46 protein-coding genes and 4 pseudogenes (1 of these 50 running past the window's edge) are annotated in these 57,671 nt (G+C 73.0%); 22 read left to right on the forward strand and 28 right to left on the reverse strand.

What is annotated here, in order from left to right:
• Together B1205_RS26965 and B1205_RS26970 are read left to right on the forward strand one after the other, a co-directional pair.
• A pseudogene (locus B1205_RS26965) lies at positions 1-236 on the forward strand (glutamine synthetase); the annotation flags it as partial.
• A gap of 104 nt (positions 237-340) precedes the next feature.
• Positions 341-1,504, forward strand: a complete 1,164-nt coding sequence (locus tag B1205_RS26970; protein WP_441338580.1) for a carboxylate-amine ligase — start codon at positions 341-343, stop codon at positions 1,502-1,504.
• A gap of 20 nt (positions 1,505-1,524) precedes the next feature.
• Here the strand turns inward: B1205_RS26970 and B1205_RS26975 are convergent, their stop codons facing one another.
• Positions 1,525-2,352, reverse strand: a complete 828-nt coding sequence (locus B1205_RS26975; RefSeq protein WP_089158159.1) for a PIG-L family deacetylase — start codon at positions 2,350-2,352, stop codon at positions 1,525-1,527.
• A gap of 73 nt (positions 2,353-2,425) precedes the next feature.
• Here B1205_RS26975 and B1205_RS26980 point away from each other — a divergent pair, with 73 nt between their 5' ends.
• On the forward strand, positions 2,426-3,142 hold the full coding sequence (locus B1205_RS26980; protein WP_089158160.1) for a hypothetical protein: 717 nt from the start codon (positions 2,426-2,428) through the stop codon (positions 3,140-3,142).
• 43 nt (positions 3,143-3,185) lie between these two features.
• Here B1205_RS26980 and B1205_RS26985 read toward each other — a convergent pair whose 3' ends face one another.
• From B1205_RS26985 to B1205_RS27005, 5 genes and pseudogenes are all read right to left on the reverse strand, one after another.
• Positions 3,186-5,231 carry a family 43 glycosylhydrolase gene (locus B1205_RS26985; RefSeq protein ID WP_254910247.1) on the reverse strand — a complete coding sequence of 682 codons (2,046 nt, stop codon included), beginning with the start codon at positions 5,229-5,231 and terminating at the stop codon, positions 3,186-3,188.
• A 103-nt stretch (positions 5,232-5,334) separates the two neighbouring features.
• On the reverse strand, positions 5,335-8,157 hold the full coding sequence (locus B1205_RS26990) for a glycosyl hydrolase family 95 catalytic domain-containing protein (protein ID WP_089158162.1): 2,823 nt from the start codon (positions 8,155-8,157) through the stop codon (positions 5,335-5,337).
• Between the two features lie 22 nt (positions 8,158-8,179).
• Positions 8,180-9,469 carry a cellulose binding domain-containing protein gene (locus B1205_RS26995; RefSeq protein ID WP_089158163.1) on the reverse strand — a complete coding sequence of 430 codons (1,290 nt, stop codon included), beginning with the start codon at positions 9,467-9,469 and terminating at the stop codon, positions 8,180-8,182.
• A gap of 62 nt (positions 9,470-9,531) precedes the next feature.
• Positions 9,532-10,836, reverse strand: a pseudogene (locus B1205_RS27000) (cellulose binding domain-containing protein); the annotation flags it as partial.
• Between the two features lie 9 nt (positions 10,837-10,845).
• Complete coding sequence (locus B1205_RS27005) at positions 10,846-12,231, reverse strand: glycoside hydrolase family 43 protein (protein WP_089158164.1); 1,386 nt, start codon at positions 12,229-12,231, stop codon at positions 10,846-10,848.
• Positions 12,232-12,720: 489 nt separating this feature from the next.
• On the opposite strand from B1205_RS27005, the gene B1205_RS27010 reads away from it, so the two are divergent.
• The gene (locus B1205_RS27010) at positions 12,721-13,758 is read left to right on the forward strand and encodes a LacI family DNA-binding transcriptional regulator (RefSeq protein ID WP_089158165.1); all 1,038 of its coding nucleotides are present in this window, start codon (positions 12,721-12,723) and stop codon (positions 13,756-13,758) included.
• 52 nt (positions 13,759-13,810) lie between these two features.
• Here the strand turns inward: B1205_RS27010 and B1205_RS27015 are convergent, their stop codons facing one another.
• From B1205_RS27015 to B1205_RS27030, 4 genes are read right to left on the reverse strand one after another with little or no spacing between them, the layout of a single operon-like run.
• The gene (locus tag B1205_RS27015; protein WP_089158166.1) at positions 13,811-14,833 is read right to left on the reverse strand and encodes a nitroreductase; all 1,023 of its coding nucleotides are present in this window, start codon (positions 14,831-14,833) and stop codon (positions 13,811-13,813) included.
• Between the two features lies 1 nt (position 14,834).
• Positions 14,835-15,917 (reverse strand): GNAT family N-acetyltransferase, encoded by a 1,083-nt coding sequence (locus B1205_RS27020; protein WP_089158167.1) that lies wholly within the window; start codon positions 15,915-15,917, stop codon positions 14,835-14,837.
• Positions 15,914-16,354 (reverse strand): DUF4188 domain-containing protein, encoded by a 441-nt coding sequence (locus B1205_RS27025; RefSeq protein WP_089158168.1) that lies wholly within the window; start codon positions 16,352-16,354, stop codon positions 15,914-15,916. The genes B1205_RS27020 and B1205_RS27025 overlap by 4 nt, the downstream gene beginning before the upstream one ends.
• A 2-nt stretch (positions 16,355-16,356) precedes the next feature.
• Positions 16,357-17,907, reverse strand: coding sequence for a phenylacetate--CoA ligase family protein (locus B1205_RS27030; RefSeq protein WP_089158169.1), 1,551 nt, complete (start codon positions 17,905-17,907; stop codon positions 16,357-16,359).
• Between the two features lie 514 nt (positions 17,908-18,421).
• Between B1205_RS27030 and B1205_RS27035 the strand changes: the two genes are divergently transcribed.
• Both B1205_RS27035 and B1205_RS27040 read left to right on the forward strand, forming a co-directional pair.
• Entirely contained in the window at positions 18,422-19,327 is a 906-nt protein-coding gene (locus tag B1205_RS27035; RefSeq protein ID WP_089158170.1) for a DUF5753 domain-containing protein, read from the forward strand.
• 140 nt (positions 19,328-19,467) lie between these two features.
• The gene (locus B1205_RS27040; RefSeq protein ID WP_089158171.1) at positions 19,468-19,728 is read left to right on the forward strand and encodes a hypothetical protein; all 261 of its coding nucleotides are present in this window, start codon (positions 19,468-19,470) and stop codon (positions 19,726-19,728) included.
• 7 nt (positions 19,729-19,735) lie between these two features.
• On the opposite strand, the gene B1205_RS29385 is transcribed toward B1205_RS27040, so the two are convergent.
• Positions 19,736-19,936, reverse strand: coding sequence for a hypothetical protein (locus B1205_RS29385; RefSeq protein ID WP_140158152.1), 201 nt, complete (start codon positions 19,934-19,936; stop codon positions 19,736-19,738).
• A gap of 350 nt (positions 19,937-20,286) precedes the next feature.
• Between B1205_RS29385 and B1205_RS27050 the strand changes: the two genes are divergently transcribed.
• The gene (locus B1205_RS27050; RefSeq protein WP_089158173.1) at positions 20,287-20,499 is read left to right on the forward strand and encodes a DUF397 domain-containing protein; all 213 of its coding nucleotides are present in this window, start codon (positions 20,287-20,289) and stop codon (positions 20,497-20,499) included.
• Between the two features lie 62 nt (positions 20,500-20,561).
• Here B1205_RS27050 and B1205_RS29390 read toward each other — a convergent pair whose 3' ends face one another.
• Positions 20,562-20,759 carry a hypothetical protein gene (locus tag B1205_RS29390; RefSeq protein ID WP_140158153.1) on the reverse strand — a complete coding sequence of 66 codons (198 nt, stop codon included), beginning with the start codon at positions 20,757-20,759 and terminating at the stop codon, positions 20,562-20,564.
• A gap of 253 nt (positions 20,760-21,012) precedes the next feature.
• Here B1205_RS29390 and B1205_RS27060 point away from each other — a divergent pair, with 253 nt between their 5' ends.
• Positions 21,013-21,858 (forward strand): tetratricopeptide repeat protein, encoded by an 846-nt coding sequence (locus B1205_RS27060; RefSeq protein ID WP_176308824.1) that lies wholly within the window; start codon positions 21,013-21,015, stop codon positions 21,856-21,858.
• 537 nt (positions 21,859-22,395) lie between these two features.
• Positions 22,396-23,439 carry a polyprenyl synthetase family protein gene (locus B1205_RS27070; RefSeq protein ID WP_089158177.1) on the forward strand — a complete coding sequence of 348 codons (1,044 nt, stop codon included), beginning with the start codon at positions 22,396-22,398 and terminating at the stop codon, positions 23,437-23,439.
• Here B1205_RS27070 and B1205_RS27075 read toward each other — a convergent pair.
• The 8 genes and pseudogenes from B1205_RS27075 to B1205_RS32575 all read right to left on the reverse strand — a co-directional run.
• Positions 23,436-23,852, reverse strand: a complete 417-nt coding sequence (locus tag B1205_RS27075) for a cold-shock protein (protein ID WP_089158178.1) — start codon at positions 23,850-23,852, stop codon at positions 23,436-23,438. The two genes, B1205_RS27070 and B1205_RS27075, sit on opposite strands and share 4 nt — an antisense overlap.
• Before the next feature lie 57 nt (positions 23,853-23,909).
• Positions 23,910-24,326, reverse strand: a complete 417-nt coding sequence (gene mnhG, locus B1205_RS27080) for a monovalent cation/H(+) antiporter subunit G (protein WP_089158179.1) — start codon at positions 24,324-24,326, stop codon at positions 23,910-23,912.
• Positions 24,323-24,586 carry a monovalent cation/H+ antiporter complex subunit F gene (locus B1205_RS27085; protein ID WP_089158180.1) on the reverse strand — a complete coding sequence of 88 codons (264 nt, stop codon included), beginning with the start codon at positions 24,584-24,586 and terminating at the stop codon, positions 24,323-24,325. Before B1205_RS27085 ends, mnhG begins: the two co-directional genes overlap by 4 nt.
• The gene (locus B1205_RS27090; protein ID WP_089158181.1) at positions 24,583-25,188 is read right to left on the reverse strand and encodes a Na+/H+ antiporter subunit E; all 606 of its coding nucleotides are present in this window, start codon (positions 25,186-25,188) and stop codon (positions 24,583-24,585) included. Before B1205_RS27090 ends, B1205_RS27085 begins: the two co-directional genes overlap by 4 nt.
• A complete protein-coding gene (locus B1205_RS27095; RefSeq protein WP_089158182.1) occupies positions 25,185-26,645 on the reverse strand; it encodes a proton-conducting transporter transmembrane domain-containing protein in 1,461 nt (486 codons plus the stop codon). The genes B1205_RS27090 and B1205_RS27095 overlap by 4 nt, the downstream gene beginning before the upstream one ends.
• Positions 26,642-27,069, reverse strand: a pseudogene (locus B1205_RS27100) (NADH-quinone oxidoreductase subunit K). Before B1205_RS27100 ends, B1205_RS27095 begins: the two are co-directional and overlap by 4 nt.
• Positions 27,066-28,091 carry a hydrogen gas-evolving membrane-bound hydrogenase subunit E gene (gene mbhE, locus B1205_RS32565; RefSeq protein WP_369597318.1) on the reverse strand — a complete coding sequence of 342 codons (1,026 nt, stop codon included), beginning with the start codon at positions 28,089-28,091 and terminating at the stop codon, positions 27,066-27,068. The pseudogene B1205_RS27100 and the gene mbhE overlap by 4 nt, the downstream one beginning before the upstream one ends.
• Before the next feature lie 598 nt (positions 28,092-28,689).
• Positions 28,690-29,571: pseudogene (locus tag B1205_RS32575) on the reverse strand (proton-conducting transporter transmembrane domain-containing protein); the annotation flags it as partial.
• A gap of 489 nt (positions 29,572-30,060) precedes the next feature.
• On the opposite strand from B1205_RS32575, the gene B1205_RS27110 reads away from it, so the two are divergent.
• Entirely contained in the window at positions 30,061-31,008 is a 948-nt protein-coding gene (locus B1205_RS27110; protein WP_089158245.1) for a hypothetical protein, read from the forward strand.
• A 15-nt stretch (positions 31,009-31,023) separates the two neighbouring features.
• Here the strand turns inward: B1205_RS27110 and B1205_RS27115 are convergent, their stop codons facing one another.
• Positions 31,024-32,655 (reverse strand): ABC-F family ATP-binding cassette domain-containing protein, encoded by a 1,632-nt coding sequence (locus B1205_RS27115; protein WP_089158183.1) that lies wholly within the window; start codon positions 32,653-32,655, stop codon positions 31,024-31,026.
• Between the two features lie 285 nt (positions 32,656-32,940).
• On the opposite strand from B1205_RS27115, the gene B1205_RS27120 reads away from it, so the two are divergent.
• Positions 32,941-33,900: a TIGR03557 family F420-dependent LLM class oxidoreductase gene (locus tag B1205_RS27120; RefSeq protein WP_089158184.1), complete on the forward strand. Its 960-nt coding sequence runs from the start codon at positions 32,941-32,943 to the stop codon at positions 33,898-33,900.
• 13 nt (positions 33,901-33,913) lie between these two features.
• Here B1205_RS27120 and B1205_RS27125 read toward each other — a convergent pair whose 3' ends face one another.
• Positions 33,914-34,573 (reverse strand): response regulator, encoded by a 660-nt coding sequence (locus B1205_RS27125; RefSeq protein ID WP_089158185.1) that lies wholly within the window; start codon positions 34,571-34,573, stop codon positions 33,914-33,916.
• Positions 34,561-35,748, reverse strand: coding sequence for a sensor histidine kinase (locus B1205_RS27130; RefSeq protein ID WP_217809886.1), 1,188 nt, complete (start codon positions 35,746-35,748; stop codon positions 34,561-34,563). Before B1205_RS27130 ends, B1205_RS27125 begins: the two co-directional genes overlap by 13 nt.
• Before the next feature lie 111 nt (positions 35,749-35,859).
• Between B1205_RS27130 and B1205_RS27135 the strand changes: the two genes are divergently transcribed.
• The 4 genes from B1205_RS27135 (at position 35,860) to B1205_RS27145 (ending at position 40,775) form a co-directional block, all read left to right on the forward strand.
• On the forward strand, positions 35,860-36,609 hold the full coding sequence (locus B1205_RS27135; protein ID WP_217809887.1) for an ABC transporter ATP-binding protein: 750 nt from the start codon (positions 35,860-35,862) through the stop codon (positions 36,607-36,609).
• Between the two features lie 140 nt (positions 36,610-36,749).
• Entirely contained in the window at positions 36,750-38,429 is a 1,680-nt protein-coding gene (locus B1205_RS27140; RefSeq protein ID WP_441338581.1) for an ABC transporter permease, read from the forward strand.
• Positions 38,317-39,177, forward strand: coding sequence for an ABC transporter permease (locus tag B1205_RS32580; protein ID WP_254910249.1), 861 nt, complete (start codon positions 38,317-38,319; stop codon positions 39,175-39,177). The genes B1205_RS27140 and B1205_RS32580 overlap by 113 nt, the downstream gene beginning before the upstream one ends.
• 167 nt (positions 39,178-39,344) lie before the next feature.
• Positions 39,345-40,775 carry a cellulose binding domain-containing protein gene (locus B1205_RS27145; RefSeq protein WP_254910250.1) on the forward strand — a complete coding sequence of 477 codons (1,431 nt, stop codon included), beginning with the start codon at positions 39,345-39,347 and terminating at the stop codon, positions 40,773-40,775.
• Positions 40,776-41,719: 944 nt separating this feature from the next.
• Here the strand turns inward: B1205_RS27145 and B1205_RS27150 are convergent.
• Entirely contained in the window at positions 41,720-43,219 is a 1,500-nt protein-coding gene (locus B1205_RS27150; protein ID WP_176308826.1) for an ATP-binding protein, read from the reverse strand.
• A 286-nt stretch (positions 43,220-43,505) separates the two neighbouring features.
• On the opposite strand from B1205_RS27150, the gene B1205_RS27155 reads away from it, so the two are divergent.
• The 5 genes from B1205_RS27155 to B1205_RS27175 all read left to right on the forward strand — a co-directional run bounded on the left by B1205_RS27155 (position 43,506) and on the right by B1205_RS27175 (position 47,574).
• Complete coding sequence (locus B1205_RS27155) at positions 43,506-43,967, forward strand: hypothetical protein (RefSeq protein ID WP_089158189.1); 462 nt, start codon at positions 43,506-43,508, stop codon at positions 43,965-43,967.
• A gap of 193 nt (positions 43,968-44,160) precedes the next feature.
• Entirely contained in the window at positions 44,161-44,898 is a 738-nt protein-coding gene (locus tag B1205_RS27160; protein ID WP_217809888.1) for an alpha/beta fold hydrolase, read from the forward strand.
• Positions 44,899-44,912: 14 nt separating this feature from the next.
• Positions 44,913-45,767, forward strand: coding sequence for an alpha/beta hydrolase (locus B1205_RS27165; protein WP_089158190.1), 855 nt, complete (start codon positions 44,913-44,915; stop codon positions 45,765-45,767).
• A gap of 20 nt (positions 45,768-45,787) precedes the next feature.
• Positions 45,788-46,585, forward strand: a complete 798-nt coding sequence (locus B1205_RS27170; RefSeq protein WP_089158191.1) for an alpha/beta hydrolase — start codon at positions 45,788-45,790, stop codon at positions 46,583-46,585.
• A 50-nt stretch (positions 46,586-46,635) separates the two neighbouring features.
• The gene (locus B1205_RS27175) at positions 46,636-47,574 is read left to right on the forward strand and encodes an alpha/beta fold hydrolase (RefSeq protein ID WP_089158248.1); all 939 of its coding nucleotides are present in this window, start codon (positions 46,636-46,638) and stop codon (positions 47,572-47,574) included.
• Between the two features lie 63 nt (positions 47,575-47,637).
• Here the strand turns inward: B1205_RS27175 and B1205_RS27180 are convergent, their stop codons facing one another.
• The 4 genes from B1205_RS27180 to B1205_RS27195 all read right to left on the reverse strand — a co-directional run bounded on the left by B1205_RS27180 (position 47,638) and on the right by B1205_RS27195 (position 56,637).
• Positions 47,638-50,466 carry an AfsR/SARP family transcriptional regulator gene (locus B1205_RS27180; protein WP_217809889.1) on the reverse strand — a complete coding sequence of 943 codons (2,829 nt, stop codon included), beginning with the start codon at positions 50,464-50,466 and terminating at the stop codon, positions 47,638-47,640.
• 181 nt (positions 50,467-50,647) lie between these two features.
• Entirely contained in the window at positions 50,648-51,706 is a 1,059-nt protein-coding gene (locus B1205_RS27185; protein ID WP_089158193.1) for an MBL fold metallo-hydrolase, read from the reverse strand.
• Between the two features lie 115 nt (positions 51,707-51,821).
• The gene (locus tag B1205_RS27190) at positions 51,822-56,261 is read right to left on the reverse strand and encodes a caspase, EACC1-associated type (protein ID WP_089158194.1); all 4,440 of its coding nucleotides are present in this window, start codon (positions 56,259-56,261) and stop codon (positions 51,822-51,824) included.
• Entirely contained in the window at positions 56,248-56,637 is a 390-nt protein-coding gene (locus tag B1205_RS27195) for an effector-associated constant component EACC1 (RefSeq protein WP_089158195.1), read from the reverse strand. The genes B1205_RS27190 and B1205_RS27195 overlap by 14 nt, the downstream gene beginning before the upstream one ends.
• Positions 56,638-57,362: 725 nt before the next feature.
• On the opposite strand from B1205_RS27195, the gene B1205_RS32585 reads away from it, so the two are divergent.
• Complete coding sequence (locus B1205_RS32585; RefSeq protein WP_254910251.1) at positions 57,363-57,602, forward strand: hypothetical protein; 240 nt, start codon at positions 57,363-57,365, stop codon at positions 57,600-57,602.
• A protein-coding gene (locus B1205_RS27205) for a transcriptional regulator (RefSeq protein WP_089158196.1) crosses the window boundary here: on the forward strand, positions 57,599-57,671 show its beginning. 281 nt of this gene lie beyond the right edge of the window; the window shows 73 of its 354 coding nt (coding positions 1-73); its start codon is at positions 57,599-57,601; the stop codon falls past the right edge of the window. The genes B1205_RS32585 and B1205_RS27205 overlap by 4 nt, the downstream gene beginning before the upstream one ends.

Genomic DNA, 57,671 nt, shown 5'->3' on the forward strand with positions numbered 1-57,671 from the left:
TCGACAAGGACCTCTACGACCTCCCGCCGGAGGAGTGGAGCGACGTCAAGCAGGTCCCCGCGTCCCTCCCGCACGCACTGGAGGCGCTCGCCCGGGACCACGACTACCTGCTGGACGGCGGCGTCTTCACCGACGACCTGATCTCCACCTGGATCGACTGGAAGACCGCCAACGAGGTCGACCCGGTGCGGCTGCGCCCGACCCCGCACGAGTTCGCCATGTACTACGACTGCTGAGTCCGTACCCCCCGCCCGTCGCCCTCCCGCGCGCCTCGCGCGGCGGGGGCGGCGGTCCGGGGAAACGGCATCCGGGAGCGCGGCCGGACTCGTACCGTCGAGGCATGGCGCAGCGGAGCGACGACCGGTCCCGAACCTCGGTGCGGACGCCGCCGGCCACCTCGGCGGACACCGCCACCCTCACCCTCGGCGTGGAGGAGGAGTTCCTCCTGCTGGACCCGGCGACCGGCGAGAGCATGACGGTCGCCGACGAGGTACGCGACACGCTCTCCGGGACCGCCCGGGAGCAGAGCCGCCAGGAGTTCCGGCACAGCATGGTGGAGATGGTCAGCCCGGTCCTCTCCGATCTCACGGCGCTGCGGGAGTGCCTCGTCGCGCTGCGCCGCGCCGCCGCCCGCGCGGCCGAGGCCGTCGGAGCGCGGTTGGTGGCGGTGGGCGCCACCCCGGTCTGTGAGGCCCACCGCCCGGTGCCGGACGAGCAGCGCTACCACGACATGTCCCGCCGGTTCGGCCCGGTGGCGCACGATCCGGCGGTGTGCGGGTGCCACGTCCACGTCGGCGTGCCCGACCGTGAGCTCGCGGTGCGGGTCTGCAACCACCTGCGCCCGTGGCTGCCGGTGGTGCAGGCCCTCACCACCAACTCGCCGCTGCACGACGGGCGGGACACCGGGCATGCGAGCTGGCGTTCCATGCAGCTCGAACGCTGGCCCAGCATCGGCCCGACGCCGCACTTCGACTCCGCCGCCGACTACGACGCGACCGTGCGGGAGCTGATCGACGCGGGGATCATGCTCGACGCCGCGATGGTCTACTGGTACGCCCGGCCATCGGCCTCCTATCCCACGGTGGAGGTCCGGGTCGGCGACGTCTGCCCCACCGTCGACGACACCGTCCTCGTCGCCGGGCTGGTCCGGGCCCTGGTCGCCACCATGATCGACGACGCCCGCGCCGGCGTGCCGGCGCCCCGGATCCGCGACTGCATGGTCGCCGCCGCGCACTGGCGGGCCGCCCACGACGGGGTCGACGGTGATCTTGTGGACCTGCGCAGCGGCCGGCCCCGGCCGGCCTGGGACCTGGTCGACGACCTGCTCGCCACCGTCGCGCCCGCGCTGACCCGGCACGGCGACCGGGACCTGGTCCTGCGCGAGGTGCAACGGGTCCGCCGCGACGGCACCGGGGCCACCCGGCAACGGCGGATCATGGCCGGCACCGGCGGCGACGTCCGCGCCGTGCTGGACCACCTGGCCGCGCAGACCGTCGCGGCGTGACCGGCCTCGGCGCCGTGCCCTCAGCGCAGCCCGGCGAACAGGTCGTCCTCCGGCGTCGGCGCCCCGGTGGTGTCACGGACCCGGACGAACGTCTCCATGCCCATCAGCTCGGTGAACCGTTCCTGCCCGAGCCGGAGGAAGAAGATGTTCTCCGCCTGGCTGGCGTGCGCGGCCAGCGAGGCGAACTTCTGCTCACCGTGGCCGCGGGTGTCCACCCAGGTGGTGATCTCGTCGTCCGGCAGGCCGAGCGGCGGTGTGTCGTCGGTGGCGTCCGGCTCGGGGAACTCCACCCCGATCTCCTGCATGACCTTGCCGAACTCCTGGAACGCGCTGCGCGGCACGGTGGTCCAGTAGACCTTCGCCGGGATGCCCGTCCGCTCGACCGCGGCCATGGTGATGCGGTGGGCCTGGATGTGGTCGGGGTGGCCGTAGAAGCCGTTCTCGTCGTAGGTGACCACCACGTCGGGGCGGTAACGCCGGATCAGCTCGGCCAGCCGGTCGGCCGCCTCGGCCACCGGCGTGTTCCAGAACGCGCCGGGCGCGTCGTTCGTCGCCCAGCCCATCATCCCGGAGTCGGCGTAGCCGAGCGTCTCCAGGTGGGTGACCTTCAGAGCCTCGCAACTGGCCGCCAGCTCCGCCTGGCGCATCGCCACCACCGCCTGCGGGTCGTGCCCGGGCTCGCCCGGCTTGACCCCGCCGGGGCCGTCGCCGCACCGCCCGTCGGTGCAGGTCACGAGCACCGTCGTGACGCCTTCCGCCGCGTACCGGGCGAGGACGCCGCCGGTGCTGGTCGCTTCGTCGTCGGGGTGCGCGTGCACCGCCATCAGGGTCAGGGATCGCTCAGCCACCCCGTCACCTTACGAGCAACCACCGACGCACTAGCATTGCCCGGTCCGCAGACGGCGACGGAAGCGAGGCACGATGGGTTGGCTCCGGCGGTTGCTGGGCGGCGGCGGACGGGTCGAACTGGACCCGGAACGCCAGCAGGCGCTGCTGCGGGACGTCCGGCACTCCTACGGCGCGCGCGCCCGGATCCGGTTCCCCGAGCAGGTCGACGCGATCAGCCGGTTGCTGTCCGACGACGACGGTCTGGTGGTGGCCGCCGGAATCGTCTGCGCGGCCGCCGAGGAGGCCCACGCCGACCTTCAGTTCCAGGCGCAGGAGGTGTTCCGGCGCACCGGCCGGCGGCTGCTGGTGCACCGCCGCAACTACCGGCCGCTGTGGCGGGAGGCCGGGCCGGCGCTGCGCTGGCCGCTGGGCGCGCTGCCGAGCGGCCTGCACCCGTACGCGCAGGTGGCCGCCGCCGTCACGGTGGTCGGCGACCGGGCGGACCGGCTCGACCGGGTGACCGATCCGCAGCCGTTCGTGACCGGCCTGTTCGAGGTGCTCGACCTGACCACGGCCGGCTGGGAGTTCGGCCGGGTGCGGGTGGACACCGACGGCGCGACCCTGGTCGAACGGCTGGTCGGCACCGCCGCGCGGGTCCTCGCGACCATGGACGACCCGCCCCGGCTGCTGCCGCCGGTGCGGGAGATGATGCGCCGCAACCACAGCATCGACGTGTACGACCCGGCCGGCCCCCGGGTGGTCGGCCGGATCAACCTGGGCGCACGCATGCGCGAGACGCTCCTGGCCTGAACCGGCCGGTGCGGGAGCGTGCGCCCCCGCACCGGCCCGCCGGTCAGGGGGTGGTCAGGTCGAACTTCCTGACCGTGACCGCGCCGCCGAGCGACTGGGTGGCGTAGTTGAACATGGCGAACCGGTAGGCCATGAAGAACTGCCAGGCGTGGTTGAGGGTGAACGCGGGGCCGAGGCTGACGAACGTGGTGCCGTCGGTGCTGTAGGAGAAGCGGGCCTGCCGTCCCGCGCCGGGTCTGACGTCGGCATTGACGCGTAGCCAGATCCGGCTGCCACTGACCGCGGCGCTGGCCTGTTCGCTGCCGGTGCCGGTGGTCTGCCAGTCGCTGTTCATGGTCAGCCCGTTGGTCATCACGACCCTGGTGGTGCCGTTGTCCCGGCGCAGGCCGATCCACGCCGACGAGTCCCGCAGCAGGGCCAGACCGGCCCGGTCGCCGTTGGCCATGGCGGAGTGGTCCAACTCGATCGTCGCGGTGGACGACGGCCCCTGGATCCGGTGGGTCAGCGTGTTCCGCGCCTGGTAGAGGTCGTTGGTCACGGTGGCGGTGGACAACCGCAGCCCGTTGCCCACCGACCAGCGGGTGTTGTCCGGGTTGTGGTTCCACTCCCACTGTGGCCCGAGCGTCGCGGCCGTGAACGTGTCCGCGCCGATCATCGGCTTGACCTGGCGCGGCGGCCGGGGCACGTTCGGGTACGGGTAGTTCGCCGCCCAGCGCCCGTTGACGGTCTGGAGCACCGGCCAGTCGGCGTTCCAGGTGATCGGGGCCAGGGTCGGGATCCGGCCACCGGGGTAGGCGTCGATGAACGCCATGTAGTACCAGTCGCCGTTCTGGGTCTGCACCAGCCCACCCTGATGCGGCACGGAGCCGGGTTCGCCCTGGATCGGGCCGGGCAGGTTGAGCAGCACCTCCTTCGTCTCGTACGGGCCGAAGGGGCTGCGCGAGCGCAGGACGTACTGGCCGTTGGCGGGCTTGGTGAGCCAGATGTAGTAGTAGCCGTTGCGCTTGTAGAACCGGGCGCCCTCGATGTAGCCGATGTTCGACGGCGAGGTCCAGACCTGCTGGGCGCGCACCTGGGACAGGCCGTCGGCGGAGAGCTGCGCGACGCTGATGTTGGTGCTGCCGTACGCCACGTACATGGTGTCGTTGTCGTCGACGAGCAGGCCGGCGTCGTAGTAGCAGTTGTTGATGCGCGACCGCTTCTGCCAGGGCCCCTCGACCGAGGTGGCGGTGTAGACGTAGGTGCGGTTGAACTCGGTGCACCCGATCCAGTAGAACGTCTTGTTGCTGGGCCGGTAGTTGAACGCGGACGCCCAGATGCCCTTCACGTACGCCCGGCCGCCGGTCAGGTTGTAGTTGTTCGAGTCGAAGTCCAGGTTCGGCACCGAGTGCCCGGCGAACTCCCAGTTCACCAGGTCGTACGAGCGCAGGATCGGCGCGCCCGGCGAGTAGTGCATGGTCGATGCCGAGTAGTAGTAGGCGTCGCCGACGCGGATGATGTCGATGTCGGCGAAGTCCTGCCACAGCACCGGGTTGGTGAACGTCGACGACGGCGGCCACGGGCCGGTCGTGGGCGGCGGCGTGGTCGGCGGTGGCGTCGTGGGCGGTGGCGTGGTCGGGGCGGGTGTGGTCGGTGGCGGCGTGGTGGTGGGTGCGGGTCCGCCGGTGGTGGGTGTGACCGAGCCGGTGCAGGTGGTGCCGTTCAGGGCGAAACTCGTCGGCACCGGGTTGGTCGTCGTCCAGGTGCCGTTGAAGCCGAAACTGACGTTTCCGCCGGTCGGGATGCCGGCGTTGTAGCCGGCGTCGGCGACGGTGACCTGGGCGCCGGACTGGGTGACGGTGCCGTTCCAGATCTGGGAGACGGTCTGGCCGGCGGCGAACGACCAGGTCAGCCGCCAACCGCTGACCGGGTCACCGAGGTTGTCGACGGTCACGTTGGCGCCGAATCCGCCGGACCACTGGTTGGTGACCGTGTAGGTCACCCGGCAGCCGGCGGCGGCCGACGCCGAGGTGGCGACGAGTGCCGCGGCACCGGTCACCACGACGGCTGTCGCGGCGGCCAGGCCGAGCCGGTGGCGAATGCGTGTCACAGGAACCTCCGGACGGGTGCGTCGATGACGGATGGGGTGGGAAGCACGGCGCACCCGGCCGGGCATGGTCCGGGTGCGTCGTGCGCGGCGCGTTCCGGGTGCCTCAGGTCGTCGTGCAGGCGAGGTTCGTCGGTGGGTTGTTGGTGCCGTTGACCGTGCCGATGAAGCCGAAGGTGGTGGAGCCGCCCGCCGGCAGCGCGCCGTTGTAGTCGACGTTGCGCACCGTCACGTTCGCTCCGCTCTGGGTGTGCGTGCCGCCCCAGATCTGGTTGATCACCTGGCCGTTGGGGAACGTCCAGGACACCGTCCAGCCGCGGATCGCGGTCGCGCCGGCGGTCACGGTGACCTCGCCCTGGAAGCCACCGGACCACGAGCCCGTCACCGCGTACGTGGCCCGTGCGCCCGACGGGGCGGGTGAGCTGGTGGTGGGCGTCGGGGTCGGCGTACTCGTCGGGGTGGTGGTCGGCGTGGGCGTGGCGGTCAGGGTCGGTGTCGGCGTCACGCCGGGCCGGGCCGCCCGGTAGGTGTGGCCGGCGCGGACGGCGAACTGCACGACGTCCGTCTCCGGTCGGGTGGTGCCCGGCGTGCTGCCGTCGGCGACGTCGACGAGCGTGAAGCCGCCGGTGAACAGCCGGGACCGGACCCGCAGCGTGCCGTCGCGGTCGGCGCGGATGCCGATCTCGTCGACCTGACCGTTGGTCCAGGACAGGCCGACGGTGTATCCGCCCCGACCGCGCAGGCCGGCGACCTGCCCGGTGGGCCACGCGGTGGGCAGCGCGGGCAACACGTTCAGCTCGCCGGTGTGGCTGTGCAGCAGCATCTCCGCGATGCCCGAGGTGGCGCCGAAGTTCCCGTCGATCTGGAACGGCGGATGCAGGTCGAACATGTTCGGCGCGAGCCGGTCGGTGCGCACCAGGTCGCGCAGGAGCTTGTGGGCGCGGGCGCCGTCCTCCAGCCGGGCCCAGAAATTGATCTTCCAGGCGAGGGACCAGCCGGTGCCGTCGTCGCCGCGCAGCTCCAGCGTCTTACGGGCGGCCTCGTACAGCGCCGGGGTGCCCCGCTTGGTGATCTGGTTGCTCGGGTGCAGGCCGTACAGGTGGGAGACGTGCCGGTGGGTCCGTTCGGTCTCGACCCAGTCGGCGAGCCACTCCTGGACGTTGCCGCGGGAGCCGACGCGGCTCGGGGGCAGCCGGTCCCGGGCGGTGCGCACCTGCGACCGGAACGTGGTGTCGACGCCCAGCACCTCGCCGGCCCGGGCCGCCGCGTCGAACAGGTCGCGCAGGATCTGGTTGTCCATCGTCGGCCCCGCGCAGACGCTGGCGTTCGCGTGGTGCGACAGCTCCGGCGAGTTCGACGGGTTCGTCACCAGATAGTTGAGCGTCGGGTGGACGACCAGGGTGTCCAGGAAGAACTGGGCGGCGCCCTTGAGGGCCGGGTAGTTGGCCTGGAGGAAGCCGAGGTCGCCGGTGAACAGGTAGTGGTCCCAGATGAGGGTGCTCAACCACGCTCCACCGGTCTGCCACATGCCCCACAGTGCGCCGTCGACCACCGAGGCGCCCCGCCACGCGTCGGTGTTGTGGTGGGTGACCCAGCCGCCGGCGCCGTACTGCGCCTGGGCGACCCGCGCGCCGGTCACCGTCAGATCCCTGATCAGGTCGAAGACCGGCAGGAAGCACTCGGACAGGTTGGTCGTGTCGGCCGGCCAGTAGTTCATCGGCAGGTTCGCGTTGATCGTGTACTTCGAGTCCCAGGCCGGCGTCAGCGAATCGTTCCAGATGCCCTGGAGGTTCGCCGGCTGGGTGCCCGGGCGTGAGGAGGAGATCAGCAGGTAGCGTCCGAATTGGAACAGCAGCGCGGCGAACTGCGGGTCGTTGACGTTCGCGTGCTGCGCGATCCGGACGTCGGTCGGCTGGTCGGCCGCGGCGGTCCGCCCCAGGTTGATGCTGACCCGGTTGAACAACGCCTGGTAGTCGGCGACGTGCCGGCTGCGCAGCTGGTCGACGGCGACGCCCTTGGCGGCGTTGAGCCGGGTGCGGGCGATGCCCTGGTAGTCGCCGTTGACGGTGCGGTAGTTGACGTAGCTGGAACCGATCGAGACCAGGACGGTGACGCTGGTGGCGCCGGACACCCGCAGCGTGCCGCCGGAGCTGCTGACCGTGCCGCCGGTGGCCGCGGCGTTGGCCAGGGCGAGGAACCGCACCGAGCCGGTGACGCCCTCCATGGAGCCGGAGATGCCGTCGAGTCCGATGGTGGCGGCGTCGGGGCTCGACACGGTGGTCCGTTGCGGGCTGTCGAACGTGGCGGAGAACGTGATCGAGTTGGCCCGGTCGGCGGTCAGCCGGACCACGATCACCTGGTCGGGCGCGCTGGCGAAGACCTCCCGCTGGTGCCGTACGCCATTGAGGACGTAGGTCGTGGTGACCGTGGCGGTGGTGAGGTCGAGGGTCCGGTTGTACTGGGTCGCCCCGCTGGCGGAGCCGAATGCGAGCCGCAGGTTGCCCACGGTCTGGTAGGCGAGCTGGCCGCCCGGGTTCCCCATCATGGTCTGGTCGACCAGGTCCTGCGCCGAGGTCCACTGGTCGGCGAAGACGCGCCGTCGGATCTCGGCCAGGTTGGCCGCGCCCCGGGTGTTCGCCGAGTCGTACGGGCCGCCGGCCCAGACGGTGTCCTCGTTGAGCTGGAGTCGTTCGGTGTCGATGTTGCCGAACACCATCGCGCCGAGCCGCCCGTTGCCGAGCGGCAGCGCGCGCAGCCAGTCGGTGCCGGCCGGCTCGTCGTACCACAGGGCCAGGTCGTTCGCGGCCAGCACCTGCGCGGGGGCCACCGAGCCGGCGCGGGCGGCGGCGTTCCAGGCGGCCGGCACCAGGGCGGTGCCGGCCCCGGCCGCGCCGGCCTTGAGCAGGTTTCTTCGGGTCATGTCGGACATGGGGTTCTCCAAGCCACGCGGATCAGAGGCGGGTGCAGGTCAGGGACGGCGTGGTGGCCGAGCCGTTGGCGGTGAAGCCGAACGTGGTGGACGCGCCCGCCGCCAGGCTTCCGTTCCACGCCTCGTTGGAGACGTTCTGGGTGCTGCCGGAGGGCGCGTTGCGGCCGCCCCAGAGCTGGGTGATGCTCTGCCCGTTGGCCAGCGTCCAGCTGACCCGCCATCCGCTGATGGCCGCGGCGCCGGCGGTCACCGTGACCTCGCCCTGGAAGCCGCCCGACCACTGGCTGGCCGTCCGGTAGGTGGCGGCGCAGCCGCCGGGAACCGGCGTGGTCGGCGAGGTCGTGGGCGACCCGGTCGGCGAGGTGGTGGGCGAGGCCGTCGGGGTCGGTGTGGTGCCGGCGAACTGGGTGAAGAAGCGCCACACCTCGCCCGGGACCCAGGTCCGGGTGCCGCTGTCCCCGCCCGCGCCGTCCTGCGGCGCGGCGATGTGCCCGCCGTCGAACGCCGCCCACACCACCGGGTAGCCGGATCGGCAGCCGGAGTAGCTGTAGACCGTGTGGGTCAGGCTGCCGCTCCTCGGCTCCGGCGGGCTCGCCGCCGTGCAGCCGTTGTTGCGGACGAAGCGGTCCCGCAGCGAGCGTCCGCTGGCGATGTTGTCGCCGATGCCGTGCACTCCCAGGTACGCGATCGGCTGGGTGCCGCCGCTGCATCCGCTGAGCGTGCCGGGCGAGGACTGGACCGCGACCGCGCGGAAGACGTTCGGCCGGGCACAGGCCAGCGCGTAGCTCATCGCGCCGCCGTAGCTGAAGCCGACCGAGAACCGCTGCGTCGTGTCGACGCACAGGTCGCCCTCGATCCGGCGGAGCATGTCGTCGACGAACGTGACGTCCTCGCCACCGGCGTTGGCCCAGCCGTTGTCGAGGCCCTGCGGCGCCACGAAGATCGTGCTGTTGTTCGACAGCCGCAGCAGGCCGTAGTAGGACCACACGTCGCGCTGCACGGTCTGACCGGTGGCGACGTCCACGGCGGTGCCGCCCCACCAGTGGAACCCGAAGACCAGCCGGTACTGGCGGTTGCGGTCGTAGGAGTCGGGCAGTTTCAGGATGAAGCTGCGGTTCTTCCCGCCGCTGGAGATGGTGTACGTGCCGTTGCCCAGGGTCGGGGCCTTGCCGCAGCCGGCCGTCGCCGCCAGCGTGCCGACTTCGGCGGCGGACGCGGCGCCGGGGTTACCGGTGAGCGCGGCGCCGGCCAGCGCCGCGACGAGCACCGCCGCAGTGGCCAACGCGCCGGCGATGGACGAACGTCTTCCCATGACGTGACTCCTCTGTCGGTGGTGCGGCGGTGCGCGGGCGGGCCGGGATCGGCCCGNGCGGCGTTGAGCGTGAACGCCGCCGGTGCGGCGCTGTTGCCGGTGTGGTTGGCCTGGAAGCCGATGCTGATCGACGCGCCGGGCGCGATGGTCGAGTTGTACGACACGTTGCGGGCGGTGACCTGGCCGGAGGCGGGCGAGTAGGTGGCGTTCCACCCGGAGGTGATGCTCTGGCCGCCGGGCAGGGTGAAGACCAGCGACCAGCCGGTGACCGCGCTGCCGCTGGTGTTGGTGACGGTGATGTCCTCGGTCAGGCCGGTGCTCCAGGCGTTGACCGTCGCGGTGACCTTGCAGGCGCCGCCACCGGGCGGCGGCGTGGTCGGGCCGGGCGTGGTCGGGCCCGGCGTGGTGGGGGTGGGGGTGGGCGGAGTCGGCTCGGTCGTGCCCTGGAACTGGGTGAAGAACCGCCACGTCTCGGCCGGCAGCCAGGTACGCGAGCCACTGTCGCCGGGCGCGCCGTCCTGCGGGGCGGCGATGTGACCCTCGTCGAAGGCCGCCCACACCACCGGGTAGCCCGCCCGACAGCCCGAGTACGTGGTGCTGCGGTGGGTCAGGCTGCCCTGGCTCGGCTCGGGCGGGTTCTGCGCGGTGCAGCCGTTGTTGCGGACGAACCGGTCCCGCATCGTCCGGCCACCGGCGATGTTGAGCACGCCGTCGCGAAGGCCGTGCGCGGCGAAGTACGCGATCGGCTGGGTGCCGCCGCTGCAACCGCTGAGCTGGCCGCCGGAGTAGACGGCCACGGCCCGGAAGACGGTGGGCCGAGCGCAGGCCACCGCGTAGCTCATGGCGCCGCCGTAGCTGAACCCGAGCGCGAAACGCTGGGTGGTGTCCACGCACAGGCCGCCCTCGACGCGGCGCAGGATGTCGTCGACGAAGGTGATGTCCTCGCCGCCGGCGTTGCCCCAGCCGTTGTTCAGGCCCTGCGGGGCGACGAAGATGGTGCTGTTGTTCGCCAGCCGCTGCAACCCGTAGTAGGACCAGACGTCGCGCTGCACGGTCTGGCCGGTGGCCACGTCGGTGGCGGTGCCGCCGACCCAGTGGAACCCGAGGACCAGCCGGTACTGCCGGTTGGGGTCGTAGCCGTCGGGCACCCGCAGGATGAAGGTGCGGTTCTTGCCGTTGCTGGTGATGCTCTGCGTGCCGCTGGCCAGCGTCGGGGCCTTGCCGCAGCCGGCCGTCGCGGCCGCGGCGCCGAGGTCGGCGGCCCGGGCGCTGGTGCCGAGCCCGCCGCTGACCATCGCGGCGCCCATACCCACGGCCAGCGCCATCGCGGCCGCGATCGACCCGAGTCTCGATCTGTGGTTCGACATGGGTTCTCCTCAGGGCGTGATGCGGAAGGTGGCGTCCTGCCGGTCGCTCAGGGGTGAACCGGAGCTGAGCGGGTCGATCCGCAGGAGATTGTTGGCGTGCCGCAGGTAGCGGTCCGGGAAGTTGTAGGAGCGGAACGACGTCCACGCGCCGTCGGCCAGGCCCGCCGTGCGGTGGAAGGTGGCATCGGCGCGGAAGGTCGAGGTCCCGTCGTTCGCGTCGAGGCGGATGGCGTAGTTGTAGTGCCGCAGGAAGTTGCCCGGCCGGTTCACCGACTCGAACGAGACCCCGGCGGAGTCGGCCAGGCCGGGCACCATCCGCCACATCTGGTCCTGGTACGGGTCGAACGGGTACGGGTCGAGGCGTCCGACGCCGTTGCTGTGCCGCACCACGTAGTCGGGGAGGTTCGACGACTTCAGCCGGACCCAGTTCGGGGCGCCCCAGCGGGAGACCATCGCGTTGTACTCGGCGTCGCTGATCCCGACGATCGAGCCGTGCTTGGCGTTCAGCGGCGGGGTGTAGTCACGCTGGTTGAGCGCGGTCCACGAGTTGCCGCCGATGGTCGGGGTGGACCAGATGTAGTAGTCGGCGTTGACCGGGCTGAACGAGTCGCCCCAGAGCCGCCAGCCGCCGTCGTTGTTCTTCACCAGCAGCGGCGCCTCGATGGCGCTGCCCTGCCGCAGGCCGCTGGTGTAGGTGGTGAAGCTGTTCGGCGCGCCGGTCGACGAGCGGGCGCCGTACAGCAGGCCGGTGGACAGGTTCTTGTAGTACAGGTAGGTGGTGCCGCCGTCGACGACGACGTCGCCGTCGAGCACGCCGAAGCCGGGGCTGAAGAACACCTGCTGGGGGCCGACGGTGACGAAGTCGCTGGTGTAGTTGACCATCAGCACGTCGCCGCCGCTGTTGCAGGAGTAGACGATGGCGTACTGGCCGCGGTTGGCGTCCCAGAACGCGGTGGGCGCCCAGGTGTGCGAGTTGGGCAGCGTGTGCATCCGGATCCGGCGGTAGCCGGTGAAGCTGGTCAGGTCGGTCGAGTCCCAGACGTGCAGGTACTGGCTGTTCAGGCCGAAGTTGGTGCCCTTGAGATCGGTGGCCAGCACGACGAACCTGCCGTCCTGCTTGCGGAACACGAACGGGTCGCGCAGGCCCAGTTGTCCCTGCGTCGGGGTGACCACCGGGTTGTTCTGGTTCAGCGGCGTCCAGTTGAGGCCGTCCCGGCTCACCGCGAGATGCAGGCCGTAGTCAGCGCCCTGGAAGTTGGGCGTCTCGGTGAAGTACGCCATCGCGTACGCGGTGTTCGCCGCCCACGCCGCCCCGGGCAGCCCGGCCACGGTCGCCGCGGTGAGCGCGCCGGACGCGGCCACGGCCTTGATGAGTGCTCGTCGGCTGATCGCCACGATAGGGAACCCTTTCTGACGTCGGGCATGGTGGGGGAAAGGTGCGGATTGTCGGACCGGACGGCCGCCACGGGACAGCGCGGCTCGGGCCGTCGCCCGATGTCCGAGTGTCGGCGGTACTGCTGTTAGCGTTAACATGTGCTGCCCGCGCACTTGAACGCCGTCCGCCTCGGCGTCTGCCGGCGCCCGAGCTCCCGATCGCGCGCCACATCTGCCTATATCGACTCTCATGGATCGAAGTGTCGCCCGTCAAGATGTGACGATCAGGTTTCGCGAAAGTTCCCACCGGCCGCCCGCCGACGCCCCGCCCGACCGCACCCCCGCCAGCCCATCCCGGCCTGCGCAAACGCGCGTCCGCGCCGCAGGTCGGGTACGCAGGGTGCGCGAAATGTTACCGTTAACTTTTCGTGCGTCACCGCGGACCCGGGCGGGCGTCCGGGGCAGGTGAACGCCGGATCGGCCCCGGTGACACGGCCATAGACTTCGCTGGTGATCGAAGAAGGACCGCCGCAGCACCTCCGCAAGCCCCGGCGCGGTGACCTGCCCATCGCGACGATCGCCGAACTCGCCGGAGTGTCACCGCCCACCGTCTCCAAGGTGCTCAACGGCCGCCCCGGGGTGGGCGACCAGACCCGGCAGCGGGTGGAGGCGCTGCTCCGCGACCACGGTTACCGGCGACGGCAGGCCAGCGGCGCGGCCCTCTGCATCGAGGTGGTCTTCCACCGGATGCTGCCCTCGATCGCGATGGAGATCCTGCGCGGCGTGCAGGAGGTCGCCCACGCCAACGACCACACGGTCGGCTTCACCGACGTGCACCGCCACGTACTCGCGGGGGCGCCCTGGGCGGAGCCGCTGCTGGCCCGGCAGCCGACCGCCGTGATCACCGTCTTCTCACTGGTCACCGCCGAGGACGGCGAGCGGTTCGCGGCCCACGGGATACCGCTCGTCGCCGTCGACCCGATCGACGACCTGTTCCCCACCCCCGCGGTCGGGTCCAACAACTGGAGCGGCGCGCTCACCGCCACCCGGCACCTCCTCGACCTGGGCCACCGGCGGATCGGGGTGGTCACCGGGCCGGTCAAGGACCTGTCCGCGCGGGCCCGCGTGGACGGCTTCCGGGCCGCGCTGGACTCCGCGGGCGTCCCGTTCGACCAGAGCCTCGAACGACGGGGCGTGTTCACCGTGGACGACGGACGCGACCTCGGCGCCCAGTTGTTCGCCCGGCCCGATCCGCCGACCGCGGTCGTCTGCGGCAACGACCTGCAGGCGGTGGGGGTCTACGCGGCGGCGTGGGAGGCGGGCCTGCGGATACCCGACGACCTCAGCGTCGTCGGGTTCGACGACGTCGACCAGGCGGCGTGGCTGGCACCGCCACTGACCACGGTGCGACAGCCGTTCGGGGAGATCGGCGCCACCGCCGCACGTCTCGCCCTGACCCTGGCCGACGGCCGCCCGCCGGCCCAGGAGCGGTACGAACTCGGCACGGCGCTGGTGATCCGGGGCAGCACCGCGCCGCCCCGCCGCTGAGCGCCCGCGGCCACCGTGGTGACCACGCCACCACTGTCGCCGCGCCACTGCCTCACCGAACCCCGGCCGCCGCCGTCCGGTGCGCCGCGAACCGCCCGTCCACTCCCCCGGCCGCCCGGTGCACCCGGCGGGCCGAGCGGGGCGCCGCGGCGACCGGCCGACCCACCCGGGTGACGTGGACGATCCGCGCCGGCGTCACGTCCAGCACCGCGCCGAGCACGTCCCGGGTGGCGGCCACGTCGACGAGCTGGCTCAGCGGGTGTGCCGCCAGCCCGGCCGCGTGCAGCGTCAACCAGACCCGCATCAGCACCCGTCCGAACTCGACCTGCCCGGCCGGGTCCAGGTCGGGCGGGGCGACCAGCGCCAGCAGCGAGCCACCACGCGCGAGCGGGTCGTCACCGGCGGCGAGCAGCCGCGGCAACCCCAGCGGACGCAGCACCGGGTAGGCGGCCAGCGCCGCCCGCAGCCCGGCGGCGGCCGACCGGGACAGCCCGAGGCAGCGGTCGCTGAGCCCGTCCGCCCGGTAGTCGGGATGCGCCGGGTCCAGGCGCAGCCAGCGGCGCAGTTCGGCCACGACCGCCGGCTCCGCGTACACCTGGCGGTCGGCGGCGCGCAGCAACGCGGCGCGACGCCCGGCCGCCGGGACGACGCGGACCGCGCCGCCGACCCGCCCGGCCACGTCGTCGACGGCGGCGAGCACGGCGGCGTCCGGACCGCCGGTGAACCGACCCCGATCGGTACGCCGGTCCCACACGTCCCCGGTGCGAAACGGCGTCCGGTACGGCTGCCGCGCCGGCCGCAACCGGCCTACCCGACGGTCGGACTCGTCATGGTCGGCGACCCAGTCCAGCCGCAGCCCCGCGTCGGCGGCGACGATCAGGCAGGTCTCCACGAACGCGCCGAGCGACAGCCGCAGGTCCCGCCCGGTCGGGTCGCCGGCCGGCAGCGCGTCCGCCGGGTCCCAGCCGACCGTGATCGCCCAGCGTTCGTAGCGCAGCCGCCACGGCTGGGTGTTGTGCGCGCTCGGGGCCCGCCAGCACAGCGGCTCCAACGCGCGAAACGCGGCGAGGTCCATCTCATCGCTCCCGGGCGTAGAAGGTGTAGCCGTGCAGCGGCCGGCCGCCGAGCCGGCGGTACTGCGCGGCCGACGCCGGGTTGTCCCGCCCGACGTACGTGCTGCGCAGCGCCGTGTAGCCGCCGGCGCGCAGGTTGTGGTGCAGGTGCGCGGAGAGCAGGCGCTGGTAGCCGCGCCCCTGGTGCTCCGGCAGCACCCCCTTGACGATCAGCACCGCCTCCCGGCGGTAGCGGCGGCGGGTGGCGAGCAGCCGGAGCTGGTTGACCGGACCCAGATCACCGCGCGTCGCGACCAGGAACTCGCTGATGTCCGGCACGCAGAGCACGAACGCCACCGGCTGCCCGTCCCGGGTCAGGTACAGCAGCAGCGACTCGTCCAGCAGGTACGCCAGCCCGTCGGTCTGCCGGCGCAGCTGCGCCGCCGAGATCGGGGTGTAGTAGCCGAGCTGGGCGAAGGAGGCGTTCAACATCCCGCGCAGCAGGTCGAGCTGGCCGTCGAGTCGCCGCGCGTGCCCCCGGTGCACCTCCAGCCGCGCCCCGTCGGGCTGCGCGCCGAGCGCGGGCGCCGGCCCGGTCGGGGCCGGCACCGGGCAGATCCAGGTGTCGGAGACGAACCGGCGGACGAACCCGGACGACTCGTAGGCGACCGGGTAGCGCGGCGGGTTCCACGCGCTGTCGGTGAAGCCCCGGTCGTCGAAGCCCGCGGTGATCACGCCGCCGGCCTGGTTGGGCAGCAGCGCCACCGGCCCGAACAACAGGTCCCGGTCGGCGGCCGCGTGCGCGTCGATCGCGTCGAACAGCGGCTCGGCGGCCGGCGCGGTGAACTCGGTCAGCCCGAACAACTGGCACCGGCGGCCCAGCTTCGCGTCCAGGTCCGCGTCGGTGTGCAGCGTGGTGCGAGCGACCACCGCGCCGGTGGCGTCGCGCAGCACGTACATCGGCACGCCGTCGCGCCACCAGCGGCGGATCTGCTGCCGGGGCGTCGGCACGTACCGGGGCTCGTCCGCGAACAGCCGGTCGGTCAACGCGAGGAAATCGGTGAGGGCCCGCCGGCCGGTGACCCGCTCGAACCGGTGGGCGCTCACCGGCGTACCGCCGGTCCGGTCGTCTCCGCGCCCAACGGGGTGAACTGCTCGATGTGGCCCATCGCGCCGTCCTCGGCCCGCCACGCCCCGTTGGAGTAGCCGTCCGGCGAAGCGGTGTAGAGCCGGATGAACCCGGCGGTGGCGTTGCGGTTGCCGTCGGTCAGCCACGCCATCAACTTGCGGTGGTGCCGGGTCCGCGCGAAGCGCAGCATGGCGTCGCGGTCGGTGAAGAACGCGATCGTGCCCAACGTCAGCGGGAACTGCCAGTAGACGGTGTGCCAGCAGTAGCCGGACATCCGGCGCATGTCCCGGACCATCCGGATCCAGTCCGGGGCCAGCCGCAGCAGCACCAGCGGATTCGCGTAACGGGTGCCGCCGATGAACATCGCGCCGGCGCGGGCCTGCGCCGGGGCGCGGGAGAAGTCTCGGGTACGCATGGTCACCTCACCAGGTAGGCGTTCTTGATCTTCTGCGGGCCGGCGAACGGACCGGTCCCCGGTTCGTGCAGCTCCACCCGCAGGTCACCGGCGCTCGGGTCCTCCGCCAGGGACTGCGCGAAGTCCCGCGACACCGAGGCCAGGTGCCGGCGTACCCCGTCGCGGCAGGCGGCCGCGAGCGCCGCGCGGTCGGCGGCGGCCAGCGACCCGCGCAGCTCGACGTGGATCACCGGCCGGGTCTCCAGCGCGGCGTCCTCGTGCAACGCCAGGCAGAACCGGCTGATCGCGGCCGCGTGCGGGTTGCCGGTGTACAGGCCGTACTCGACGTCCTGCGGGTAGAGGTTCGCGCCCAGGTAGGACACCGTGGAGTCGCGCCGGCCGAACAGCATCAGCACCGGCAGCGTCATCCGCTCCTGCGCCACCGCGGCGCGGAACTCCGCCGCCCGCACCGGGTCGGCCGCGGCCAGCTCGGCGATCCGCCGGTACGGCACCAGCAGCGCCTCGTCACCGACGTTGTAGCGCAGCCGGGGTTGCAGCACACCCCGCCCGCCCGCGGTGCAGACCAGTTCCCGCCGCGCGTTGGTCTCCAGCCAGGTGGCGAACGGGTTGTACTGGAACACCATCGGCAGCCGCTGCTCGGTCGGGCCGAGCAGTTCCGCGCGCAGCCCCGCGTCGGTCCGCAGGGCCCGCCGCAGCCACACCGTGAACCGGGTCTCCGCGCCGATGCCGATGGTCAGGTCCGACGCGCCGTACGCCGAACGCACCCGCACGAACCGCTGCTCCAGGTAGTCGCGCAGCGCCTCGGTCATCCCCTCCCCGCCGCAGCTACCGAAGATCCGGTAGCGCGACCAGGGGAAGTCCTCGGCGTCGAGCCGGTCGCGCAGGTGCTTGAGGAACGGCGGGTACGCGGTCACCAGGTAGTCGTGGTCCGGACCGAACTCGCGCAGCGTGTCGACGATCTTGCCCAGGTCCGGGCCGGTGTTCTTCACCACCGCGATCCGGGCCATCGCCGCGCCGGTCGTGGTCCCGGTCGCCCAGGCGCCCATCGAATAGGCGTTGATCACGAACGGTCGGCGCATCGGGAAGACCAGCCCGGTGTAACCGGCGATGTCCCGGTGCACCGCCCGCAACTCCCGCTCGCCGCGCGGCCAGTTGAACGGCCGCCCCGACGACCCGGCCGACTCGTCGACGACCACGCCCCGCTCCGGCAGCCGCCCGTGCCAGCACCGCGCGGCGGCGTCGTGCGCCACCACGTACCCCTGCTTGTCGGTCTCCGGGAAGTCCCGCAGCCGGCGGCGGACGCCGGCCGGGCGGGCCCGGACGAACTCACGGTAGGCCGGCACCCGCCGGGCCGCCCGCGCGCAGGCGGCGTGCGCGTTCGCCTCGGCCAGCCGGTCCAGCACCGGGTGGTGCCGTCGGGCCAGCCACCGCCAGCCGGCCGGGTGCCGGCCGATCAGCCCGACCAGCGCGGCCACCGCGCGGCCGGCGGCCTCCCCCATCAGCGGCGTCTCGACGGTACGCAGGGCGGCGGGTCGGTGCAGTGTCTCGGCCATGACAAGGATCCTGCCGAGGCGGCGCCGACGACGCCTGAGCGTCGAGACGGTGATCGGATTGAGTACCCGTACCCAGTGGCGCGGGTCGGCCCACCACCCGGCCCGCCCTCAGGCGGGCGGCGCGTCGCCGACCGGGTCGCGGTCCGCCGGGCCCGGCAGCGGCAGGTCGAGCACCACGTCGGGCCGGACGCTCGTGGTCGGCTCGTCGTCGTCCGCCGCCAGCCGCGGCCGGCGCGGGGTGAGCGCGCCCGTGCGGACATGGTTGACCAGGTCGAAGGACTGCGAGCACGCCAGGCCGCCGCACGGCGGAACCGTTACGGCGCGTAGCCGCGCGATCCAGGCTCCACTCAGCAGGGCGAGGCCCGTTCCCCGTTGTCGGCTCCGCTAAACCTGCACGTCGCATATGTGACGCATATTCGCTGCGATTAGTGCGTCTGCATATTCGCGTTAGCCTCGGGTAGGGAGCCCTCGCCCGCAAGAGGCGCTCGACTACCGACAGTATCGGGAGGCTAACGTGGAACATCTTGTGGAGGCTCCGGCCTACCAACGCAAACGGCTGAGCCGACGCCTGACGCGGGCGCGGCGTACGGCCCGCCTGACCCAGCAACAGGTGGCAGCCTCGCTGCGATGGTCACAGTCGAAGGTCACCCGGATCGAGAGCGGTGACGTCGGGGTCTCCCACACCGACCTGCTCGCTCTCCTCACGCTCTACGAACTCGTCAACGACGGCGTGGTGCAGGAGCTGACGCAGATGGCCGACATAGCCCGACGGCCGAGTCTCCCGCAGATGAGCGACGTGCACTCGAAGGCGTTCCGCGAATACCTGGAGAACGAGCAGGTCGCGCAGACGCTCCACTCGTACGAGCCGTTCTACGTGCCGGGTCTCCTCCAGACGGCCCGATACCGGCGCGCGGTGCTGAGCAACGACTACCGCCTGTCGTCCCTCGGCAAGGTCGAGCGAGCCGAGGTGGAGAAGAAGATCGATCAGAAGATCGAGGTGATGCGGTGGCGTCAGCAGATCCTGCAGAAGGACGGCTCCCTGGCGAAGGCCCACTTCGTCGTCGACGAGTCGGTGATCCGGCGGACGATCGGCGCCGAGGTCGGCGACACCGGCGTGATGCGGGAGCAACTGGAACTGCTCAAGAGCTTCCGCGACCACCCGAAGGTGGACCTGCGGGTGATCCGGTTCAGCCGCGGCGCGCACACCGGGATGGGCAGTTCCTCGTACGTCCTGTTGGAGTTCCCGGACGTTGACGACGCGCCCCTCCTCTACGAGGAGAATGCCACCGGCGAACTCACCACCCGCGAAGACGAGGGCCGCATCAAGGTCGCCAGTTCCTCCTTCGAGAGCTTGCAGAGCGTGGCCAGCGGCGGCGCGGAGCTGGAGTCCCTTCTCGACGAGGTGCTCGCGGTCCTCTGAGCGCCCACCGTCAGCCGATCACCCGAATCTCAGGCCGGAGGAGGTCACACGCATGAACAGCGAGCGCTACGCGCCGGCCATGTGCGTCTACCGGCCTGCCGTCCGGTCCGGGGCCGGCGACACCGACCCGGTGGGTCGCCATGGCTGACCGCGACCTGCCCTTTGACGCGAAGAGCCCGCAGCCCTCGGCGAAGGAACGCCTGACGCCGCTCGGGCTCATCCGCGAGGTGCTCAGCAAGTCCGACATGTTCGTGCGCGTGATGGCTCTGACGTTCTTCTTCACCTGCATCGTCGGAGCCATGTTCGCCTACATCAACGACACCGTGTGGGGCTTCGCGATCTTCTTCCCGGCGGCGATCTCCGTGCTGGTCTGGGCCGTGCGGCGGGACCGTAGCGGGTAGCGACAGCTCAGTGCCGGCGTCGACGTTGGCCGGTGGAGACAGCGGAAAGGATGGGGTCGGCCAGAAGACCGGCCGTCCCTCCGACCACCGCCATGACGACGAGGATCGTCGCCCACCGCGCCACTCCGTTCCCGGCGAACAGCGCGGAACCGATTTCCCTGCCGGCAACCACCGCGATCACACCCGCGGCGCACGCGTAGAGCGCCAACCATACGGCGTAGGCCGGACCGTCCTCGACGGATGAGGTGGACTCGCCGCCCGTCCGGCTGGACGGGCGATGGAACAGCTGCGGACGTACCGACGGCTGCCTGCCGCCTGAGCCACTGCCGAACACCGCACCCTCTTCCCGCGCCTGCCCCCCCGACCACCGTAACGGTCGTTCCCGCGGAACGACACCAGCCGGACATACCAAACTTGTGGCCTCCTGGGACCGTCCTGCTCCGACGAGGATGCGGTCCCTACCGGACAGGCTAGCCCGTCCAACGACGGGNGCAGCGGACATGCCACCGTTTTGCGGTCTCACCGCGAGAGGCATCCGGCGTCGACAGAGGAGGATCCTTGGGCGATACGGCTACGCCGGCACCGTGGCACAAGAGTTCCCGGAGCTGCCAGGGGAACTGTGTCGAGGTCTCCATGACCAGCCCGCTGGTGTGCGTGCGGGACAGCAAGGACCCGGACGGGCCGGAACTACGGATCAGCGGGGACGCCTGGCGCAGGTTCCTGACCGGGATGCCGCAACCGTCGACGGGCGCGGATCCGTTCGGCCGGTGACAGACGGACAACGCCCGGACCCCATGGGGTCCGGGCGTTGTGTTCGCGTCGACCGGTCAGCTCTACCGAGCCCGCTCGGCCCGGCGACGACGGATCACGCGGCGCACCCGTCGGTACGCCCGGATCGCGGGCGGCGCGACCGCCACCGTGAAGCCGGTGAGCGCCGCCAGGAACTTGAGGATGACGGTGATCGCCGGCAGCCAGATCAGAATCTGCGCCGGGTAGATCTCCGCGAGGTGGTACGCGACGATGACAAGCACGGCCTCGGCACCCTTCTGTGAAGTCGTTTCCCCAGGTGGATCGGGATATGACCAACACTGCGGGCGTCCCGGACGACCACCAACGGGCCGGACGAGCCCGGTTCGGAACGGGTCAGGCGGCGACCGGACCGGGACAGCGGGGGCCGTCCCGAGTCATGATCGGGACACTTTCCACCCGTCCCGGGACGGGAACCGAGCGTCTACTGTCATCGGCACGCCGCCTCGGGACAGGGCGGGACACCCTGGGGGGCTCGTGACCACCGACTCGATGATCGCTGCGCAGGCGAAGGCGGTGACCACCCGGGCCGAGCTACGTCGACTGCTGCAACGGATTCAGCAGGAGTCCGGAAAGTCGATCCGGGCGATAGCCGAGGACAACCGCCATGCCCCGGGTCAGCAGGGACTGTCCAAGACGACCATCAGCCGGGTGCTCAACGGCGACGAGAAGATCACCCGGAGCTTCGTCGAGCGGTTCGCCACCGCCTGCGATGTCTCGGGGACGGACCACGACGATCTGGTGCTCGCCTGGAAGCGGGTCCTTGACGTGCCGTCCGAGGAGATCCCCGACCCGGCCCATCTCGTCACCCTCGAGGTGATGGCCGAGGTCGCGAGCACCCTTGACGGGCACACCGGCGGCCTGACCGCCGCGCGCCGTCTCTACGAGCGCGTCCGGGCCGCCCGCGACGAGATTCTCGGTCCCGAGGATCCGCTCACGCTCGAAGCCGCCCACAACCTCGGTACCGTGTTGGCGCAGCTCGACGAGTACCGGGTGGCCCGGCGGATCCTGTGCGACACCTACGAGGCGCGCAGCCGCGTCCACGGCCCGGACGCTCCGGCCACGTTGGCGACGCTGGAGAACCTGGCCGCCGCCACCGCCGAGACGGGCGACATGGACGCCGCCGTCGACCTGTTCGAGCAGGCTCTCGCCGCCCGGCGACCGGAGACGAGCCCAGGCCACGCCCGCTATCCCGAGGCCGCGGAGAAGCTGCTGGTCGCGTTGAACCGGGCCGGCCGTCAGACCCGGGCACGGCAGGTGGCAGAGGAACTCGCGCGTGTCCGGGACACCCGGCCGGGGCCGGGCGCGGAGCCCGGTCGGTGACCCGGCCTTGTGGACGTCCCAGCCGCGAGCCTGCTGCGACGGCGCCACCGAGTCGTCGTGCGGACAGTCACCATCTCGACACGTTCCTGGCGTGCGGCCCACGTTCCGGTGACAGACTCGATCCATGGCGAACGGTGAGCGTGAGCGCACGAACGAGCGCTTCGAGAAGGTGGCCGAGGAGACCTCCGAGACGGTGACCCATGCGGCCACGGTGCTGGAGGAGGAGCTCGCCGCGGGGCTGGCCGGCGCGCGGCGGCTGGAGGAGAAGCTGAGCGAGAGTCGCCGGGTCGACCCGGAGGCGTTCGACGAACTCGTCGCGCGCGTGCGAACCGACGGGCACGCCCTGATCGACACCGTGGTCGGGCAGCTCAACATGGCGGACGACCAGCGCGTCGAGGTCATTCGCCGCTACACCTCCGACGCCCACGACGCGCTGGACACCGTACTCAATCTCGCGCGGTTGGCGCCCGACGTGGCCAACGGGCTCGCGGACCGGCTGGCGTCACCGCGCNGCCCGGACCGACCGGTAGGCTCGCGATGACGCCGACCACCGGGGTGGCCGGCGGGCATGTGGAACGCATGCTGGAGCGCTATCGCGCGCTCGCGCTCGACGCGCTGCTCGACGACGTGCCCGCGGACGGGCCGCGATACCTCTACGACCTGGTGGCGGAATACCCGCGCCGGTGGGGTAAGGGGCTGCGTGCCGCGCTGTGCCTGGCCACCTGCCGGGCGTTCGGCGGCGCGGAATCGGTGGGGTTGAACGCCGCGGTGACCGTGGAGCTGTTCCACAACGCGTTCCTCATCCACGACGACATCCAGGACGCCAGCGAGCAGCGGCGCGGCGCGGCGACCCTGCACGCCGAGTACGGCGTCGGCGTGGCGCTCAACGTCGGCAACATGACGAACCTGCTGGCCCTGCGGCGTCTCGCCGCCAGCCGGGCGGCGCTGGGCTCCGGGATCGCGTGGCGGCTGTTCTCCGAGACCGAGCTGATGATGCGCCACTCGCTGGAAGGGCAGGCCATCGAGATCGGCTGGATCCGCGACAACGTGTGCGACCTGGACGCCGACGACTACTACCGGATGTGCCTGAAGAAGACCTCGTGGTACACGTGCATCTATCCCTGCCGCACCGGGATCCTGGTCGCCACCGGCCGGGAGAACGCGCTCGACGTGCTGGACCGCTACGGCTGGTATCTGGGCGCGGCGTTCCAGATCCAGGACGACGCGCTCAACCTGATCGGCGACTATGCCCGGTACGGCAAGGAGATCGCCGGCGACCTCTGGGAGGGCAAGCGGACGCTCATCCTCATCGACTTCATGCGGCGGTGCACCCCGGAGGAACGCGAACGGCTCGTCGCGTTCCTCGGCCAGACCCGGGCGCAGCGCCGCGCGAGCGAGGTGCGCTGGTTGCACGGACGGTTGCTCGCCTACGACTGCGTGGAGTCGGCCCGCCGCAGCGCCCGGGAACTCGCCGACGCCGCCCGCCGCGAAGGGCAGCGGGCGTTGGGCGCGGCGGCCGACACCGACGACGGCCGTTTCCTGCTCGGCCTCGCCGACTACGTCGTGGAACGCAGCCGCTAGTCCTCCACCCAGCCGTACTGGAGCGCCATCGCGACCAGCGCCCGCCGGGCCGAGACGATCTGCGCGCCGGTCATGCTGGACACGTTCGCCAGCAGCAGCTCGGTGACCGACGCCTCGAACTGGCCGACCGTCAGGACGTCGAACTCGTCGTCGTCCTCGGACGACTCGCCGCGGACCGGCCCGGCGTGCGCGGCGACCGGCGGCACCGACGGCGGGTCGAGCTGCACGCTCGCCACCTTCAGGCCACGATCGGAGTGCACGACCTCGTAGCTGACCTTCATGCCGACGGCGACCGAGTGCCGCTGGTCGCCGAAGTCGTTCGCGTGCACGAAGACGTCGTCGCCGCCGCGCACGGGCGCGATGAACCCGTAACCACGAACGTCGTCGAACCGAACGATCGTTCCTCTTTCCACGCCAACCACCCCAACGCCCGAACCAACGCGCCGCGTCCACGGCAATACCACGACAGGTTAGCGAGCCCGCGCCCGTTCGTGCACTCCGCCCGGCCCACGCGTCCCGGTTTCCTGCGCGCGCCGCGTCCGGACCTGGTCGAGGTGGTCGGCGAGTTCGTCGGTGAGCAGCAGGTCCCGCCGGATGTCGTGGTGCGGGTACGCGGCCCGCCCGACCATGTGCGCCGCGACCGGGGCGGTGGCGAGCTGGAACATGCCCACCAGCACCAGCGTGGTGACGTCCACCCCGGTACGCAGCCGCAACGCGCACCCGAGCAGGACGAGCAGCAGCCCGAGCACCTGGGGCTTGGCGGCCGCGTGCATCCGGGACAGCACGTCCGGGAAGCGGACCAGGGCGATGCCAGCGGCGAGGCTGAGCAGGGCGCCCGCGACCAGGCAGACGCCGGCGACGGTGTCGAGCAGGGCGTCGAGGGTCACTTCGGGTCTCTCCGAGCCGCGAACCGGGCGACGCTGACCGAGCTGACGAATCCGACGACGGCGAGCACCACCAGCACCGGCAGCGCGGTGGCGTCCCGGCTGTAGGCCGCCTCGGCGGCGATGGCCGCGACCAGGACGGCGAGCAGGACGTCGGTGGCGACGGCCCGGTCAAGGATCGACGGCCCGCGGATGATGCGGACGAGGGTGAGTCCACCGGCCACGACGAGCAGCGCGGTGACGGTCACGGCGACGACGGTCACGTCGGTGCCCCTTCCAGGTCGACCGGCTCGGGTGGGCCGGTGGGTTCGGGATGGCGGAGCCGGTCCAGTTCCTCGGCCGAGCCGACGGCGGCGACGATGCGCCCCTCCAGCGCCAGCACGTCATGTCGGAAGCGTTCCACCTCGTCGAGCGTGCGGACCCCGATGACGTGCACGTAGAGCGTGCCGGTTTCCCGGTCGGCCTCCAGGATGAGACTGCCGGGCACCAGGGACAGCGCCTCGGCGGTGAGGGTGAGGTTCAGGTCGCTGTTCACCCGCAGCCGCACCGCGATGATCGCCCCGCGCGGGGGGTGCCCGAACCGGACGGCCAGCCAGGCGACCTGCGCGGACGCGACCACCAGGTCCCACAGGAAGCGGACCAGGAAGCGGGCCAGCGGCAGCGGCCGGATCCGCCCGGCGAACGTCACCGGCGGCAGCGGGAAGACCACCAGCAGCACCGCCGCGACCACCAGGCCGCTGATCAGGTTCGCCCAGCTGAGGGTGCCCCACAGCAGCACCCAGACGGTGACCAGGCCGACCACGGCGACGGCCCGGTTGCGCCACCGGACGCGCCGGGTCAGCGGCTTGCGCGCAGGACCGGTCACGGGGCACCGTCCGGGAACACGGCGTCGACGTACGGGGCCCGGCGCAGCAGGTCGTCGGCGGCGTCGGTGCCGATGTCGAACAGTGGCCCGGCCACCACGGTCAACGCCAGGCCGAGCACCACCAGGGCGGCGGTGGACGCGGTCATCAACCGGGGCAGCACCGCGCCGGCGGGCTCCGGGTCGTCGTGCGGCTGCTCGGCGCCGTCGGTGCGGGCCGCCGGGGTGGTGTCGCCGGGTTCCGGCATGTCCGGGTCCGGGGCCCGCCAGAACGCGAGATTCCACACCCGGGCGATGGCGTAGAGGGTGAGCAGGCTGGTGAGCAGTCCGCCGGCGACCAGCGCCCAGGCCAGCACCCCGCCGTCGGCCACACCGGCCTGGACGAGTCCGAGCTTGCCGAGGAAACCGGAGAACGGCGGGATGCCGGCCAGGTTGAGCGCCGGCACGAAGAACAGCACCGCCAGCAGCGGCGACAGGCGGGCCAGCCCGCCGAGCCGGTCCAGCGCGGTGCTGCCGCCGCGCCGCTCGACCAGACCGGCGGCGAGGAACAGCGTGGTCTGGATGGTGATGTGGTGCACCACGTAGAAGATCGCGGCGGACAGGCCGAGCGGGGTGGTCAGGCCGACGCCGAACAGCATGTAGCCGATGTGGCTGATCAGCGTGAACGACAGCAGCCGTTTGATGTCGGACTGGGCCACCGCGCCGAGGATGCCGACCACCATGGTCAGCGCGGCGACCACCAGCAGCAGGTCGGCGGTGCGGCCACCGGGGAACAGCAGCGTCTCGGTCCGGATGATCGCGTACACGCCGACCTTGGTGAGCAGGCCGGCGAAGACGGCGGTGANGTCCGGCAACGCGTCCAGCCGGTCGACGAGCTGGGCCAGGTTCAGAGTGCCGGTGGCGGCGTACACCAGGCCGATCGCCACCAGGAAGATCAGCGACGAGAGCAGGCTGACCACGACGTACGTGGTGCCGGCCCGGATCCGGTTCTCGGTGCTGCCCAGCGTCAGCAGCACGTAGCTCGCCACCAGCAGGATCTCGAAACCGACGTAGAGGTTGAACAGGTCGCCGGAGAGGAACGCGTTGCACACGCCGGCGGTCAGCACCAGGTAGGTCGGGTGGTAGACCGACAGCGGCGTCTCCTCGTTACCGTCGGCCAGGCCCTGCCCGATCGAGTAGACCAGCACGCAGAGCGTGACCGCGGCGGAGACCACGAGCATCAGCGCGGCGAGCTGGTCGGCGACGAGCACGATGCCCAGCGGCGCGGCCCAGCCGCCCACCTCGACCACCAGCGGGCCGTCGAGCGACGAGCGGGCCAGGAGCAGCCCCGCCACCACGACGGTGGCGGCGAGGACGGTGATGCTGACCCACCGCTGGGCGCGGGCCCGGCCGGCGAGCAGCAGGGTGAGGGCGGCGCCGAGCAGCGGCATCACCACCGGCAGCGGGACGAGCCAGCTCATCGGCCGCTCCCGGAGCCGGTGGCGGCGGGGGTACGACGGTCGTCTTGACCGGAGCCCGGCGCGGGGTCGACGGCCTCGGCGTCGGCGGTGCCGGGCCCCTCGTCCCGGTCGGCCAGCGCCACGATGCGGCGGTCCTCGACGTCGTCCTGCACCTCGTCGTGCCCGTTGAGGTGCCAGCTACGGTAGGCCAGCGCCAGCAGGAACGCGGTCATGCCGAGCGTGATCACGATGGCGGTCAGCACCATCGCCTGCGGCAGCGGGTCGGACATCTCCTCCTCGGCGGTGGTGCCGACGATCGGCGGGCCGCCGGCCCGCCCNGGATGACCCCCAGCAGCACCCGGGTGAGGCTGCGTTCCAGCAGCAGGGTGACACCGGTGGCGAAGAGGACGCCGACCACCAGGACGTAGACCAGGTTGGGGCTCACACCAACTCCTCTTCCCGTACGTCGGCGGGGGTGTCGTCGTGCTGGTCGGCCTCCTGCTGACGGTCCATCTCCGCGCCCAGGCTGCGCAGGATGTCCAGCACCAGGCCGACCACGATGAGGTAGACACCGACGTCGAAGAAGACCGACGTGACGAAGTGGACGTGCCCCAGCACCGGCAGGTGGAAGTCGAGCAGGGCGCTCTGCAGGAAGTCGCCGCCCAGCAGCATCGCGGCGACGCCGGTGCCGACCGCGACGAAGAGCCCGGCGCCGAGCACCCGGCCGGCGTCCACCGGCGCCGCCCCGTTGAGTTCGGTACGCCCACCGGCCAGGTACCGCACCGCCAGCCCGAGGCCGGCGACCAGCCCGGCGGCGAACCCGCCACCGGGCGCGTTGTGGCCGGAGAAGAGCAGGTAGATCGAGAAGAGCAGGATGGCGTGGAACAGCAGGCGGGTGACGACCTGGAGGATCACCGACTGCTGGCGGGCGGTGGCGCCGGTGGTGAGCCAGCGCGGCCGGACGGAGTCCTGCCGGCCCTCGCCGGGAATGCCGCTGCGCATGTCCAGGGCGCGGGAGCGGCGGAAGATCAGGCTGGCCACGCCGGTGGCGGCCACCACCAGCACGGCGATCTCACCCATCGTGTCCCAGGCCCGGATGTCGACGAGCGTCACGTTGACGATGTTCTTGCCGCCGCCGTAGGACACGGCCTCGTCGGGAAAGCCGACCGAGACGGGTGTGGCCACCCGGCTGCCCGCCGCGACGTACGCCATGCCGGCGGTGACCACGCCGACGGCCACGCCGAGCGCCACCCGCAGCCGCCGGCTGGACCGGGTCGGGCGGGCCGAGAACTTCCTCGGCAGCCGACGCAGCACCAGCACGAACATCACGATCGTGACGGTCTCCACCAGGAACTGGGTCAGCGCCAGGTCGGGTGCGCCGTGCAGGATGAACAGCAGCGCCGTGCCGTAGCCGGTCACCCCGACCAGGATCATCGCGGTCAGCCGACGCCGGGCCCGCGCGGCCATCAGCGCCGCGACCACGATCGCGGCGCCGGCGGCGGCCTGCNNNGACCAGCAGCGCGCCGCCGGGCAGGACGACCAGCACCAGCAGGATGACGCCGAGATAGAGCGGCAGGGACCCGCGCTGGGTGGCGCCGGTGAGTTCCACCGCCGCCCGGTCGACCGCGCCGACGAGCCGGTCGTAGCCGGTGGCGCCGTCGAAGGGCAGCCGCAGCAGGCGCGGCCGGCGTCGGTGCAGCAGCAGGAACAGCGCGACGCCACCGGCGACGGCCAGCGCCGACAGGCCGAGCGCCGGGGTCAGCCCGTGCCAGAGCGCGAGGTGGTAGCCCGGGTCGCTGGTCGGGAACTGATCGGCGTACGGGGCGAGCACGCGGTCCAGGGCCGGGGCGAGGACGCCGACCGCGAGGCCGGCGACGGCGAGCACCGCCGCCGGGGCGACGAACGCCCGGTCGAGCGGTTCGGGTCGGGTGTCGGGCACGCCGGGCTTCGACGCGAAGGCGCCCCACAGGAAGCGGACCGTGTAGGCGACGGTCAGCGCCGAGCCGACCACCAGCCCGGCGAGCACCACCAGCTCGGCGGGGCCGCCGTGCAGGAACGCCTCCAGCGCCGCCTCCTTGGCGACGAAGCCGACCAGCGGCGGCAGGCCGGCCATGGAGGCCGCCGCGAGGCCGGCGACCACCGCCAGCGCCGGCGCCCGCCGGCCCAGCCCGCCGAGCTCCCGCAGGTCCCGGGTGCCGGCGACGTGGTCGACGACGCCGACGACCAGGAACAGGGTGGCCTTGAACAGGGCGTGTGCCAGCACCATCGCGGCGCCGGCCAGCGCGGTGTCCCGGGTGCCGGCGCCGAGGATCACCATCAGCAGACCGAGCTGGCTGACCGTGCCGTAGGCCAGCAACAGCTTCAGGTCGACCTGCCGCAGCGCCGCCCAGCCGCCGAGGAACATCGTGACCAGCCCACCGGCCAGCAGGATCACCCGCCACGCGGTGGCCTGGCCGACCGCGGGCCCCATCAGCGCGACCAGGAACACGCCGGCCTTCACCATGGCGGCCGCGTGCAGGTAGGNCCCGAGGAGGACGAGCACGAGGGCGACGGTGAGGTAGCCGCCGTCCGGCAGGTCGCCGGCGATCTCCGACCACCGGTACGAGCCGGCGTGCTGGCCGAGCATCACGAAACCGGCGAGCATCGCCAGGCCGCCCAGCGTGGTCACCAGCAACGCCTGCATCGCGGCGTGCCGGCTGGCCCGGCGGGTCGGGTCGCTGCCGATCAGCAGGTACGAGAAGACCGTGGTCAGTTCCCAGAACACGTACAGCAGCAGCAGGTCGTCGGAGACGACCAGGCCCAGCATCGCGCCGGCGAAGGCGACGAAGACGGCGGCGAACCGCCCGAGGCCGGGATCGTCGGAGTGGAAGTACCGGGCGCTGTAGGTGAGCACGAGCGCGCCGACCCCGCCGACGAGCAGCACCATCAGCCAGGACAGGGTGCCCATCCGCAGGGCGAGGTCCAGGCCGAGCTGCGGCACCCAGGTGACCGTCTCGACGACCGGCGTGCCCGAGCGGACCTGACCGGTGCGGGTCAGGGCCCAGACCCCGGCCGCGGCGGGCACGGCCGCCAACAGGTAGAGCGCCCGCCGACCCCAGAGGCGTACCAGCGCGGGGGCGGTCACGGCTGCGAGCGCATGGACCGCCACCAGAACCAGCACACACCCTCCTCAAGATCGTCGGCCGGTTAGTCAACCCTAACCTGCCGAGCTGGGAACGGCATGTCGGCAGAATCACCGTGGGTCCGGGCCTCGGCGCGGGCGGGCCGGGGTACGGAAACGGGCCGGGCGCCGGAGCGCCAGTCGCCCGGGGGCGGGGTCCGGGACGTACCGGATAGCCTGGGTGACCTGGACAGCAACGGCGTGGCTCGGCGGACGCGCGAGGGCCGACCCGGACGGCGAGGGGATGGCGTGATGCGTGGGGGTGCCCTGCTGTCGATGCGAGCGGCCCTGGCGGGCACCACCGGGAACGCGGTGCTGATGGGTGCCGCGGAGATCAGCACCCCGCTCGGCTGGGTGCTGCTGCCCGGCCTGCTCGGCGTGTCGGCCCGGCCCCGGGTGGCGGCGCTGGTGTCGGCCTGGGCGGGCGTGCTGGTGGTGGCGTCGGTGATCGTTCCGCTGGTCCCCGGCCATCGCACCGACCCGTCGGCGTTGATCGCCTCCGCCGTCAGCCTGGCCGCGGCACCCGTCCTGGCCTGGGTGCGGCGCCGGCCTCGGTCCGCCGCGGTCGTCCGCGCCGACGCGCCCCCGGACGTCGCGGTGTTCACCGTGCCGGCCGGGCCCGGGCACGCCGCGCTGGCGGTCTGCGGCACGCCGGACGAGGTGGGCGCCGCCGTGCCCCTGCGCGGCGGCGGCCTCCGCGTCCTGGTCGGCACCGTCGCGGGCGCCACGCTGGCCACGCCCGCCGCGCGGCGGGCGATCGAGCAGGCGTTCCGCCGCCACGCCGGCCGGTCGCGGCGGTCGCTGCCGGACCTCGTCGACGCGCTCGACCGGGTGGTACGCGAACTCGCGCCGGCGGGCCACCTGCGCGCCACGATCGTGCAGGTGGACCGGGCCGGGGTGGTGGAGGCGGCGCGCTGCGGCTCGCCGGATCTCGTCACCACGTCCGCGCGCCGTGCGGCACTCGCCGGGGTCCCGGGCGGCCCGGCGATCGGATCGACCGCCCCGGCCGGCCGGACGGTAGCCACGCGGGTGGAGTCCGACCGCGTCGCCGTCGTCGGCACCGGCTTCACCGACGCGCACGCCGACCGATGGGTACGCGTGCTCGATCAGGTGGCCGGCGACGAGGACCCGGCCCGGGCCGCGCAGCGGCTGACCCGCGGGCCCCGGGGCGGCCGACGGATCGGCCCGGTGCTCGTCGTCTCGGCCGCCGCCCGCCCGGCCTGAGGTCCACCGCCGGCTTCACCCCGGCGGTCGGGTCTCGGTGAGCCGGCCGTCGGCCAGCCGGAGCCAGCGGTGCACGGTGATCTCGGTCAGGAACCGGTCGTCGTGGCTGACCACGACGAACGCGCCCTGATAGGCGCGCAGCGCCTGCTCGAGCTGGGTGACGCTGGTGAGGTCCAGGTTGTTGGTGGGTTCGTCGAGCAGCAGCAGTTGGGGTGCCGGCTCCGCGTACAGGACACAGGCCAGCGTGGCGCGCAGCAGCTCACCGCCGGAGAGCACACCGACCGGCAGGTGCACGCGGTCGCCCCGGAACAGGAAGCGGGCCAGCAGGTTCATCCGGTCCGACGCCATCCGCGACGGCGCGAACGCGGCGAGGTTCTCGGCGACCGTACGGTCCGGGTCGAGCAGGTCGAGACGTTGCGACAGGTACGCCACCCGCCCCCGCGCCCGCACGGCGGTGCCGGCGACCGGCTCCTGCTGGCCGCCGATCAGTCGCAGCAACGTGGACTTGCCCACACCGTTGGGCCCGAGCAGGGCGATCCGTTCGGGGCCACGGATGCTCAGGTCGACGCCGGTGCCGCCGAAGACCGGCCGGCCGTCGTACCCGGCCTGCATGCCCTCGCCGTGGAAGACGGTGCGGCCGGCCGGCACCGACGTGTCCGGCAGATCCAGGGCGATGTGGTCGTCGCGGCGGGCTGCCTCGCCGGCCTGGTCCAGTCGGGCCTGGGCGTCGCGGACCCGTGACGTGTGCACGTCGGTGGCCTTGGCGGCCGACACCTGCGCGTCGCGTCGGAGTTGGCCGGCGACGATCCGGGCCAGCCCCGCGTCGGCCAGGTTCCGGGAGGCGGTGGACGCGCGTCGGGCGGCGCGTTCGCGGGCCTGCTGAAGCTCCCGCTTCTGCCGCTTCACGTCCTGCTCGGCCTGGCGCACCTGCCGCTCGGCGACCTCCCGCTCGGCCAGCACCGCTCGCTCGTACTCGCTGTGGTTGCCGCCGAACCAGCGGATCTCGCCGCGCTCCAGCGCGGCGATGCGCTCCATCTCGTCCAGCAACTGTCGATCGTGGCTGACCACGAGCAGGCACCCGTGCCAGGACCGCAGCACGGCGAGCAGCCGGGCCCGCGCCTCCCGGTCGAGGTTGTTCGTCGGCTCGTCCAGCAACAGCACGTCGGGGCGCCTGAGCAACTGGGCGGCCAGGCCGAGGGAGATCACCTGGCCGCCGCTGAGCGTGTCGAGCCGCCGGTCCAGCGCCACGTCGGTCAGCCCCAGGCGGTCGAGTTCGGCGCGGCTGCGCTCCGTCACGTCCCAGTCGTCGCCGACGGTGGTGAAGTGCTCCTCGGCGGCGTCGCCCGCCTCGATCGCGTGCAGCGCGGCGATCACCCGGTCGACGCCGAGCACCTGGGCGACCGTCTGCCCTCCGGCGAAGGGCAGGTGCTGCGGCAGGTAGCCCAGCACGCCCTGCACGGTGACGCTGCCACCGGTGGGCCGAAGCTCCCCCGCGATCAGCTTCAACAGGGTGGTCTTGCCGGCCCCGTTGGGTGCGACCAGGCCGGTGCGGCCGGCGGGAACGGAGAAGGACAGATCCTCGAAGACCGGGGTGTCATCCGGCCAGGAGAACGAGAGGGCGGAACTGACGACACAGTTGTCGGACATGACGACCTCGACGGAGAGACGAACCGGCGCGCACGCGCGGCCGGCGGGAACAGGACACGACGACGTGGACGACGCGACGGCGGGAGGCCCGCTCAGTCGGTCGCCGCTCCGGGGCCCTCACCCGGAGATGTCGTCGTCACCTGCCACGATCCGCTCCCCCTCGACAAGTCGGGGCAAGGATAACGCACCGGCCACCGACATCCGCCCGACCAATTCCCGGGACCGGAGGCACCGCGGGAGGTGAATTGGTAGCTTTCCTGCAAAGGGCCACAGATCGGGCAGAAAATGAAAATCGGCTACAAGCTTTCGACCGAGGCGTTCGCTCCGCAGGAGCTCATCCGGCAGGCCGTCGCCGCCGAGCAGGCCGGGTTCGACTTCGTCGAGATGAGCGACCACTACCATCCCTGGCTCGACGTCCAGGGGCACAGCCCCAACACCTGGGTGCTGTACGGGCACATCGCGGCGCGCACCGAGCGGGTCGGCCTGGTGACCGGCGTGACCTGTCCGTCGTTCCGCTACCACCCGGCGATCATCGCCCAGGCGGCCGCCACCCTCCAGATCATCTCCGACAACCGCTTCACGCTGGGGGTCGGCGCCGGCGAGCGACTCAACGAGCACGTCGTGGGCGACTTCCCCTCGGTGGGCCGCCGGCATGAGTGGTTCCGGGAGGCCCTGGAGATCATCCGTCTGCTCTGGCAGGGCGGGTACCGCTCCTACGAGGGCCGGCACCTGCGCGTGGACGACGCGAGGGTGTTCGACCTGCCCGACCAACTGCCCCCGATCTGCGTCGCGGTGAGCGGGCAGAAGTCCCTGCGGATCGCCAACGACCTCGGCGACGGGATCTTCGCCACCGAACCGAAGGCCGAACTCGTTTCCGGCTTCACCGGCTCCGGGCCCCGGTACGCGGAGATCCCCCTCGCCTGGGCCCCGGACGAGCAGACCGCGGCCCGGGCGGTCGTGGAGAAGAGCCGGTTCCTGCTGACCGGCTGGAAGGTGCTCAGCGAGCTGCCCAACCCGGTGAACTTCGAGGCCGCGACGAGCACGGTCACCGAGGACGACGTCAAGCAGCTCTTCGCCTGCGGGCCCGACGTCGAACGGCACCTGGCGGTCGCGCAGCAGTTCGTCGACGCGGGCTTCGACCACCTCGTCACGCAGAACGCCGGGCCGGACCCCGACGGCTTCCTCGACTTCTTCCGCTCCGAACTCGGCGACCGGCTCCGCGCGCTCACCCCCACCGGCTCCTGACCGATCCGCCGGATCAGTGGCCGCCCGTGGATCGCGGGGCGTTGAGGTAGGCGAGGACCGCGAGGACACGACGGTGGCCGCTGTCGCTCACCGCGAGCCCCAGCTTGGCGAAGATGTTGCCGATGTGCTTGTGGACCGCGTTGTCGGTGATCACGAGCTGCCGGCCGATGGCGTTGTTGTCGTGCCCCTGCGCCATCAGGCCGAGCACCTCGCGTTCGCGCGGCGTGAGCGCGGCGATCGGGTCGCCGGCACGGTGCACGAGCTGCGCGATGACCTCCGGGTCCATCGCGGTGCCGCCGTCGGCGACGCGACGCAGGGCGTCGACGAACTGGTCCACCCGGCTGACCCGGTCCTTGAGGAGGTAACCGACGCCGCCGCCGGAGGTGGCCAGCAGCTCGGCGGCGTACTGCTGTTCGACGTACTGGGACAGCACCAGCACCGGGAGGCCGGGATGCTCCCGGCGGGCCCGCAGGGCGGCGCGGATCCCCTCGTCGCGGAAGGACGGCGGCAGCCGGACGTCGACGATCGTGACATCGGGTCGGTGTTCCCGCACGGCCGTGAGGAAACCGGCCGCGTCGTCGGCGACGGCGGCGACCCGGAAGCCCGCCCGACCAAGAAGCAGCTCAAGCCCGGTGGAGAGCAGGACGTTGTCCTCCGCGATCACCACCCGCACGGCAGCTCCACCGTGACCGCCGTCGGGCCGCCGGCCGGACTGTCGACGTCGACGACGCCGTCGAGGGCGAGCACCCGACGACGGATCCCGGCGAGGCCGGTGCCCCGCCGCTCGTCGGCGCCGCCGGTGCCGTCGTCCGTGATCACCACCGACAGTCGACCGGCCGCTCGGCCGACCCGTACGCTCGCCGAGGTTGCCTGACTGTGCTTGGCGACGTTGGTCAGCGCCTCGGCGACGGCGAAGTAGACGGTGGCCTCCGCGGCCGCCGGGACCCGCCCGAGGTCGCCGATGTCCAACCGGGTCGGCACGCCGCACCGGCTGGTCACCGCGGTCAGGGCACCGTCGAGACCCCGGTCGGCGAGGATCGGCGGATAGACCGTCCGAATCACCTCACGCAGCTCGGTCATCGCTTCCTCGGTTCCCTCGTGCGCGTCCCGGAGGAGGTCCTCCACGAGCTGGTCGTCCCGCGTCCGGTCGGCGAACGCCTGCCGGGCCACGGCCAGCCGCATCGCGATGGCCACGAGCCGGGCCTGGGTGCCGTCGTGCAGGTCGCGTTCGATCCGGCGCAGCTCCGCGCCGTGCGCGTCGAGCACGTCCGCGCGGGTGCGGGTCAGCACGGCGACCCGCGCGGCGAGTTGCTCGTCCGTGGGCAGCGGCGAGACCACCGCGAGGCAGATCCGCGCGTGGGCCCGGGCCATCGGTGGAAAGGCGAGGTACGCCACGGCGCCGAGCACCAAAATCTGCGCCGGACCGAGGGTCAACGCCGTCGTCCAGTCGGGTACCGGGACATCGACGACGAGCCGTGGGCGGCTCCGGGGGTCGAACGCCCACCACAGTGGCGTCGCGATCACGGCGACCACGATGTTGCCCACGCACAGCAGCGCCGCCAGACCCAGCGTCAGCCCGGTCAGGGCGTGCACCGGCAGCCACAGCAGGGCGCGGGAGGTACGGCCCCCGGGGCGTCCGGTCGCGGATCCGGCCGGCGGCGGCGTGCCGAGCAGCTTCTCCGCGCGGTCGCGGTGCCAGCCGGCCCAGAGCCGGGCGAGCCGAGGAACGCCCAGCAGCGGCAGGGCGGTCACCGTGGCGACACCGGAGAGCAGCGAGCCCAGCAGGTAGACGCCGGTGCGCCAGGTCCGCACCCACCGCCGGCGCGGGGAAGCTCGCGATTCCGACACGGTGCCGAGTCTGCCCGGTGCCGCCACCGGCGTCACTACAGCCGGCCGTACCTTTCTTCCGGTGGTCCGGGGTATCGGTGCGGGCCGTCGCCGGTCCTACCGTCGGACGACGTGAGCCCATCGAGAGATCCCGCACCGTACGCGGTGCGCCTGGAGTCGGTGTCCAAGCAGTACCGGTCGGGCAGGACCACCGTGCGGGCGCTCGACGCGGTGACCGTCGGGTTCCCGCGTGGCACGTTCACCGCGGTGATGGGCCCGTCCGGTTCCGGCAAGAGCACGCTGCTCAACTGCGCGGCCGGGCTGGACCGGCCGACCTCGGGCGCGGTCCGCCTGGGCGACGTCGACCTCGCCCGCCTGAGCGAGAACGCGCTCACCGAGGTACGGCGGGAGCGGATCGGCTTCGTCTTCCAGGCGTACAACCTGCTGGGCGCGCTGAGCGTCGAGGGCAACGTCACGCTGCCGCTGCGGCTCGCCGGCCGCCGCGCCGACCGGGCGTTCCTGCGCGAGGTGCTCACCGCGGTCGGTCTCGACGCGCACGCGAAGCGGTTGCCCGGTGAACTGTCCGGCGGGCAGCAGCAGCGGGCGGCGATCGCCCGCGCGTTGGTCACCCGCCCGGACGTGGTGGTCGCGGACGAGCCGACCGGTGCGCTGGACACCCACTCCGGCCGGCAGGTGCTGGAGCTGCTGCGCGAGATCGTGGACACCATGGGCCGCACGGTGCTGATGGTCACCCACGACCCGGTCGCCGCCGCGTACGCCGATTCGGTGGTGTTCCTGGCCGACGGCCGGCTCGCGGGCGAACTGGCCCGGCCCACCGCGGAGCAGGTCGCGGCGCGCATGACGCACCGGAGCGGGTGGTGATCCGGCTGCCGGGCGTGCCGCTGCCCCGGGACCTGTCGCTGGCGTGGCGCACCATCAGCCGACGCCGGGGCGGTTTCGCCGGCTCGTTCGTCGCGATCGTCGCGGGCTCGGCCCTGATCACCGCCTGCGGCACCCTGCTCGTGTCCGGCCTCGGCACGGGCGTGCCGCCCGAGCGGTACGCGGGTGCGGCGGTGGTCGTCGCCGCCCGACAGTCCTTCCGGCTGGACGAGAGTTCCGAGGTCCGCTACCGCGAGCGGGTCACGCTGCCCGCCGGCACGGTCGGCCAGGTCGCGGCGGTGCCCGGCGTCGCGTCCGCCCTCGGCGACGTCGACGTCGCGCTCTCCCTGCTGGACGCGCACGGTGACGTGCCGGGCGGCGGTGACGCCGTCCCGCTGCTCGGGCACGGCTGGTCCGCCGCGGCGCTCGGGCCGTTCCGGATCCGCGCGGGCCGGGCACCCGCCGCGCCCGACGAGGTGGTGCTCGACGACGCACTCGCCGACCGCAACGGCCTGACGCTCGACGCGACCGTACGGATCATGGCCCGCTCGACACCGTCCGCCTACCGCGTGGTGGGCATCGCCGCGCCCCCGGGCGACCGGTTGGCGCGGCAGTCGGCCGTCTTCTTCTCCGACGACCGGGCGCGCACGTTGTCCGGCCGCCCGGACCGGGTGGACGCCATCGGGGTGCTCGCCGCGCCCGGCGTCGCGCCGGGGGCGCTGGCCGCGCGGATCAGGGCCGCCGTGCCGGAGGTGGTGGTCCACACCGGCGCGGGCCGGGGTGACGTGGAGTTCCTGGACGTGGGCGACGCCCGCTCTCTGGTGGTCGAGACGGCGGCGTCCTTCGGCGGCACGATGGTGTTGATCGTGGTCTTCGTGGTGGCGAGCACGCTGGCGCTGTCGACGCGGCAGCGCCGGCGCGAACTGGCGCTGCTGCGCGCGATCGGCGCGACGCCCCGGCAGATCCACCGGATGATCGGCGCCGAGACGACGCTGGTGGCCCTGGCGGGCGCGGTGGTCGGCGCGGGACCCGGCATCGCGCTCGCGGTCGTGATGCGCGAGGTGTTCGTCCTCGCGGGTGCGATGCCGCCGGACTTCCCGCTGCGGACGGGCGTGCTACCCGTTCTCGCCGCGCTGGCGCTCTGCCTGGTCAGCGCCCGGATCGCCGGCTGGCTGGTGGCCCGCCGGGCGACCCGGGTCAGCCCGGTCCAGGCCCTCGGTGAGGCGGCGGTCGAGCCCGGGCGGCCCGGCCGGATCCGGGTGGTCATCGGTCTCCTGCTCATCCCGCTGGGGCTGCTGCTGACCCTCGGCGACGTCGCGCCGGCGGGCGACTCGGTCCCCGACACCGCGGCGAGCGCGGTGCTGCTGTTCGTCGTGGCGCTCGGGTGCCTCGGGCCCATGCTGCTGCGCGGCCTGCTGCTGCCGTTCGGCCGGCTCCTGAACCCGCCGACGTCGGCCGGCGGCTGGCTCGCGGCGNTGGCGTCGACTCAGTTCGGCCACCACCCCGCTGGCCATGGGCGTCGCCCTGGCCGCCGTGCAGGTGTGCGGCGCCGCCACGTCGATCGCCGGCGCGCAGCGGCAGGTCACCGACGGGTTGCGGGCCGACCGGGTGCTCACCGCCGGGTCCGGGACCGGGGTGGCCCCGCAGGTCACCGACGCCGTACGCGGCGCGGCGGGCGTGACCGCGGTGACGCCGGTCGCGCGTACCCAGGTGCTGCTGACGTTCGCCGCCGAGGACGGCGTCGCCACCCGGCCCTACGCCGCGCAGGGCGTTTCGCCGGCAGGGCTCGCGCAGACCATGGACCTGGCGGTGCGCGAGGGTGACCTCTCGCGTCTGACGGGCGAGACGGTCGCGTTGAGCCGGATCGCCGCCCGGACCACCCGCGCGAAGGTCGGTGACACGATCGCGCTGCACCTCGGCGACGCGACACCGATCGAGCCACGGGTGGTGGCGATCTACGAGAACGGCCTGGGGTTCGGCGACGTCACCCTGCCCCACGATCTCGTCGTCGCGCACACCACCGCGCGGGTCGACACCGCCGTGCTGGTCCGGGCCGCGGGCGGGACCGACGCCGGGGCGCTCACCGAGGCGCTGCGCCACGCCGTCCGGCCCTATCCGACGGTACGGGTGGGGGGCCGCGCGGACCTGCTGGCCGCCCCCGGCGCCGGCGGCGCGGGCGACGGGGTGCTCAACCTGCTGTTCCAGACCATCCTGCTGGCCTACCTCGCCATCGCGGTGGTCAACACGCTGGTGCTGGCGACGACGGCGCGGGCCCGCGAGTTCGCGCTGCTGCGGCTCGTCGGCGCCAGCCGTCGCCAGGTCCGCGCGACGACCAACGGCGAGGCCCGGATCGTGGTCGTCACGGCGCTGCTGTTCGGCACGCTGGCGGCGGCCCCGCCGCTGGTCGGCCTCAGCGCCGGGCTGACGACGTCGCCGGTCCCCCGTGTCCCCGTCGGCGGCCTCGCCGCGATCGTGGCCCTGACCGTCGCGCTCTCCTGGGGCGCGATCACGACCGCCACCCGACTCACGATGCGCCGGGTGCCGATCGACGTCATCGGCGGCCGCGAATGACGCCCGGCCGAACCGCCGGCAAGGTGACTCCTGCCGGACGTCCTGCCTGTCCCTCGACATCGGACGTTGCTTGACTCAGCGTCATGACTCACATTCGGAAAGCGATCACCCGTTCGGTGGTCGTCGGGGCAGTGATCGGTGCGACGGCACTCATCGGTCCTCCCTCCGTGTACGCAGGGTCGAGCCAGCCGGAGGCGGCCGGGACCGCCCGGTCCCTCCTCGACCTCATCCCGGCGCGGACCGTCGACCGGATGGTCGCGCAGGCCCCGCTGGTCGACGCGGCCAACGTCATCCGCACCGCGGTGGACCGGTCGCCGGCCCGCGGTTACGCCGGCATCGGACTGGTCGGCGACCACGTCACCCTGTGGTGGAAGGGCACGCCGCCCACCGACATCGCCGCCGCCGTCACCGCCGCCCGCCGCACCGCGCCGGTCGAGGTGGCCGGCGCCACGTACTCCCGCGCCGAACTGCGCCGGGCGGCCGCCCGGCTCACCCCGGCGGTGGAGGCCGACCCGGCGGGCGCCGGCCACGCGGTCCGGCTGCGCACCGACGGCAGCGGCATCGAGATCGCCGTCGACGACACCCGGGGCGCCCGGCTGCCGAAGCTGCCGGACACCGGCGTCCGCACCAGCGTCGTGACACGCGAGCGGATGGTGCCACGGTCACGGGCCAACGACGCCGCGCCGTTCGACGGCGGTGCCGGGATCGGCTTCACCACGCCCGGATGCACCGCCGGCTTCGGCGTGCGCAACGCGACCACCAACGCTGGCTACGTCCTCACCGCCGAGCACTGCGGCGCCATCGGCTCGCCCTGGCACGTCGGCTGGAACACGACCACCGGCACCGGCACGCTGGTCGGGTACGCGGTCGACAGCAACGACGACCACGACACCATGATCATCTCGACGTCGTCGCCCGGCGGCCACATCTACGTCGGCGGTCAGCACGACGAGGTCCGCGCCCAGGTGGTCGGCTGGACCCAGGTCTTCCCCGGCCAACTGCTGTGCCAGTCCGGGTACACCTCCGCGGGCGAGCTGGGCGGGCCCGTCTGCAACCTGCGCGTCGACTACCACTACGACGACATCGAGGACCTCGTCGAGGCCACCCAGCTCGACGGCGACGAGGCGGCCCGGGGCGGGGACAGCGGCGGCCCGGTCTACGCGGTCAACGCCAACGGCACCGTGCTCGCCGCCGGCACCACCACCCGGTCGGCGGGCCCGGGCTTCGGGTTCCAGGACTTCGCCACCGCCCGTGACGACTACGGCAACCTGGTGCCGGCCACGGTCACCGCCAGCACCTGCCGCGTCTCCTTCGTGGTCACCAACTCCTGGAGCACCGGCTACTCCGCCAGCGTCACCGTCTACAACGACGGCCCGTCCGTCACCGGGTGGTCGTTGGGCTGGACCTTCCCCGGCGGGCAGATCGTCCAGGGCCACTGGAACGGCGTCTTCCAGCAGACCGGCGCGGCGGTGACCGTCACCAACGAGGGCCACAACGCCACCATCCCGACCGGCGGCGCCGTCAACCTCGGCTTCACCGCGGACGGCTCCCCCGCCGTGCCCGCGCCGTTCACCCTCAACGGCACCACCTGCAACTGACCCCCTCCACGCGACACCGGGCCCCGCCGCATCGCCGGCGGGGCCCGGTGCCGTCGGGTCAGGACCCGGCCAGTTCGCGTCGCAGCGTCGCGCGCAGGGTCCGCACCTCGGGGGCGTCCAACTCGCCGCACCGGTCGAGCGCCCGCCGGCGCAGTCGGCGGGCGTCGGCGGCCCGGNCGCCGCGAGCGCGGACAGGGTCTGCGCCTCCCACCATGGGCAGGACAGCGCGGCGTACAGGGCCAGCGCCTCCCGCAACGCCTCGGCCGCCGCGTCGACCTCACCCAACGCGTCGAGCGCGAGCCCGTAGCGGTGCACGGCGTTCGCCTCACTGAACGTCGCGCCGCAGCGGTGGAACACCCGCCGGGCGCGGGCGTACACGTCCGCGGCGTCCCGCCACCGGCCCATCCCGGCCAGATCGGCGCCGAGGCTCATCATCGCGCCGGCCCGGGCCACCGCCGCGCCGGTCCGACTGAGGCCGTTGCCCCGGGCGTAGAACGCCAGCGCGGCGCGGTGCAACTCGGCCGCCTCGGCGTACCGGCCGAGGGTGGCCAGCGCCGCGCCCTGCACGCTCGCCGCGCTCTGCTCGCCGAGGGCGTACCCGATCTCGCGGAACAGGCCGACGGCCCGGCGGCAGTGGTCGACGGCCGCCTCGGCGCGGCCGGTCCGGACCTGGATCGCGGCCAGGTAGCTCAACGCCCACGCCTCCTCCCGGCGGTCCCCGATCCGCCGGGCCAGGTCCAACGCCCGGGTCAGGGCGGCCAGCCCGTCGGTGTTGCGGTCCCGGCAGAAGTACCGGGCCCAGCCGAGGAAGTTCAGCAGTGCCGCCTCGTCGCGGTGGCTGCCGGCGGCCTGGGCCGCGGCCACTCCCAGCGAGAAGATCTCGTCCCAGGAGTGCCGGTGGCTGGTGGCGTCGGAATACCAGTGCAGGGCCCGCGCGACCGCGATCACGTCGGCGTGCCGACCGCGCCGGGCCGCGTCGCGCAACGCCGCCAGCCAGTTGCCGGACTCCGGTCCAGCCAGGCCGCCGCCGCCCGGTCGTCGTCGAACGGGGAGTCGGACCGACAGGCGGCAGGCTCGAACATCGCACCGGCCTGCCGGGTACGCCGCAGCAGCCAGTCGACCATCCGGTCGTGGGCCCTCGTCCGGCTGGCCGGTCGTTCCTCCGCGTCGAGGCGCTCCTGGGCGTAGAGCCGCACCAGGTCGTGGAACTGGTAGCGGTCCCCCAGGGTCAGCAGGACCCCGGCCTCGACCAACTCCTCCAGCGCCACCGCCGCGGCCACCTCGTCGGTGCCGGCCACGGCGGCCACCAGCGCGGGCGCGAAGTCGGTGCCGGGAATCAGCGAGGCCCGCCGGAACACCCGCGCGGTCGTCGGGTCCAGTTGCCGGTACGACACCTCGAACGCGGACCGGACGTCCAGGTCGCCGGCGGTCAGCACGGTCAACCGCCGACGCTGGTCGCGGAGCAGGTCCACCAGTCGGCCGACCGACCACTGGGGTCGGCTGGCGAGACGGTTGCCGGCGATCCGGAGGGCCAACGGCAGCCGCCCGCAGAGCGTGACGAGCTGGTCCGTGGCGGCCGGGTCGGCGGCGATCCGGTCGGCGCCGACGATCGCCGTGAGCAGCAGGCGACCGGCGGCCGGGACGAGCAGGTCGAGCGGCTCGCGGACGGCACCGGCCAGACCGGCCAGCGGGCGTCGGCAGGTGACCAGCACGAGGCATCCCGGCCCGGCCGGCAGCAGTGGGCGTACCTGCGCCTCGTCCGCGGCGTTGTCCAGGACCACCAGCAGCGACCGGTCCCGGGTGAGGGTGCGGAACAGACCACCCCGCTCGGCCGGTGACACCGGCACCCGGCCGTCCGGCACCCCGAGCGACCGCAGCAGGCCGGCCAGCGCCTCGGCCGGCTCCACCGGCCCGGCAGGCGGGGCGCCGTGCAGGTCGACGAAGAGCTGCCCGCCGGCGAAGGCCGGGCCGAGCCGATGTCCGGCCGCGACGGCGAGGCTGGTCTTGCCGATCCCCGGCGGCCCGTGCAGCACCACCACCGAGGCGGTGCCCGGCCGGCCGGCGACGACGTCGTCGGCCAGCGCCGAGAGCCGGTCCTGGATCTCCGCCCGGCCGGCCAGGTCCGGCAGCGGGGCGGGCAGTTCCCCGGGTACGACCACCGCCGGGCGGTCGTCCGGCGCCCCGGGGCGGTCGTGGAGTTGCCGCTCGGCACGGGCCAGGCCGACGAAGCGGTCGCGGTCCGCCCCGGCCAGTCGCAGGGCGTCGGCGAGCAGCACCACCGTCCGGCGTTGCGGGCTGCGCACCCGACCACGTTCCATCTCCCGGATCCCACGGACGCTGGAACCGGCGGCCTCGGCAAGCTCCTCCTGGGTCAGTCCCCGCTCCCGACGCAGCCCTCTGAGCACGTCGCCGAACCGGTCACGCTGCACCTGACCTGTGGGCATACCGCCCCCACCACCCAACGCCGACGTCACGTAAAGTGCATAGATGCTCGCACGAGAGTGACGATCAACGGAGTGGCGCACACAGATTGTGATCATTGCCATGTCGAACGGTGACGATCCGTCAGCGTCGTTCCGAGTCCGGCCTCGGGCCCGCCTCGCTGTTGTAAAGCGGTTGTTCATCTCCCGGAAAGCCTCGCGGACAGTAGGCCCGAGGCGTGGGCCGATACGGTGATCGAAATCGATCGACGACGGGGGCGCAATGCGTATTCATCAGTTCGTGCGGTCCATGGTGGCGGTAGTCGCCGGGGCCTCGGCAGTTCTGGGGTTCGCCACACCGGCCCTGGCCCAGTCCAACGAGAGCTGGTATCGGGTCGGCGGGACCGAGGCACAACGCAACACCATCGATCTCGGGGTGAGTGTGTCCCTCTACGACGACCTCGTGAGCCTGAAGACGGACGTAATGTTCGGCAGCGCGGCGACGTCCGCCACCGGCTGCAAGATCACCGGGTGGCTGATCCTGCGCAACTGGGGCCAGACGAGCACCTGGGAGGGGCCCCGCAACACCTTCGACTGCCGATACTCCCTCGACACCGCGGGCACCGCGATCGTGCACTGGTGGCAGAACTGGTCGGGCTACACCAGCGCTCAGGGCGCGAGCGGCCGGGTGTGCGTCGACCTCTACTACAACGGGTCCTCCTCGTCCGGGTGGCAACGTTGCTACACCGGCCCGGTGGTCTGGGAGAACTGAGGCGCCATCGGACCGACAGACGGGCGCTTTCCACGCGCGGTCACGAACCGCGCGTACCTTCGCCGGCACGCCGAACTGGCGGGCCGGNGTATGGATCGGACGATCGCGCCGCTCGCGGCGTCGTCACTCTTTCATCACTGATCTCGCGTCGGGGTCCGCCTACCGTCGGTTGACATCGAGATGGAGGTGAGAAGTGACGAACGGATCCGAGCGCACCGGGGAAGGGCTGACGGTCGTCCTGGTGCACGGCGCGTTCGCGGACGCGTCGAGTTGGGCGGCCGTCGTGGCGCAGTTGCTGGCAGCGGGTCTTGACGTGCGGGCGGTGGCGAACCCGTTGCGAGGACTGACCGCGGACGCCCGCTACGTCGCGGACCTGGCTTCGGACGTGCCGGGGCGGGTACTGCTGGTGGGCCACAGCTACGGCGGCGCGGTGATCACCAACGCCGCCGGGCAGATCGGCAACGCGGTCGGCCTCGCGTTCATCACCGCGTTCGCGCCGGAGCAGGGCGAGAGCCTGACCGCGATCGTCGAGCAGTTCCCGGCCACGCTGATGGGGCCGGCCCTACGGCGGCGGATGGTACGCGCCGAGCACGGTGACCGGGTGGCCGAGTTGAGCATCGACCGGTCGCAGTTCCCGGTGGTCTTCGCCGCCGACGTGGCCGCGTCGACCGCCGCGGTGATGGCCGCCAGCCAACGGCCGATCGCACTGCCCGGTTTCACCGAGGCCTCCGGGGAACCGGCGTGGCGGGCGCTGCCGTCCTGGTACCTCGTGGCCACCGACGACCAGGCCATCCACGTCGACGCGCAGCGCCACATGGCACGCCGGGCCGGTTCGCACCTCGCCGAGACGGCCGGCTCCCACGCCGTCATGGTCTCCCAGCCCACCGCCGTCGCGGACGTGATCCTCACGGCCGCGCGCACGCTTCAGTGAGAGGAGTTCCGACCATGAGCAGCGCCAACGCCTCCCGCCGGACCGTACTGACCGGACTGACCGGGCTGGCGACCGTCTCGGCCGCCGCAGGTCTCGGCATCGTCACGCCGGCCGCGCCCGCGCGGGCCGGGACCGACGCCTCCGCCCGACCCGACCGCGGCGAACGGCCGACCGTCGTGCTGGTCCACGGCGCGTTCGCCGACGCATCCGGCTGGAACCGTGCGGTACGGCACCTGCAGCACGACGGGTTCCCGGTCGTCGCGGTGGCCAACCCGCTACGCACGCTGACCGGCGACGCCGCGTACCTGACCGCCGTGCTCGCCTCGATCACCGGTCCGATCATCCTGGTCGGGCACTCGTACGGCGGAGCGGTGATCACCAATGCCGCGACCGGGATCCCGAACGTCAAGGCACTGGTGTACGTCGCCGCCTTCGCCCCCGACCAAGGGGAGACCGCGCTCGCGCTCAGCGCCGGGGGCGCCCTGCAGGACGCGGTCGCCGGCGTCCCGGTCCCCGCCCCGGGCGGCGGCACCGAGGTGGAGCTGTCCATCCGACCGCAGGAGTTCCGGAAGGTGTTCATTAGCGAGGTCGACCCCACCACGGCGCTGGCCATGGCGGCGACGCAGCGCCCGATCACGCTGACCGCGCTGGGCTCGCCCTCCGGTCCACCCGCCTGGCGGAGCATCCCGTCGTGGTACGCGGTGTCCGGTGCGGACCGGGCGATCCCGCCGGCCTCGCAACGGGCCATGGCCAGGCGGGCCGCATCACGCACGGTCGAGGTCGCCGACGCCTCGCACGCGCACTTCGTCACCCACCCGCACGTCGTCGTCGACCTGGTCCGTGGCGCCGCCCGCGCCACGGCCCGCTGACCGCAATCCGAGGAGCCAACGTGACCACTCCGACCCCCGTCATCTTCATCCACGGACTGTGGCTGCACGCCACCTCCTGGACGCCCTGGCTGGACCTGTTCCGCGACGCGGGCTACGAACCGAGCGCGCCGGGCTGGCCCGGCGACGCGGACACCGTCGAGGCGACCCGCGCCGACCCGGACCGCCTCGCCGACCACGGCATCGACGACGTCGTCGCGCACTACGGGAACATCATCGACCAACTCGACACCAAGCCGATCCTGATCGGTCACTCCTTCGGCGGGATGATCGCCCAGAAGCTGCTCGGCCAGGACCAGGCCGCCGCCGCGGTCGCGATCGACGCCGCCCAGATCAAGGGCGTGCTGCCGCTGCCCCTGTCGGCGCTGCGCGCCACGCTGCCGGTGTTCAAGAACCCGGGCAACCGGCACCGGGCGGTGTCGCTGACCGCGGAGCAGTTCCGGTTCGCGTTCGGCAACGCGATTCCCGAGGCCGAGTCCCAGGAACTCTACGACCGGTGGACGATCCCCGCGCCGGGCAAGCCGCTCTTCGAGGCGGCGGCGGCCAACTTCGACCCGCACTCACCGGCCAAGGTGAACACCGCCAACGAATCGCGCGGCCCGCTGCTGCTGATCACGGGCGGCAAGGACCACACCGTCCCGGAGGCGGTCACCCGCGCCACCCTCAAGCAGTACCGGCACTCCAGCGCGGTCACCGACATCCTCGACTTCCCGGACCGGGCGCACTCGCTGACCATCGACAGCGGTTGGCGTGACGTCGCCGACGCCAGCCTGGCGTGGCTCAAGGGGCAGTCGCTGTGAGGGCCGCCGGAGTACGGCCCCGCCACCTCGGACTGCTGGCCGTGACCGCGATGCTGGCGCTCCTCGCGCCGACCGCAGCCGCGGGCCGGGACCACACAACCGTCGCCGCCGGCCCGGAACCCCGGGTGCCGTCCGGGTTCACCGAGCAGAAGACGATGGTCGGCGACGTCGGGATCAACTACGTGCGCGGTGGGCACGGGCCGACCCTGGTCCTGGTGCACGGATTCCCCCAGACCTGGTACGAGTGGCGCGAACTCCTGCCGGAACTCGCCCGCCACTACACCGTGATCGCGCCCGACCTGCGCGGGGCCGGCCGCAGCGACGCCCCGGCCGGAGGCTACGACAAGAAGTCCATGGCGGCCGACATCCACGACCTTCTGGTCAAGCTCGGCCTGGACCGCGACATCCGGCTGGTCGGGCACGACATCGGCACCATGGTCGCCTACTCCTACGCCGCCGCCCATCCCCGGGACGTGACGAAGCTGGTCCTCAGCGAGGCGCCCATCCCGGACCCCGGCCTGTACGACTTCCCGGCGCTGACCGAGCGGGGCCCGGGGGTCTGGAACTTCGGCTTCTTCTCCCTGACCAACGGCCTGCCCGAACAGCTCGTCGACGGACGCGAGGAGCTGTGGGTGGACCGGTTCACCGACTCCATCGAGGTCCGCAAGGACGCCATCGGGCCGGCGGAGGTGCGGGAGTACGCCGGGTACCTGCGCGACGACGCCCACCTGCGGGCGAGCTTCGAGTGGTTCCGGGCCTTCCCCACCGACATCGCCGACAACGACCGGTACGCCAGGCGGAAGCTCCCCATGCCGGTGCTGGCGATCGGCGCCGACAACAGCCTCGGCAAGTCGGTGCCGAAGCAGGTCAGGCGCTACGCGACCGACGTCACCGGCGCCGTGGTCGAGGACTCCGGCCACTGGATCTACGAGGAGCACCCGGCCGAACTCACCCACCTCCTGCTCACCTTCCTGGCCCGCCCGCGCTGAGACCCGAGCACCACCGGCCGGCCCCGGCGTACGTCGGGGCCGGCCGACCCGTCCGCGGCCTGATCACCGGCCGGTGCGCGGGGCCGGGTCGAGCTTGGCGCCGACCCGGTCCACGGCCGGGTCCCGCAGGTCGGCCAGGATCGCCGACGCCTGCCGCCAGGCGCCACGGGCGGCGTCGAGGTCACCCGCGTCGCGGTACACGTCACCGAGCCGGTCGAGGGTGACCGCCTGCGGGTGCAGGTCGCCGACCTCGCGACGCAGGTCGGCCGAGCGCCGGTACGCGTCGATCGCCTGCCGGTGGTGGCCGAGCTGCTGGTGGGCGTAGCCGAGACTGTCCCAGGTGGCCGCCTCACCCCGGGTGTGCCCGAGGCCGTCGAGCAGGGCGATCGCGCGTTCGCAGTGCGCGATGCCCTGTCGGTGGTCGCCGGACAGCGCGTACGTCCAGCCGATGGTGTTGTGGGTGAGCGCCTGCCGCCGGCGGTCGCCCACCGCCTCGAACAGCGACAGGGCCCGCTGGGAGCTGGCCAACGACTCCGCGTACCGGCCGGCCTTGTCGAGCACGTTGGCGAGCCGGCGCAGCGCGGACGCCTCACCGGCCTGGTCACCTCGGCCCGCGTACAGCTCGACGGCGTACCGCTGGCACCGGACCGCCTCCGTCGTCCGCCCCACCGCGTCGGCCGCCATGGCGAGGCCGCTCGACGAGTGCGCCCGCGCGACGGGATCGGCCACGCGCTCCGCGGCCCGCGCTCCGATCGTGGCGAGCGCGTACCAGTCGTCCCACCGCCCGCGCCGGTCGAGGAACTCGGTCAGCAGGCAGGGCAGTTGCCAGGCGTGTGCGTCGAAGCCGGCGCGCTCGGCCCGCCGTACCGCCGCGATCAGCGCCGGCAGCTCCCGGACCAGCCACGCCTCCGCCTGCCCGCCGTCGGCGAAGGTGTCGACCACGACGCCCGGCCGCGCCTCGTCCGGTGGATGGGGCTCGTTGAGGCTGGTCGACCGGCAGGCGGCGTGCGCGGTGTGCAGGTAGTGGTCGAGCACCCGGTGCAGTGCCTCGTGCCGCTGCTCGTCGGTCTCGACGGCGTGCAGGACTTCGGTGGCGTAGGCGCGCAGCAGGTCGTGGAAGGCGTACCGGCCGGGTAGCGCCGACACGACGAGGTTGGCCCGCACCAGTTCGGCCAGCCCCGCCCGGGCCTGGTCCGGCGACATGGCGGCGAGGCTGGCGACGGCGGCCACCCCGACCTGGGCCACCTCCGGGTGGAGCGCGAGCAGCCGGAACAGCCGTGCCGCGTCCGGGCTCAACGTCTCGTACGACCAGGAGAAGACCGCCCGGGCGTCGACCGCCGCCTCCGGGCCGGCGAACCCGCGGAGGCTGCCGTGTGCGTCGCCGAGGTCGGCGGTGATCGCCGACAGCGGGAACCCCTGGTTCGTGACGGCGTGCGCCGCCACGATCGCCAACGCCAGCGGCAACCGACCGCAGCGGGCGATGATCTCCTCGACCGCCTCCGGCTCGGCGGTCACCCGTCGTGTCCCGAGCCGCCGCGCCAGGAGGTCCCGGCTCTCCGCCACCGACAGCAGGTCGAGCGGGAGCGGGTGGGCACCGTGCGTCGCCACCAGGCCGGAGAGCTGGTTACGACTGGTCACCAGCACCAGGCAGCCGGCCGCGCCCGGCAGCAGGGGTACGACCTGATCCACGTCCCGGGCGTTGTCCAGCACGACCAGCACCCGCCGGCCCGCCAACCGGCTCCGGAACAGCGCCGCCCGCTCGTCCAGCCCGGCCGGTACGGACTGCGGCGGCACGTCGAGCGCCTCCAGGAACCCGAGCAGCGCCCGCTCCGGGGTCAGCACCACCCCCGACGGGTCGAAGCCGCGCAGGTTCACGTAGAGCTGACCGTCGGGGTAGCGGTGCGCGAGTTGGTGGGCGAGGTGCACCGCCAACGTCGTCTTGCCGACGCCCGCCATGCCACCGATCGCGCTGATCACCACCGTCGCGGCCCGCTCGTCGCCGGAATGCAGCCGCAGGGCACGCGCCAGTTCGGCCCGCCGGCCGACGAACGTGGCGGGGGCGGCCGGTAGCTGTGCCGGTCGGGGCCGTGGCGCCGGCTCCGGCGGGCGGACGCCGGAGCGCGCCACGGTGCCGCGCAGGACCATCGCGTGCGCCGAGGCCAGCTCGACGCCGGGGTCCACGCCCAGTTCGTCGGCCAACCGCGCCCGGACCCGCTGGTGGACGGCGAGGGCTTCGGCCTGCTGCCCGGCCGCGGCCAGGGCGAGCATGAGCCCGGCGTGCAGTGGTTCGTCGAGCGGGGCGCGCACCACCGCCTCCCGCAACGCCGGCAGCAGGCGGTGGACCTGCCCGGCGCGCACCCCGGCGTCGGCCGCGTCCCGCGCGGCGGCCAGGAACTCGCGCTCCACGGCCGCGAAGACCGGATGGGCCCGGGCCTCGGGGTCGATCCCCGCCGCGCACCCACCGTGCCACAGCTCCAGCGCCTCGGCGAACAGGGCAGCCGCGCGCCCGGCGTCGACGTCCACCGCCTGGCGTGCCCGCCGGGCAAGCTCACGGAACCGCAGGACGTCGACGGCGTCGGAGGCGGCGTCCAGCCGGTAGCCGCCCGCCGACCGCACCAGCCACCGGCCCGCCGACCGCACCGGCAGGTCGGGCTCCAGCAGCCGACGCAGCACACCGACGTGGCGGTGCACCACGTTCACCGCGGTGCTCGGCGGATCGTCGCCCCACAGCACGTCGACGATCTCACCGAGGCCGACCGGCTCCCCGGCCCGCACCAGGAGCGACGCCAGCACCGCCCGCTGCTGCGGTGCGCCCAGGACGATCTCCTCGGCGCCCCGCCAGGCGCGCACCGGCCCGAGAACCGCGAACCGTACCTCGCCCTCGGACGACAACCGCACCACCTCCGTTGCGCCGTTCGCGGCGCCGAAGCGTCCGTGCGGCGCAAACGCCATCGACCGCCCGCACGATGACTGCGCGGGTTCAGGTCGACGCCGGGAGTGACACTATCGGCATCCGGGCACACCCGCCGCCCTCGACGCCGGTCGATTTCGCGTGCGCCGCGCCCGGCCGAGGTCAGGGCCGGATGCCGAACGGACCGAGCAGGCCCGCGTCGATGCGCAGGTATTCCAGCATGCTGAACGCGTTGTCGACGGTGAACACGTCGACGGCGCCGAGCCGGCCGGCGTACTCCCGCACCACCGGCTCGGCGGCCTGCGCCGCTGCCGCGTCCAGGTACGCCTTGAAGATCGCCCACGAGTTGCCCTCCGGGCCGTACCGGTCGAAGAACGGCGTCGGGTCGAGCGAGGCGATCGTCGCGCGGGCGCTGCGCTCCAGGTCGGCGACGTAACTCCGCTGCACGTCACCGTCGGCGCGGGTGCCGAGACGGCCGAGGTGACCGCCGACGAACGTGGTCCACGGCAGACCCATGATGACCGCGTGCATCCGCTTCCACCCGGCGACGTCCTGCGAGACGGCCAGGTTCCGGAACGGCACCCAACCGGGGTAGAGCACGTCCACCACCATCAGCGTCGACTGCCGTGGCGCGTGGATGACGATGTTGTCCGGCGAGTGGTTCGGGCCGTGGTAGGAGAGGTCCAGGCGCTCCCCACCGACCCGCAGCTCGTACCGGTCGTCGAACGTGACGGTCGGCAGGGGCCGGTTGTCGTCGCCCGCCTCGCGCAGCAGGCGGCGTGTCTCCACGTGCGCCACCCGCTCCACCCCGCGGCCGAAGAGCGCGGCGGCGCCGATGTGGTCGGCGTGGGAGTGGGAGTAGACCAGATGTGTCACCCGGTTGGGCCGACCGGCGGGCAACGTCGCGGAGTCGATGGCCCGTTGCAGGTTGCCCCCGATCGTGGGCGGTGCGTCGACCAGCACGACTCCCTCGCGGGTCGACAGGAACATCGCCTGGTAGAAGCCGTCGGTCACCCAGTGCAGGTCGCCCCGGATCCGGCCGACGTGGTAACCGTCCGCGTTCAGCGCCGGCCCCACCGACCCGGACGGAATCGGCAGGTAGCCGGGGAGCCCGGGGGTGGCGGCCCGCGCGGTCGCCGGCCTCAACAGACCGGCGGCCGGCACCGCGGACAGCGCCGCGAGCAACGCCCGACGGCTCGACAGATGACGAACGAGTTCCACGGTACGTCCTTCCGTAGCGGTCACCGGCGGCCAGGCTGACCCCACCGGTGTGCGGCGACGCTACCGAGAGAGAAGTGTCGATCCTGTGCCGATCCAGTGCCGAGGAGGTCGGCCGTCAGCAGGTGCGGTGGTACGGGAGGTCGCCGATCGTCTCCGTCCACTGCTCGGCGTCCAGGCCTCGGACGACGACGGCGCAGGCCTGTCGCACCGGGTCGTCGAGAATCGCCGCGATCTGGCCCAGTTCGACGGTCTTGCTCTCGTTGACCGCGACCGTCCCCGACCGGGAGTCGAGTTGCTGCCCGCCGTTGAGCAACGCGACCACGTTCACGCCGTCCAGGGTCGCGGCGAGGTATGCCGGCTGGTCGGGGTGGAGCGTCCACAGCTCGGTGGCCCGATCGTCGCCGACGAGGGCAAACGTCCCCTCGGGGCTGATCGCGACCGGGACCACGGGCAAGGAGCCGATCTTGCCGATGCCGGTGGCGGTCCGCCGGTAGACGTCAGTGGTGCCGCTGGACTGGCCGGACGGCTTATCGAGGACGAACCGTTGCGTGGCGTCCATGGCGAGGGACCGGTCGTCGCCGACCCGGCGCAGCGGCGCCGGTCCGCCCGCTGCCGTGAGGTCCCACCAGGTGGAGCCGTCGACGGCGCTGCGGCCGTCCGCCGAGACGCCGACGACATAGCCGTTTCCCAGCCGCGTGAGCAGCACCGGATGCGCGGGGTCGCTGACGTCGTAGACCTGGCCCTCGTCCTCGCCGGGCCGCTCCGTCCTGCCGGCGATGAGGCGACCGTCCTCGCTGACGCTCTGGGCGTACAGGCCGTCGATGTGGCCGAGCGCCACGGGCCGGTCCAGGTCGCGGATCCCCCAGATCGTCGTACCCGGGGGATCCCCGCCCGCACCTCTGCAGCAGGTGGTGATCAAGGTTTGCGCGCGCTCGCTCAGGCCCACGACGTGACCGTCCAGCAGCGTGGCCGCGGGGGTCAGGGCGCCGTCCTCGGCGATCCGGTAGAGGCGGAACCGGTCCCGGTCCTGGGTGGAGATCTGGTCGTCGGCGCCGATCACGCCCCGGGTGTCGATCACCCGGACACCCGGCGCGCGACGGTGTTCGATCGGCCGGAGGCGATCCAGCACCGCCCACCGCCGAACCGCGCCGTCGTCACCGCCGGTGTAGAAGGCCGAGGAGTCCCGCCCGGTGAAGCCCACGGCCGTGACCACGCCGCTGTTGACCACGGACCCCACCCGCTGGGCCCGTTCGGGTGAGCCGACGTCCCAGATCACAGCGGTGGTGTCGGAGCGGGCGGCGGTGACCAGATAGCGGCTGTCCGGGCTGAAGGAGGTGACCCAGAGGTTCCCGACGTGTCCGGCCAGCACGCCGACCCGGCGGTACCGTCCGCCGGCGGGCTGCCAGAGCAACGCGGTGCCCCGGCTGCTCCCGGTGACCAACACCCCGTTCGGCGCGAACGCGACCGTCCACACCGGCCCCGGGTGCCCGGGTAGCTGCCCGGCCCTGCGCGGCTTGCGCGGGTCGTCGATGTTCCACAGCGTCGCGCTGGTGCCCGAGCTGCCGGTGACGAGCGAATGCCCGTCGGGGCTGAACGCGGCCGACCAGACCGGACCGTCGTGGCCCGGCATCTCGCCGACCCGGACCGGCCGGTCCGGCCTGGACAGGTCCCACAGGGCCGCGCGACCTCGGACACCCTCGTCGGGAGAACCACCACCGGTCACCGCGAGCTTCCGCTTGCTGTCGTACGCGACCGTCCAGGTGTGGTACTCGCTGTTGTCGTCACGTCCGTTCGCGCGGGCGGGCAGCGGGGCCAGCAGGACGGGACGGCTCGGGTCGGCCAGGCTCCACACCATGTTCGCGTCGAGCAGCAGCCGCCCGTCGGTGCTGAGCGCGACCGCGTAGACCTCCGGCGCGTAGACGTCACGGCCCGACGGATAGGTCAGATCGGCCAGGTGCTTCGGCTGGGCGGGGTCGCTGGTGTCCCACACCTGGGTCGCCGCGTCGAGACCCGCCCGGACGGTGATCCGACCGTCCGCGCTGGAGGCGATGCCCCGCACCTCCTGCAGCCTGCTATCACCGGCGGCCTGCCGGTCCGCGACCAACACGTCCGGGAACTCGCCGATGAACTGGGAGTCCAGCAACGCGCGCAGCAGTCCAGCCCGGCTGTCGCCGTCGGGGCGCAGCGCGTACGCCGCGAGGCTGAGCCGCAGCGCGGCGGCCGGGTCGTCGTCCCGCAGCGACTGCGCCCGGGACAGCAGTAGGTTGATCCTCGCCTCCCGGGCCTGACTCTGCGCGCGCCGGGCCGACCAGGCGGCCAGGACTCCCGCCCCCACGGCGAGCACCAGGAGCACGGCCATGGCGGCGGTGACCCGGCGGCGCAGGGTCGCGCGACGCCGTACGGCCCGCCGCTCCGCCTCCTGCTGCGCGATGCTCAGGGCCAGGAACTCCCGCGGCAGCGGGCCCAGTCCCTCGACCTGGCCGGACTTCTCGGCCCACTCCCGGGCGGCGTCCAACCGCGCTCCGGCGTAGAGCGCGCGGGGCTCCCGGCCGCCGCGTTCCCACTCCACGGCCGCGTCGCTGATCTGCTGCTGGACCAGCAGTGCGGCGCGGTCGGTGTTGATCCACAGCCGCAGCGTCGGCCACGCGTACAGGAGCGCCTCGTGGGTGATCTGGACGGCGTCGTCGGTCACGGTCAGCAGGCGGGCGTTCGGCGCGGCGAACGCCGTGACCACCTCCTCCAGTGGCGCTCCGGCCGGGAACTCCCGCTCCAACGTGTGCCTCGGCACCCGCCTGCGGGTGTCGTCGGCCCCGTCGCCGATCCGCACGAGTCGACGCATGAGCCGTTCGGCGGTCGCGGCCTGCGCCTCCCCCAGTCCGCCGAACACCCGGTCGGCGGTGGCGCCCAGGGCGCCGCTGATCCCGCCGGTCGCCGTGTAGTCCGCCACCGTGAGGATGCCGTCGCGATGCTGCTGCCAGGTCGCGAGCAGCGCGTGTGACAGCAGTGGCAGGCGCCCGGCCTCGGCCACGCTCTCGCCGTCGCCGTGCCGATGGTCGGCCAGGTCACCCAACAGGACGTCGACCAGCTCGTCGGCGACCGTCAGGCCCACCTGCTCGGCCGGGCGCAGGATCACCGAGCGCAGCTCGTCGGTGCTCATCCGCCCCACCACCGTCAGCCGCCGTCGCAGCGCGTCGGCCAGCACCGGGTACTCGGCGCCACGGCCGACGAAGTCGGCCCGGCACGCCAGCATCACCAGGGCACGCGGGACCTCCCCGGCCGCGAGCAGGTGCAGCGCCGACAGGAACGCCTGCCGGTCCTCCTCGTCGGAACACTCGTTGAACAGGTCTTCGAGCTGGTCGACGACGATGACGAAGCGCTCCCGGGGATCGACCACCGCCGGCAGCCAGTCCCGGCCGCCGGCGCGTATCTCCGCCGCGAGGGCGGTCTCGTCGGCGCCGGTCAGGTCGGCCAGCAGGGCGGCGAGCCGGCGGGTGGGGGTCGCCGTGGGCGTGATCACGTCGACCCGCCACGACGCCGAGCCGGCGAGGTCCAGGCCACCGCTCCTGATCGCCGGCAGCACACCGGCCCGCAGCAGCGAGGACTTGCCCGCACCCGAGACGCCGACAAGCAGGTCGATGCCCGGATCGTCGTAGCTGGCCCGCAGCGTCGCGCACACCTCGGCGGTCAGCCGTTCCCGGCCGTGGAACCAGGCCGCGTCGCCGGGTTCGAAGGCGTCCAGGCCCTTGTACGGGCAAATCAGCGGTCGGCTCGGCGGCGTCGTCGCGGTCGCCGGCCGCGCGTCGGTCCGGCGCCGGTAGCGGGGATTGGTGCAGAGCTGGAGCGTCGCGGCGCCGTCGGTCTCGCGCCGTCGTGGCCGAGGCAGGCCGGCCGCCGGGAGCACCACCCCCAGATGCTGATGTACGTCGTGCAGCGTCAGCACCTCCGGCAGACTCGCGTCGCCGTGGCGTAGCAGGTCGATCAGGCGGGCGCCGAACGCCGTGTACTCCTCGTCCGGGGGCGCCCACGCCAGCTCGTCCGGCCCGGCGGAGGTGAGGACGAAGCCGCCCTCGATGGCGGTGATGTTCGCCAACTCCTCACCCGGATCGCCCAGCGCGTCCCGCGCGGCGTCCCCGGAGTGACAGCAGTCGACGATCACGACCAGCGGACGAGCCGGGCTGGCCAGCAGCAGTTGGCGGAGGTTCTCGTACGGGAACGCGGTGTGCGCCAGGTAGACCGGGCGGCTGTCGGTGCACCCGACCGCGACGTGCAGCCGCCCCGCCTGGTTGAGCAGGCCGTGCCCGCCGTAGTACACCAGCAGCGGGCCCTGCGCCGACTGGGACACGGCGGCGATCGCGTTTCCCAACTCGGTCGGTGTCCGCGGGTCGGTGACCAGGTGCAGACGGTCCTGCGGCAGCCCGCACCGCCGCACCAGTTGCCGACCGAGTTCGGCGGCGGTCCGCGCGGCGCTCGGCACCGGACGGAGGGTGGGCGAGTCGAACCGCCCGGCCGAGATCAGGACCGCGGAGGCGTCCGCGAGGAAGTCACTGCTGGTCATCGCCGTCCGCGGGTCGCGTCTCCAACTCCCGTCGGACCTTTTCGACCAGGGCCCGCAACTGCTCCTCCGTCAGACCCGTCACCTCGGCCGATCCGAGGGCCACCGGCGGGTTCGGTGGGATCGCGATCCGCACCTCCACCGGCGGGCCGCTGCGCCGTTGCAGCCAGCCGACGACGGCACCCACCACGACGCCCACCAGCGCGTCGAGGCCGTGCGTGAGCAGCGCGTCGGTGATCCCGCCGAGCGCGCCCTCCGGCACCTCACCCGGCTCGGCGAAGGAGACCCGACCGCGCAGCGGCGCGGGCTGCCGGAGCGCCTCGTACAGCTCGTGGACGCCGGTCGACCGGCCGTTCGTGTCGACACAGGTGATCAGCATGGTGTTCCTCCCAGGTCGACATTCGCATCCGGCCGCAAGCGAAGCACGACCGCGCCGGGAACCGTGGAGCCCAGGCACGCGGAGTGACACCGCGAAACGATACGGGGCGTCCACCCGTGCGGACTCTCGGCTACCGGGGGCGTCGTCGCAGCCGGTCGGCCGACGACAACTCACCGTTGAGGTGGAGTTCTTCCCTCGACCGGCGGGCGGAGCGTTGTCGGCACTAGCGCCGACAGGTTTGTTGTGCAAATCTATTGGCATGACAAGCGAACCGATCCCCGCCGGCGGCGATCCCCGCCGGCTGCTCTCCGACGTGCGTGCCCTCGCCCGACGCGTGCGTCTCGACCAACGGCTGACCTGGGCGGCGCTGCTGGTGCTGGCGGCGGTGACGCTCGCCGCGATCCCGTTCGACTGGTTCGGCATGGCGGTGGACTGCCGCCCCGACGGCGGCTGCACGTTCGCGCGCCGGGGCATGCTCTACTACTGGCCACCCGCGATGGTGCTGGCGTACGCCAGCATCGCCCTCTGCTACCTGCACGCCGCCCGGGCGCGGGGGGTGGGTGTGCGGGTGCTCCCGTACGCGATCACCGGGGCCGCGACGACGGTCGTGTTTCCCGCCGCCTGGCTGGCGGTGAACCTCTACTTCCAGCACCACCCGTACCCGGACCCGCCGCTGCCGTACTGGTTTCTCGTGCTGGACCGGCTGGGGAGGNATGCCCTGGGGCATGATCGGGGTGACGTTGCTCGTGCTGGCCTGGCTGGAGCGCAACGTCGGGTTGCTGCTGTTCACCGCCGGCTACCTGGCGTTGGTGCTGCTGGTGCTGCCGATGAACGACGGCTTCGACTCGCCCCACTTCGGAGTCCGGGCCGCGATGGCGGTGCCACAGCTCGTCGTCGGTCTCGTGCTGCTGCTGGGCGCGGCCGGCTTCGCGCGCGCCGCCCGACGCCACCGGCGTACCCGGTGACGGGCGGCACCGACCCGACGGCCACCCACCCCGCCCTCGGGCTCGACGACGTGGTGCACCAGCGGGTCC

Origin of the sequence: Micromonospora sp. NBS 11-29 (assembly GCF_002140155.1) — a bacterium.
Taxonomy (GTDB): Bacteria; Actinomycetota; Actinomycetes; order Mycobacteriales; family Micromonosporaceae; genus Micromonospora.

Coding starts and splice junctions, on each gene's coding strand:
- B1205_RS26970 (WP_441338580.1), top strand. CDS start 341: ATGGCGCAGCGGAGCGACGACCGGTCCCGAACCTCGGTGCGGACGCCG.
- B1205_RS26980 (WP_089158160.1), top strand. CDS start 2,426: ATGGGTTGGCTCCGGCGGTTGCTGGGCGGCGGCGGACGGGTCGAACTG.
- B1205_RS26990 (WP_089158162.1), bottom strand. CDS start 8,157: ATGTCCGACATGACCCGAAGAAACCTGCTCAAGGCCGGCGCGGCCGGG.
- B1205_RS26995 (WP_089158163.1), bottom strand. CDS start 9,469: ATGGGAAGACGTTCGTCCATCGCCGGCGCGTTGGCCACTGCGGCGGTG.
- B1205_RS27015 (WP_089158166.1), bottom strand. CDS start 14,833: ATGGACCTCGCCGCGTTTCGCGCGTTGGAGCCGCTGTGCTGGCGGGCC.
- B1205_RS27025 (WP_089158168.1), bottom strand. CDS start 16,354: ATGCGTACCCGAGACTTCTCCCGCGCCCCGGCGCAGGCCCGCGCCGGC.
- B1205_RS27030 (WP_089158169.1), bottom strand. CDS start 17,907: ATGGCCGAGACACTGCACCGACCCGCCGCCCTGCGTACCGTCGAGACG.
- B1205_RS27040 (WP_089158171.1), top strand. CDS start 19,468: ATGGCTGACCGCGACCTGCCCTTTGACGCGAAGAGCCCGCAGCCCTCG.
- B1205_RS27070 (WP_089158177.1), top strand. CDS start 22,396: ATGACGCCGACCACCGGGGTGGCCGGCGGGCATGTGGAACGCATGCTG.
- mbhE (WP_369597318.1), bottom strand. CDS start 28,091: ATGGCCGCGCGGGCCCGGCGTCGGCTGACCGCGATGATCCTGGTCGGG.
- B1205_RS27110 (WP_089158245.1), top strand. CDS start 30,061: ATGCGAGCGGCCCTGGCGGGCACCACCGGGAACGCGGTGCTGATGGGT.
- B1205_RS27115 (WP_089158183.1), bottom strand. CDS start 32,655: ATGTCCGACAACTGTGTCGTCAGTTCCGCCCTCTCGTTCTCCTGGCCG.
- B1205_RS27120 (WP_089158184.1), top strand. CDS start 32,941: ATGAAAATCGGCTACAAGCTTTCGACCGAGGCGTTCGCTCCGCAGGAG.
- B1205_RS27150 (WP_176308826.1), bottom strand. CDS start 43,219: ATGCCCACAGGTCAGGTGCAGCGTGACCGGTTCGGCGACGTGCTCAGA.
- B1205_RS27155 (WP_089158189.1), top strand. CDS start 43,506: ATGGTGGCGGTAGTCGCCGGGGCCTCGGCAGTTCTGGGGTTCGCCACA.
- B1205_RS27165 (WP_089158190.1), top strand. CDS start 44,913: ATGAGCAGCGCCAACGCCTCCCGCCGGACCGTACTGACCGGACTGACC.
- B1205_RS27175 (WP_089158248.1), top strand. CDS start 46,636: ATGCTGGCGCTCCTCGCGCCGACCGCAGCCGCGGGCCGGGACCACACA.
- B1205_RS27190 (WP_089158194.1), bottom strand. CDS start 56,261: ATGACCAGCAGTGACTTCCTCGCGGACGCCTCCGCGGTCCTGATCTCG.
- B1205_RS27195 (WP_089158195.1), bottom strand. CDS start 56,637: ATGCTGATCACCTGTGTCGACACGAACGGCCGGTCGACCGGCGTCCAC.
- B1205_RS32585 (WP_254910251.1), top strand. CDS start 57,363: ATGATCGGGGTGACGTTGCTCGTGCTGGCCTGGCTGGAGCGCAACGTC.